The organism is Pectobacterium sp. 1950-15 (assembly GCF_037136835.1).
Classification (GTDB): Bacteria; Pseudomonadota; Gammaproteobacteria; order Enterobacterales; family Enterobacteriaceae; genus Pectobacterium.
In genome coordinates, this window is sequence record NZ_JBBBQR010000005.1 from 57,672 (window position 1) to 115,342 (window position 57,671).

The following is a 57,671-nucleotide window of genomic DNA, read 5'->3' on the forward strand; positions in this document are numbered from 1 at the left end:
TTTGCGCATCGCCAGCATGAAATCCACAGGCAATATTGGCAGAGGTCACCAGCTTCAGCAGCGCTTCGTCGTTCTCTCCCCCCTCGCCCAGATCGGCATTCAGATCAATAATCATGCAGCCTCCACGCCAGTTGTTCGAGGTAACGTCGCTGTTCTTCGCCCGCTTTTTGCGCTTGTGCCTGCGTACAGTGAATAAAATGTATCGGTTCGCCGAGCCGGATTTGCGCCAGATGGAACAAATCCGCTTCGATCACCGTCGCAATACGCGGATAACCGCCGGTTGTCTGCGCATCCGCCAGCAGTACGATAGGGTGGCCATTGTGTGGAACCTGCACGACGCCCGGCAGCAGCCCATGTGATGGCAGTTCGCGCGGTTTGTTGCCTGGCAAGGCAGAACGCTGTAGCTCAGCGCCGAGCAAACGGTAGCCCATGCGGTTACTTTGCGGGCTCAACTGCCAGGAGGTGCGCCAGAACAGCTCCCGCATCTCTTCGCTGAATTCCTGATACTCCGGCCCCGGCAATGCCCGCACGCGGTTGCTGAACAACAGCTGCTTAATACCGACTTCCTGCGTCAGTTCACGAGTCGGCGTACCCAGCGGAAGCTCATCGCCGTCCATCAGCAAACGCCCGTCAAATCCCCCAAAGCCGGCTTTCAAATCGGTACTGCGTGAACCGAGCGCCTCCGGCACATCGATGCCACCGGACAGGGCCAGATAGCTGCGCATTCCGTTACGCGGCATACGCATTTTTAACGTTTGTCCCGGCTTCACGGCGAAACGCCAGCCTGTCCAGAGCGGTTTACCATCCAGATCGGCATGGCAGTCTGCACCGGTCAGCGCTACCCAGCAGGCGGTAGTGAATGTTGCGGTAAACTTGCCCAGCGTAATTTCCAGCGCGGCCGCATTCTCTGCGTTGCCCACTAGCAGGTTAGCCATCGTCAGAGCAGGCAGATCGAGCGCGCCTGACTGGCTGATTCCTAAACGACGAAAACCAACACGGCCGCCGTCCTGTACCGACGTATGCAATCCGGCATGGATAACTTTCAGCATATGCCCTCCTTCTGTGGCAGAAACCGAACGTTATCGCCAGGACGCAACAGCGTAGGCGGCATCGTTTGTGGATTAAACAATTTCAATGAGGTGTGGCCAATCAGTTGCCAGCCGCCCGGCGTCGCCAGCGGATAAATCCCCGTCTGTGCCCCACCAATCCCAACCGACCCTGCGGGCACGCGCAGACGCGGTTCGGCACGACGCGGCATATGCAGTTTCTCGTTTAGGCCGCCGAGGTAGGCAAAACCCGGCTGAAAGCCCAAAAAGTAGACCACATACTGTGCAGACGCATGCGCTTCCACAACCTGACGCTCGCTCAGGCCACTGTGAGCGGCAACTTCCGCCAGATCCGGCCCCGCGTCTCCGCCATAAACAACAGGAATGTCGATATCACGTGGCTCAAACACCAGCGATTCACTCTCTTCCCACCAACGCTGCAAGCGTTCAATCGCATCCAACGCCACCTGCTGCGGATTCGCCAGCAGCACCGTCAGGTTGTTCATGCCCGGAATCGCTTCCAGCACCTCTTCATGGTGGTTCAGGCGCTCGGCAAGCCCCCATATCCGCTGCTGGCTCTCCAGCGACATAGGCGGTTCCAGTTCCAGAACGACCGCTCTCTCGCCCAGAAGATAACATCGTGCTCGTTGCAATCTTTCCTCCTGAATCGCGTTTTATCCGTCATGGTGAACATGGCTAAATGATTAGCGTTGCTTACCGATACGTTTTCTTCTCAACAGCTAAGCAACAACGATGCCAACATAAAAAATGCGACATCATTCATGTGCGATGCAGAGACTTTCAGCCATCACGCAGGGTTAGGAATATCAATAAATGTCACATCAAAACCGTGCTGTTCCGCCAGCCACTCACCCAGCGCCCGAATGCCGCCGCGCTCGGTCGCATGGTGCCCGGCAGCGAAGAAGTGCAGCCCCATTTCGCGCGCGATGTGGATGGTTTGCTCAGACACTTCACCGGTAATAAACGCATCGACGCCAAATCGGGCCGCTTGTTCAATAAAGCCCTGACCACCGCCGGTACACCAGGCCACGCGCTGTATCTGTTGCGGTGCATTATCCCCACAATGCAGCACGGTACGCCCCAGCCGCTTTTCTACACGACGACAAAAAGCATCCGCCGTCATGGGCTGCGCCAGCGCGCCATAGGGTACTAGCGGCTCAATCGCCCCCTGAACCTGAATCTCCAGCAGTGCCGCCAGTTGGGCGTTATTCCCCAGTTCAGGGTGTGCATCCAGCGGCAGGTGATAGCCATACAGATTGATATCATTGACCAGCAGCGTTTTCAGCCGATTGCGCTTCATACCACAGACAATCTGCGGTTCGTTTTTCCAAAAATAGCCGTGGTGCACCAGAATGGCATCGGCCTGCTTTTCTACTGCCGCATCCAGCAGCGCCTGTGAAGCCGTTACGCCTGTCACAATACGTTTTACTTCTGCACGCCCTTCAACCTGTAAACCATTCGGCGCATAGTCCTGAAACGTCGCCGTGTTCAGTTTCTCATTAATGATTCTTTCCAGTTCCACATTACGCATACTTACTTTTCTCTTCTCGATCGTTACCCGCCATACCGATATTTTTTGCCGCTTCAAACGCCGCCAGCGTGCTCTGACGCGCGGTTTTGTGGTCGACGATGGGCAGCGGATAGTTCAGTTGATGGTGTTGTTTGTCAGCCCAGCGGTGGGGCTGATGGATATCTTTATCCGGCACGGCAGCTAGCTCTGGCAGCCAGTGACGGATAAACCGACCTTCAGGATCGAAGCGCTCGCCCTGCGTTGTCGGGTTAAAAATGCGAAAATAGGGTGCCGCGTCGGTGCCAGTCGATGCCGCCCACTGCCAGCCGCCGTTATTCGCCGCCAGATCGCCATCCAGCAATTGCGACATAAAGTAGCGTTCGCCTTCGCGCCAATCGATCAGCAAATCCTTGACGAGAAAACTGGCGCAGATCATACGCAGGCGATTGTGCATCCACCCTGTTTCATTCAGTTGACGCATCGCCGCATCCACGATTGGGTAGCCGGTTTTACCCTGTTGCCAAGCGGCTAAATCCTCCGGAGCTTCTCGCCATTTCACCCACTGCGTCCACGCGGTAAACGGACGGTGTTTACACAGCTGCGGCCAGAACACGATCAGGTGACGGTAAAATTCACGCCAGACCAGCTCGTTAAACCAGGTAAACGCCCCGCCTTCACGCCGTTCCAGCATATCCGGGCACTCGGCGCGCAGACGATTAACACATTGGCGCGGCGAGACTATCCCCAGTGCCAGATACGGAGAAAGTTTGCTGGTACCGGGCAGCGCAGGGAAATCCCGCTGTCGGTCGTAATCCTGTACCTGTTCGCGGCAAAAACGGCGCAGTTGCTGCAACGCCGCACGTTCACCGCAGGGGAAATCGTCGCTATCCACGTCGCGCTGCGGATAGCTGAATGGCGTCAGTGCCGTCATGTTATTGAGCGGCTCACCGCGCGCGTCCGGTGCCGGTACGCACGTCGTCTCCGCCTCCAACAGCCGTTTGATAAAGGCCTGACGAAATGGTGTAAACACTTTATACATCTCGCCGTTGCCCGTCAGCACGCTGCCCGGTGGCAGCAACAGGCTGTCATGATAGCCGTGACAAACCACGCTATCTGCCAGCCGATCCTTTACCTGCTTATCACGCAGCCGTTCGTTAATTTCATACTGATGATTGTAGAAAAGGTTGGTGGCCTGCTGTTGCGCACAAAATTGCACCAGCCAGTCAACCGATGCCGCAAAGTCAGCACATTCATGGTAATACAGCGGGATCCCTTTCTCGGCCAGCGCATGCTGCACCGACGTCAGGTTTTCCAGCAGAAAGGCCGCCTGACGCGGCGCCATATCGTGCTTTTCCCACTGCGCAGGCGTCGCGATAAAAACCGCTAACACACTGGCGTTCGGATCCTGACAGGCCGCATACAGCGCCAGATTATCAGTAATGCGCAGGTCGTGGCGCAACCAGACGACATGTGTAACGGCGTGATGTGTAACGGCATGCGTGGTCATGAAACTCCTCGGGCGGTCAAACTAGTGTCCGTAACGCAAGCGTAATGCCTCCGGGTACGGCTCAAAGTAACGCTGTTGAGCCAGATACGCATCGGGGTATTCCGCCATGTAATGTTTCAGCAGCGTGATAGGCGCCAATAGCGGCTGTAAACCTTGCCGATAGCGATCGATAAGCTGCGCCAGTTCCTGCCGCTGTTGCGAATTAAGCTGACGCCGGAAATAGCCCTGCACGTGCATCAGCACATTGGTGTGATTGCGCCGCGTCGCAGGCGTCGACAGCAGCTTCATGAGCCGTTTCCGGTATTCAACAATGTAATCTTCCAGCGATTCCCATTTATCGATTCCCGCAACAAACGGCCCCAGCTCGCGATATTCCGGCTGGGAATGCGCCAGCAGCAGGAGTTTATAGCGGCTATGAAAGGCAATGAGTGCGCCACGGCTCAGCCCGTCTTGCCATAGCTGATTCAATTCGTGTAGCGCATAAACGCGTTCAATAAAATTCTCCCGCAAGCCGGGATCGTGCAGGCGTCCATCTTCCTCAACCGGTAGCCAAGGCATTTGTCGCATCAGCTCCTGCGTAAACAGGCCGACTCCGCTTTTACGCGCATTCTTTTGCCCTTCATCGTAAACCTTCACGCGTTCCATACCGCAGCTTGGCGATTTCGCGCAGACGATATAACCGCATAAGTGCTGAAGCTGGCTGACTTTGTCAGTGGAAAACCCCGCCATCTGCTGGGTGACATCCAGCGGCGAACCATTGCTGGCACGCAGCGTAATGTGGCTTTCCCCTTCTCGCACCAGCCTGAGTGCCGGACGCGGCACTGGCAAACCAATCGCCATTTCCGGGCAGACCGGTTCAAAGCGAAAATAAGGTGCCAGTTGTTCCACGGCAAACGTCAGACGCTTGTGCCCGCCATCAAACCGCACGGGATTACCGAGCAGACAGGCGCTAATACCAACAGGGATGAGTTCGAGCGTCATGATTTATCCTTATACCCGTCATATTTCAAGCTGCATGCACGTTGGCATTCTATAAACCCTCTGACCAGCATAGCGGATTTCACCACGATCCTGTGCAGTCGCAGCGAAGAATAAAGTAATAAATCATGAGATTGGGGAGAAATAACGGCAGAACAGGCAGGAAGGGAAATGGGTAAATCTCGTCAAAACATATTTAAACCGATCCTTCGCCGGTTCATTTTTCGTGTTTATCTGCCATTCCCGTTTTAAGGATACAGCAGATAAACGCGAGAGACCTTATACGCAGGCCTTAATAAAAATCGCAAGCAGCCGCTTCGGACTGCGCCATCCATACCGGCTTATCGCTGGTTTTCAGCCAAACGCGGTGTAAATAGCTGTAAAAACGTGCCCGATCGCGGCGGAACAGCATCACCGGTAACGCCAGCACGCCGATGGCAACCACGGCGGCGCGACGCAGGAGAATACGGTGCAAGGGATAAGTAGTATAAAGCGACATAACGATCCTCCTCTGGGATAAGCGTCCTGATTCAGCGACGCTCTTCATAACGATAAAATAAGAACTGTGACATTGGTTAAAATTTTACCGCCTTTTCTGAAAGTTTACTACTCATCTGACCAGTAAAAGATGAAATAATCGCCAATTTTTCACCATTACGTCATTAAGTTACAATAACGTTAAAAATAAACTTATCATTAGTTAATTTATGGTTTTTAGATTGGATCAATTTATTCCTTCCTCTTGATACCTCCTTCCCACCGCAGACGATGTTGTTGGCACCGCAGCGCCATTACTCTCTCCTACAGTCTACTTTTCAGCCCATTTTTATACTTTTTTTACGCCCGCAGACGGGAAATTTGCACCTTCTTTTCCTATGTTTTCCTACTCTGACGCTGTCTATTTTGTTCTGGAGGTGTGTTGTGACGCTTAGCATCGTCTTAGGCGGCCTGCTCGTGCTGCTGTTACTGGTCTATCTGATTTATGCCTTGTTGAAGGCGGAGGAATTCTGATGGCCGCTGACGCTTTTCTACTGATCTTTGGCCTGCTGCTTACCGTGCTGATCGTCGCTCAGCCGTTGGGCAGCGGGCTGGCCCGTCTGATTGAGGGCGAAACGGGTACGCTTCTGCAAAAGTTTGAAGCAGGAACGGCACGCGTTTTCGCTTTAGATACGACGGAGATGCGCTGGCAGCAGTATGCCGTGGCGATTCTGACGCTTAACCTGATCGGCATTGTCGTCCTGTTTGTCCTGTTAATGGCGCAAGGGCTTCTGCCGCTTAACCCAGAAAATATGCCGGGGCTGTCGTGGCATTTGGCGTTGAACACGGCAATCAGCTTTGTCACCAACACCAACTGGCAGGCTTACAGCGGCGAAAACACGCTGAGCTACCTGAGCCAGATGGTTGGCCTAACGGTACAAAACTTCCTGTCCGCCGCCAGCGGCATCGCCGTCGCTTTCGCGTTAATCCGCGCGTTTTCCCGTCGCTGCGTCGACACACTGGGCAATGCGTGGCTCGATCTGTTTCGCATCACGCTGTACGTGCTGCTGCCGCTATCCCTGCTGCTGGCGCTGTTTTTTGTTAGCCAGGGCGTGCTGCAAAACCTGTTGCCTTATCAGCATTTGACCACGCTGGACGGTGCAGCCCAAACGCTGCCGATGGGGCCCGTTGCCTCACAGGAAGCGATTAAACTGCTCGGCACCAACGGCGGCGGTTTCTTTGGTGCCAACTCGGCTCATCCGTTTGAAAACCCGACCGCGCTGAGCAACATCGTACAAATGCTGGCGATCCTGTTGATTCCTACCGCGCTGTGCTTCGCCTTTGGTAAAGCCGTCAGCGACAACCGTCAGGGCCATGCACTGCTGTGGGCTATGGGACTCATCTTTATCGTCGCGGCAGCCGTGGTGATGAAAATGGAGGTCATCGGTAACCCACATCTGCTGGCATTAGGCGCGGACAGCGCGGCGAATCTGGAAGGTAAAGAGACGCGTTTTGGCGTTCTGACTTCCAGCCTGTATGCCGTTGTCACCACAGCTACCTCGACAGGTGCGGTGAACGCGATGCACGACTCTTTCACGGCGCTTGGCGGCATGGTTCCCATGTGGCTGATGCAGATTGGTGAAGTGGTGTTCGGCGGCGTCGGTTCTGGCCTGTACGGCATGCTGCTGTTCGTTCTTCTGACCGTCTTTATTGCTGGCCTGATGATTGGTCGCTCGCCGGAATATCTGGGCAAAAAGATCGAAGTCTATGAGATGAAGATGACGGCGCTGGCGATTCTTATTCCCCCTGCGTTAGTGCTGCTCGGTACCGCGCTGGCGCTGAGTACGGAAGCCGGACGCAGCGGCATTCTGAACCCCGGCGCGCACGGTTTTAGCGAAGTGCTCTATGCCGTTTCCTCTGCCGCGAATAACAACGGTAGCGCGTTTGCCGGCCTGAGCGTCAACACGCCGTTCTATAACGTGCTGCTCGCTGTCGCCATGCTGCTGGGTCGCTTTGCCGTCATGGTGCCTGTGTTGGCGATCGCCGGTTCGCTGGTCGTGAAAAAACGCCAGCCGGAAAGCAAAGGCTCATTGTCCACCCGCAGTCCGCTGTTTATCGGCATGCTCATCGCCATCGTTCTACTGATTGGCGCACTGACGTTTATCCCTGCACTGGCATTAGGGCCAGTCGCTGAACATTTACAGTTCGGCCTGACTCACTAAGGCTGGAGACTTTTTATGACTCGTCACACGATGAATCATCAGGCAACACAGGAACCGTCCTCTGCCCAGCAGGGCGAGGCTTCCCGCCACGCTGGCAAACGCAAACAGCAAACGCTGTTTGATAGAACATTAATCCGCTCGGCGCTGAAAGATGCGCTGAAGAAACTCGATCCGCGCGTGCAGTGGCGCAATCCGGTCATGTTCGTAGTGTACCTCGGCAGTATGCTGACCACCCTCGTCTGGCTAGCTATTCTGGCCGGTAAAACGGAAGGGAACGCCATGTTTACCGGGCTGGTATCACTCTGGCTGTGGTTTACCGTGCTGTTCGCCAACATGGCCGAGGCGCTGGCGGAAGGCCGCAGCAAAGCACAGGCAAACGCGCTGAAAGGCGTCAAAAAAACCAGTTGGGCGAATAAACTCTCCGCACCGCATCACGATGCCAGTTCGGAATCCGTGCCAGCCGATAGCCTGCGCAAAGGCGATATCGTGCTGGTGAGCGCGGGCGAAACGATCCCATGCGACGGTGAAGTACTGGAGGGTGGTGCGTCCGTCGACGAAAGCGCCATCACCGGGGAATCCGCCCCGGTGATTCGTGAGTCCGGCGGCGATTTCGCCTCCGTCACCGGCGGCACGCGCGTGCTGTCCGATTGGCTGGTGATTCAGTGCAGTGTCAATCCCGGCGAAACGTTCCTTGACCGGATGATTGCCATGGTTGAAGGGGCGCAGCGTCGGAAAACCCCGAATGAAATCGCGCTGACCATTCTGCTGATCGAGCTTACGCTCATCTTCCTGCTGGTCACTGCCACGCTCTACCCATTCTCCTGGTTCGGCGTACAGGCGAATCACAGCGGCGATGTTGTCGGCGTAACTGTGCTTGTCGCCCTGCTCGTCTGCCTGATCCCCACCACCATCGGCGGCCTGCTATCGGCTATCGGCGTGGCTGGGATGAGCCGGATGCTGGGGGCTAACGTGATTGCCACCAGCGGACGTGCCGTCGAAGCAGCGGGCGATATTGACGTTCTGCTGCTGGATAAAACCGGCACCATTACGCTGGGCAACCGTCAGGCTTCGGCTTTCCTGCCTGCGCCGGGTGTGACCGAACAGGCGCTGGCTGACGCCGCGCGTCTTGCCTCCTTAGCCGATGAAACGCCCGAAGGCCGCAGCATTGTAGTGCTGGCGAAACAGCGCTTTAACTTGGCAGATCAGGATCTCAGCTCGCTGGACGCGACTTTTGTCCCCTTTACGGCGCAGACACGCATGAGCGGTGTCAATTTTGGTCAGCGTACCATTCGTAAAGGGGCCGTCGATGCCCTGCGCCGCTACATTGAAGCGAACAACGGCGATTTCCCGCATCAGGTAGAAGAAGCAGTATCTAACGTTGCCCGCAGCGGAGGGACACCGCTGGTCGTTGCGGAAGGCAAGCGCGTGCTTGGTGTGGTGGAACTGAAAGACATCGTAAAAAGCGGCATCAAGGCGCGCTTTGCCGAGCTGCGCAGTATGGGGATCAAAACCGTGATGATCACCGGCGACAACCCGCTCACGGCGGCGGCGATTGCCGCAGAAGCTGGCGTCGATGATTTTCTGGCGGAAGCCACACCGGAAACCAAGCTGGCGCTGATTCGCCAGTATCAGGCCGAAGGTCGACTGGTGGCGATGACCGGCGACGGCACGAACGACGCTCCTGCGCTGGCGCAGGCCGATGTCGCGGTAGCCATGAACTCCGGCACGCAAGCAGCAAAAGAAGCAGGCAACATGGTTGACTTGGACTCCAATCCAACCAAGCTGATTGAGGTCGTACACATCGGTAAGCAGATGCTGATGACGCGTGGCTCGCTGACGACGTTCAGTATCGCCAACGACGTGGCGAAATATTTCGCCATTATCCCAGCGGCTTTTGCTGCCACCTATCCGCAGCTCAATGCGCTCAACGTGATGCAGTTGCACTCCTCCACCTCGGCCATGTTGTCGGCGGTGATCTTCAATGCGCTGATTATTGTGTTTCTGATCCCGCTGGCGCTCAAAGGGATTAGCTATCGACCCATGAGCGCCGCGGCGCAATTAAGCCGCAATCTGTGGATTTATGGTCTTGGCGGGCTGCTGGTGCCGTTCCTCGGTATCAAGCTGATTGATATGTTGCTGACTGGGCTGAATCTGGCTTAAGGACTGACGGGTATACGCTATGCGCTATTTACGTTCCTCTTTGTTTTTATTCTTATTATTGTTGCTGGTTACCGGCCTGTCCTACCCGCTGTTGACAACGGTGCTGGCACAGTGGCTGTTTCCGACTCAGGCAAACGGATCGCTGATTTACCGTGACAATACTGCCGTGGGTTCATCCCTGATCGGGCAGTCATTCAGTCGGGAGGGCTATTTTCAGGGGCGTCCTTCCGCCACGTCAGATGCGCCTTATAACGCGCTGGCGTCCGGCGGTAGCAATCTGGCCGCCAGCAATCCGGCGCTGGACAAACAGTTCGGTGAACGCGCCACGCATTGGCATCAGTTGGTTGGCAATCAGCAGCCGGTGCCCGCTGAATTGTTAACAGCATCCGGCAGCGGATTGGACCCGCAGATTTCCCCAGAGGCCGCACGCTATCAGGCGCTCTACATTGCGCAGGCCAGAGGAATGTCGCTCCAGCAGGTGCAGCAATTGATCGATCGCTTTACCGAAACGAGTAAGCCCGCGTTCATTGGGCAGCCGGCAGTCAATGTCCTGCTGCTGAATCTGGCGTTGGATAAGGAAAAACCCCTGCCTTAATCGGCTGTGCGTTACTATTAATCATTATACGGAACCCCGCTGAGGCTGTAGAGCGGTGGTAATGGGTAGATCGTAAAGACGCTGTGAATACGTCCCTGTACGCTCGGCTTGCGCAGATATGAATCTCATCCCTGAGATTCACCCTTTCAGGGCCGTCGCAAGCGACGTTCAAAAACGTTCCTGACGTTTTTGTCCCTGGCGCAAACGCTTTACTCTTCTATCCCATTACCACCGTTTTCGTTCCACAAATCGCTATCTGCGGCCTGACGACTGTTCAGGCCGCGCTAATAAGGGATAGAACATGATTGACGGTGAAGATCGTCGCCCGGATCCCGATAGCCTGCTGGCTCAGGTCGGTGCGCCACCGCGCGGCAAGCTGAAGATCTTTTTTGGCGCCTGCGCGGGCGTCGGGAAAACGTATGCCATGTTGCAGGAAGCCCAGCGGCTGCGTGCACAGGGGCTGGATATTCTTGTCGGCGTGGTCGAAACCCACGGCCGCAGCGAAACCGCTGCGCTGTTGGAGGGTTTACCGCTGCTGCCACTCAAGCATTTTCGCCACCATGGTCGCCATACGGTCGAGTTCGATCTGGATGCGGCGCTGGCACGCTGTCCGGCGCTGATTCTGATCGACGAGTTAGCACACAGCAACGTGAACGGCTCGCGTCACCCCAAGCGCTGGCAGGACGTGCAGGAACTGCTCGATGCCGGTATCGACGTCTTTACGACGGTGAACGTTCAGCATCTGGAAAGCCTGAATGATGTAGTCGGTGGCGTCACGGGGATTCGCGTGCGGGAAACCGTGCCAGACCCGATATTCGATCAGGCCAGCGAAGTCATTTTGGTGGATCTTCCACCGGATGATCTGCGGCAACGCCTGAATGAGGGCAAAGTGTATCTGCCGCTACAGGCCGAACGCGCTGTCGAGAACTTTTTCCGCAAAGGCAATTTGATTGCCCTGCGTGAGCTGGCGCTGCGACGTATGGCAGATCGGGTTGACGATCAAATGCGTGCCATGCGTGCCGGACAAGGGCGCGAGCAGGTCTGGCATACGCGCGATGCCATTCTGTTATGCATCGGCCACGGCACCGGTAATGAAAAGCTGGTGCGAACGGCGGCACGTCTGGCAGCGCGGCTAGGCAGCGCCTGGCACGCCGTTTACGTCGAAACCCCGCGTCTTCACCGCTTGCCTGAACCGCAACGGCGCGCCATCCTGCGGGCGCTCAAGCTGGCGCAGGATTTAGGGGCAGAAACGGTGACGCTGTCCGAACCCGACGAAGAGCTTGCCGTCTTGCGCTATGCACGTGAGCACAACCTCGGCAAGATCGTCATTGGTCGCCACGTGGAGCAGCGCTTCGGTTGGTGGTGGCGCACGCGCTTTGCCGAACGGCTCGGCCGACTGGGGCCAGATCTCGATCTGGTTGTCGTGGCCGTGCAGGATGACGTGCCAGCCGCACCGATTAAAACGCCTGATACGCGTGGACTGGTAGAGAAATGGCGTATGCAGCTCGTGGGCTGCGGGCTCGCCATGCTGCTGTGCGCCCTGATCACCCTGCTCGCCTCATGGTCGCCGTTTGCCATGCTGGAACCAGTTAATCTGGTGATGATTTATCTGCTGGCTGTGGTCGTTGTCGCACTCTTCTTTGGCCGCTGGCCGTCGGTGTTCGCCGCCGTCATCAACGTCGCCAGTTTCGATCTTTTCTTCATTCTGCCGCGCGGCACCTTTGCCGTGTCGGATGCGCAATATCTGGTCACCTTTGCCGTGATGCTCAGCGTCGGCCTGCTGGTCGGTAATCTGACCGCAGGCGTGCGCTATCAGGCCAGAGTTGCCCGTTATCGCGAACAGCGCGTTCGCCATCTGTACGAGATGTCCAAGGCGCTGAACCGCAGTCTGTCCAGTGCCGATATTGTCGAAGCCAGCCAGCATTTCCTCAGTACGACATTTCAGGCCAGGATCGCGGTTCTGCTCGCCGATAGCCTGCATCATACCTCGCCTAAACTCGCGCAGCCTGCACGAGACGGTCAGCAGTTGATTGTCGATCACGCTATCGCCCGCTGGAGCTTCGATCATCGCGCGCCTGCCGGAGCGGGAACAACCACCCTGCCCGGCGTGTCGTATCAGATCCTGCCGCTCGCCACCACGCAGCAAATCTTCGGCGTGTTGGCAATCGAGCCCAATAACGCCCGCCAGTTGATGATCCCCGAACAGCAGCGGCTGCTGGAAACCTTTACCGTGCTGATCGCCAATGCGCTGGAGCGTCTGCACCTGATGCAAAGTACGGAAAATGCCCGGCTGGATGCCGAGCGCGAACAGTTGCGTAACTCGCTGCTCGCCGCACTCTCACACGATCTGCGCACGCCGCTAACCGTACTTTTTGGTCAGGCCGAGATTCTGACATTGAATCTAGCAAGTGAAGGATCGCCCTATGCCCAGCAGGCCAACCAGATCCGCCAGCATATTTTAAACACCACGCGGCTGGTGAATAATCTGCTCGACATGGCGCGTATTCAGTCGGATGGCTTTAACCTGCGCAAAGAGTGGCAAACGCCGGAGGAGCTTATCGGCAGCGCCCTACAGCAGTTGGAAAGCGCACTGGCAAAAAACACCATTCAGGTTAATCTACCTGATGAGATGGTTCTGGTTTATTGTGATGCAGGGCTGGTGGAACGCGTGTTCATTAACCTGTTGGAGAATGCGCTGAAGTACGCCGGAGAACAGGCCACCATCGCGATTTCAGCGAGCATTATTCCAGTAAGCCTTATTGCAGAGAGCACTGCCCCGCAGCACGATGCGCAGGAAAGTGTGTTGGAAATCATCGTGCAAGATAATGGCCCAGGGATTGAACTCGGTCAGGAAAGCATGATTTTTGATAAATTCTCCCGTGGGCACAAAGAGTCATCAATTCCCGGCGTGGGGCTGGGGCTGGCAATCTGCCGGGCAATTGTGGAAATTCACGGTGGCCGTATCTGGGCAACGAATGCGAAAAGTGGCGGCGCGGCTTTCCATTTCACGCTTCCGCTGTCGACACCGCCAGACCTCGAACCGGAAGATATTGAGGAGCACTGAATCCATTGCAGGCCACTATTCTGATCGTTGAAGATGAAAAAGAGATCCGTCGTTTCGTACGCCAGGCGCTGGAAGGCGAAGGTTGTCGCGTGTTTGACGCAGAAACGATGCAGCGCGGCTTGCTGGAAGCGGCCACGCGCAAACCCGATCTGATTATTCTCGATTTGGGCCTGCCGGACGGCGACGGTATCGACTACATCCGCGATTTACGTCAGTGGAGCAGCCTGCCCGTGATTGTGCTTTCTGCTCGTGCCGACGAGCAGGATAAAATAGACGCGCTGGATGCGGGTGCCGATGACTATCTGACCAAACCTTTCGGCATCGGCGAACTGCTGGCACGATTGCGCGTCGCACTGCGTCGCCACAGCAACACACAGCAGGAAACGCCGCTGGTGAGCTTCGGAACGATTACCGTGGATTTACTCAATCGACAGGTGAACCGCGACGGGCAGGAACTGCATCTGACGCCCATCGAATTTCGTCTGTTAGCCACACTCCTCGCTAACCCAGGCAAAGTGCTAACGCAACGTCAGCTACTGGCGCAGGTTTGGGGGCCGAACGCCGTCGAGCACAGCCACTATCTGCGTATTTATATGGGGCACCTGCGCCAGAAGCTGGAAAGCGATCCGGCAAGACCGCGCCATCTCTTGACGGAAACCGCTATCGGTTATCGATTTATGCCGTAAAATCATCCTTCTGTATCAGGCGACGTCCGTAGAGAATGTTTCCCGCGGTATGCACCTGCCTTTTCTTCAGGAATACACCGTCATGAGTAGTTGGTTAATTTACGCCTTGCTGTCTGCCGTATGCGCCGCGCTGGTCGCGATATTTGGCAAGATTGGTCTGCAAAATCTGGACGCCAATACGGCGACCGCGATTCGTGCCGTCATCATGGCACTTTTTCTGGTAGGGGTGGTGGTCGCACAAGGCAAACTGGTGCTGGTCGGCGAGATTATTGCCAATAAGAAAGCGCTGTTGTTCATTGTACTCAGTGGCGTCGCGGGTGCGCTGTCGTGGCTGTTTTACTTTGTCGCATTGAAGAACGGTAACGTCGCCCAGGTTGCCCCGATCGATAAGCTCAGCGTAGTCTTCGCTGTCGTGCTGGCGGTCATCCTGCTGGGAGAGAAAATTTCGCTGATGGCAGGCGTCGGTGTTGCGCTGATTTCAGCAGGTGCGCTGCTTGTCGCGTTGGGATAAAGACATTCTGCGTTTTCTGACTGTACGAGATAAAAAAAGGCGCTGCAAACAGCGCCTTTTCACTTATTTCGCCGTTGCGAGTACCGCACTGACAATCTCTACCGCTTCTTTCTCGATGCGCTCGCGGTGTTCCACCCCGAGGAAACTTTCACAGTAGATTTTGTAGGCTTCTTCAGTACCGGAAGGACGCGCGGCAAACCAGCCATTTTCCGTCATCACTTTCAGGCCGCCAATCGATGCACCGTTACCCGGCGCCGCAGTCAGACGTGCAGTAATCGGATCGCCCGCCAGCGTGCTGGCTGATACCTGCTCAGGTGACAGCTTGGACAGCACGGCTTTTTGCGCATGCGTCGCGGAAGCCTGAATACGGTTATAGCTCGGCGCGCCAAAGCGTTGTGCCAGCTCATCATAATGCTGCTGCGGGTTTTTACCCGTCACGGCCGTAATTTCCGCCGCCAGCAGACACAGGATGATCCCGTCCTTGTCCGTCGACCACGGCGTGCCGTCGAAACGCAGGAAAGACGCCCCCGCACTCTCTTCGCCACCGAAGCCAAAGCTACCGTCATACAGGCCGTCAACAAACCATTTGAAGCCAACCGGCACTTCCACCAGCTTACGGCCCAGATCTGCCACTACGCGATCGATCATCGCGCTGGATACCAGCGTTTTGCCGACAGCAACAGACTGTCCCCACTGTGGACGATGCTGGAACAGATAGTTGATCGCCACCGCCAGATAGTGGTTCGGGTTCATCAGCCCGGAAGGGGTGACGATACCGTGTCGGTCATAGTCAGGATCGTTGGCAAACGCCAGATCGAATTTATCACGCAGCGCCAGCAGCCCAGCCATCGCGAATTCTGACGAACAGTCCATACGAATCACGCCGTCGTGATCCAGCGACATAAAGCGGAATGTCTGATCGACTGCATCGTTCACCAGCGTCAGATCAAGCTTGTAATGCTCTGCGATACGCTGCCAGTAGGCAATACCGGAACCGCCCAACGGGTCGACACCGAGTTTCAGACCGGCACGTTGAATCGCCGCCATGTCCACCACGCTAGCCAGCCCTTCGACATACGGCTGAACCAGATCCTGCTCATGGACATGTCCGCTTTTCCACGCCTGATCCAGCGTAATGCGTTTCACGTCACGCAGTTCATCCGCCAGCAGGGCATTCGCACGCTTCTCAATCACGCTGGTGAGATTGGTATCTGCCGGGCCACCGTTCGGCGGATTATATTTAATACCGCCATCTTCCGGCGGGTTGTGGGATGGCGTGATTACAATGCCGTCCGCCAGTGCACCGCCCTGACGATTGTGAACCAGAATCGCGTTAGACACCGCAGGCGTTGGGGTAAAACCATTATCCAACTGCACGATCACATCCACGCCGTTGGCAGCCAGCACCTCAAGCACGGAGATAAACGCCGGCTCGGAGAGCGCATGAGTATCTTTACCGACATAGCACGGGCCGCTGATGCCTTGCTTTTTACGCTCTTCAGCAATCGCCTGTGCGATCGCCAAAATGTGCGGTTCATTAAAGCTATGGCGCCCCGCGCTGCCGCGATGGCCAGATGTACCAAATTTCACCGCGTGCGCTGTGTTGCCGACTTCCGGGCGCAGCACATAATATTGTGACGTTAATTGTGCCACATTAATCAAATCGCTCTGCCGGGCAGGCTGTCCGGCCCTTGGGTGATTAGCCATTGGCGCTTCTCCCTAACGCTGTAGTTAGATAAGTGGTTGATATAGTTTATAGATAAATAATTAGATGGTTCCGCACACTTTCTCTGTCAGTTCCGTTGGGAACTGCATCGTCAGCATGATGTGCTCAACCATGCTGCGTTTACGACCGGTATTCGTGTTGGTAATCACCCAGTATGGCGTACCCGGAATATGTTTGGGCTTTGTGTGTGTGCCATGCTGAAGCAACGTTTGCTGGTCACCCGCGAAATAGACCCGCGTGCGGCCATGAAGAGATTCTGTCGCGGCAGCAAACTCCTGCGGCGATAAGGTATACAGCGTGGACAGAACCAGCATAAAGCGATTGATGGCCTTATTCTGTTCAGCGTATTCATCCGACAGCAGCAGCTCACGCAGGGTTCGTACCCGATCGCGTGGGCTCGGTGCAGCGGCAGGCTGAGACGCCGCCGTTGTTGCAACAGCCTCTACCGCAGGCGTGGTAACAGGCTGCCCAGCAGTAAATTTCAGCATGCGCCGTAAAATATCCGATGCGCTCTCACCGATATGCTGTGTATGGCTGGCAATATAACGATAAAGCTCTTCGTCGACTTCAATAGTTTTCATCTTTATCCAGTGCTGTTTTTACCCAAAATTGTGCAAATTACAGAGACGTTTCCCTTCTGTAACCCGACATCTATGGGTAGATGACTCAAATCAAAAGGATTATACAGGCGTTCAAACATTATCGAACAGCGGCATAATGGGACAATATCAAAAGTCAGACGATGCCCCAATGCCTTTCATTCCTTGCTGCCCCTTCAACGACAACATTCATTCTAAAGTCATGATACCCTAAGCCCATGTCTCTCTGAATGAACTTCACCATGAAATTGAATCATCGCTGGCAAAATGCGCACCAGCCCACAGATAAACTCCCTGTCGTCCTGATTCATGGCCTGTTTGGCACGCTGGATAACCTTGGCGTATTAGGTCGGGATTTGCAAAACACGCACGACATCCTGCAAATCGATTTACGCAATCATGGTTTGTCGCCGCGTTCGCCGCAGATGAATTACCCCGCGATGGCGCAGGACGTACTGGCGCTGCTGGATGAACTGAACATCGAACGCGCTATCGTGATTGGGCATTCAATGGGCGGGAAAGTCGCGATGGCGCTCAGCGCGCTCATTCCCGAACGGCTGGACAAACTGGTCGCGATTGATATCGCACCAGTGGATTATCAGGTGCGCCGCCACGACACCATTTTTGCCGCGCTACGCGCCGTGACGGAAGCGGGCCTGACCTCGCGTACGGAAGCCACCGCATTAATGCGTCAGCATATAAAGGAAGAAGGCGTGATTCAGTTTTTGCTGAAATCCTTCCAACAAGGAGAGTGGCGTTTTAACGTACCGGTGTTGTGGGATGAGTACGAAAACATCGTTGGCTGGCAGGAGGTTCCCGCCTGGCAAGGCCCTATCCTGTTCATTCGCGGCGGCGATTCCCCTTATCTGGACGATCGCTATCGCGATTCGTTATTGCGCCAATTCCCGGCGGCGCGTGCGCATGTGGTCAGCGGAGCAGGCCACTGGGTTCACTCAGAAAAGCCTGATGCGGTTTTGCGCGCTATCCACCGTTTTCTGGACACGAATTAACCAGACAGCACTGACACTGGCGGATTCATGATAACGGCGACAGTTAACCGTTGTCGCCGCCAGTGCGGCTAGGGTATGATGGCGCTCGCAGTAGAGGGACGGCTGATTCAGCCACAAGCATTGTAACCACTTCATCAAAATGCACGCATCACTTCCCGACATGTTTCACAGATAGCAAACCGCATCCTGGCGACCTCTGTTGCAGGGTGAGAATCGGCATCGCTTTTATTTGTAGAACAAGATGGACAGCACCGTGTATTTTGGTCCGAATACCTTGCAGTATCATTACTTATGGCAAAAGAACAAACGGATCGCACCACACTGGATCTGTTCGCAGACGAGCGTCGTCCGGGCCGCCCCAAGACCAACCCGCTCTCGCGTGACGAACAACTAAGAATTAACAAGCGTAATCAGCTACGTCGCGATAAAGTTCGTGGCTTGCGCCGTGTTGAATTAAAGATTAACAGCGACGCCGTTGATATCCTGAACAGCCTTGCTGAAGAGCGGAACATCAGCCGCAGTGAGTTGATTGAAGAGATGCTGCTGGCGCAGTTGGCAGAACAACAGTCCTGATTGACGTAATACGATATTCACACCTTGTGCGGCGCCATTTCTGACGCCGCCTGAACATTCACCCAAGATTAAACACTCGACCCCAGGTTAAACAACACGTCTGTTCTGACTAACATACGGTTTTTCTGATGAAAACCCGCATCAGAATTTTTCCCAGTTGTCGTTGCTGGGCGGCAACGCTTTAGCTGCGGCGGCACGTGGCGCAACCGCCTGCGCTTTCTGCATCGGTTTTGCTGCGACTTGCAGCGCTGACTGCGAGTCAGACAACTGGAACAGCGACACCGTCTGGTTCAGCAACGCCGCCTGCTCTTCCAGCGACAAGGCGGCCGACGAGGCCTGTTCAACCAACGCGGCGTTTTGCTGCGTTACGCTGTCCATTTCCGCTACGGCCTGACCAACCTGTGCAATCCCTTTGCTTTGTTCTTCCGATGCCGACGCAATCTCACCCATAATATCCGTCACGTTGGTCACCGCACGGACGATATCCTGCATGGTGTCACCAGCATCGCTAACCAGGTTGGAACCCGTATCGACACAGCGAACAGACTCAGAAATCAGCCCTTCGATCTCTTTCGCTGCCTGCGCACTGCGCTGTGCCAGACTGCGTACTTCTCCCGCCACCACGGCGAACCCACGCCCTTGCTCACCCGCACGCGCGGCTTCTACCGCCGCATTCAACGCCAGAATGTTGGTCTGGAAAGCGATGCCGTTAATCACAGTGGTGATTTCTGCAATTTTTCTCGAACTGCCAGAGATTTCCGCCATGGTTTTCACCACGTTCTCAACGATCTCGCCGCCCTTCTTCGCCGTTGTCGAAGCTTGCAACGCCAGTTGGCTAGCGTGGTTGGCGTTTTCGGCGTTCTGTTTCACCGTCGCCGTCAGTTGCTCCATGCTTGCCGCAGTTTCTTCCAGCGCGGAAGCCTGCTCTTCAGTACGTGAAGACAGATCGTTGTTGCCCGCAGCAATTTCAGAAGCCCCCTGATAGATGGAATCCGTGCTGTTTCTGATCGTGCTAACCGTGCTGGCCAGACTCCCCTGCATTTCACGCAGCAGTGGGAACAGACGACCGACACAGTTATTGCCGAAGTCCAGAATTGGCTTGCCCAGATGGCCGGAAGCAATCACGCTAAAGTGATAGCGCAGGTCATTTAATGGACGAACCAGACACACAACCAGATAACGGTCAGTCAGGAACAGCATGATCAGACCGATAACCAATCCGCTCAGCAAAATGTTCTGTCCAATCGTGGTGATTTTTTCAAAACGAACGCCTGCCGCATCGAATTTCTCTGCGCTGGCGTTACTGAATGCGGATAAAGATGCACCAAATTGGCGACTCAATGGCGGCACAACGTTCTTGGCCTGATTTTGGTAATCATCCAGTGCGTTGGCAACGGCCTTCTGGTAAAGCGGCTCAACCCCCTGAGTAACCAGATTGTTCCAGTCACGACTGACAGCCTGTACCAGCGCCGCATCCAGACCCGCATGATCGATAGCATTAAACGCCACCAAATCAGACTTCAGTTTATCCAGCGCGACAAGTGCAGAAGCCTGCTCTTTATCTGCGGCGGCATTATCACCGCTGCGGCGAGCGTCAACGGCACGCGCCAGACGGGTTACCATACGGAAGTATTGATCGTTGCCCTGGTTGATAAAATTCATATTCTGAACCAGCAAGGTGCTGGTTTTCGAGGTCGTCGTCATCTCTTTAAAAGAGAACATGGTATATATCGATACGCCACCCCAAAGGACACAAAAAATGCCCAGCACCCATAGCATAGCGGTTCTGATGGCAATATTTTTTATAAGTCTCATAGCTCACTCCAAATCAGGAAAATGGTTAAAAAGATTTTTATCGCTAATCAACCGATATGAATCAGAAAATTCACACCATGAAACAGGTCACTTCTCCCTAGCGTTCACATTTCACCGAGTTGAAAACTCAAAAACCACGCTAACTCATCGGCTAAACACAGAGAATATTTAGCGTTCTCGCTATATTTATTAATATAATTTTTTATATTGAGAATGGATGCACTTATTTTTATAGATATAAGTTTTTTAATCAGAGAGTTACCATAAAGTTCGCTACCGCCGCGCCTCACGTGCGTTGGCATCGGCATGCTGTCAATGGGCAAGGCAATTTACGCTGAACTTTCACTTTATTCTTTAACATCAAAAGGCTAAAACCTTTTCCTTCTGTATTTTCATCGTCTCATCTGTAAATGGTTATAATTCTTATTTCCATTTATTAGGAATATTCCCGAGAAATGTTACAGACTTTCAATTCGATTAAAACATTATCTTTTGTATGCATTTTAATTCTCACGAAGAGTAACGTACCGTGAGGTGACTTTTATTTCTTACAAAAAGAAGTCTGCTTTTAATTACAATCGGAATCAGTTGTAAAAATAAAAAGCATATTCATAAAAAATGAAACATTGTTATAAATAAATACCCACCAAGATATTAAGGAAATGAGCGTTTAATCCCTGACGATACCATAATCCCTATTCATTATGGGGAATTTAGCGTCGGCAGAACTGCGTTTCGTTTCTTTTACTCCCCTCCACATTTCATACGCCTTTGATTTACGCATCCTTACCGATACGAGTTTCTCCTGATGTGAGTGTCTGTTATTATTAACAGATAAGTGGGTGAAACATTACACCATACCATTAGGAATCAAGAGGTTATTCAATTCATGGCACTCATCGGAATATTCTTTGGCAGTGATACTGGCAACACTGAAAACATCGCCAAAACGATCCAACAGCAGTTAGGCACCAACGTTGCTGATGTTCATGACATCGCCAAAAGCAGCAAAGAAGACCTCGAAGGTTTCGACATTCTGCTGCTGGGTATTCCAACCTGGTATTACGGTGAAGCTCAGTGCGATTGGGATGACTTCTTCCCTTCGCTGGAAGAAGTTGATTTCACAGGAAAACTGGTTGCCCTGTTTGGCTGCGGCGATCAGGAAGACTATGCGGAATACTTCTGTGATGCCATGGGTACTATCCGTGACATTATCGAACCTCGCGGCGCGACGATTGTCGGCCACTGGCCAACAGAGGGCTATTACTTTGAAGCCTCTAAAGGGCTCGCCGACGACAACCACTTCATCGGCCTGGCTATCGATGAAGACCGCCAGCCTGAACTGACCAGCGAACGCGTAACAACGTGGGTCAAACAGATCAGCGATGAACTGAACCTGAAAGAGCTGGTTGGCTAAATCCTATTGGCTCTGATAATCCCTATCAGAGCCAAAACAGCATTGATAGGTAAAACCTTTCATAATAATTGATACATTTTTTTAACTTCTATCAGTAAACCTGTACAATAATCCCATCGGTTTTATACGTGCTTCACCATTTCCTCATTCATCAACAACGTATTGCGTTCTATACCAGTAGTGTGAATGGGGACAATATTGTTAACATTCCCTTGTTTTCATTTTGTATGTGCGGTTCTATAATTGGGACGCTATTACATTTTTTGAGCCGACCGATGTCATAGGCTAGGCAGCCTCCATTGATAAGTAAGCAACAGGACTAAACCCGCATGACTGACAACAATACCGCATTAAAGAAGGCCGGCCTGAAAGTCACTCTTCCAAGACTGAAAATACTGGAAGTGTTACAGGATCCTGTCTGCCATCACGTCAGTGCGGAAGATTTATATAAGAGACTGATTGATATGGGCGAAGAGATTGGTCTTGCTACCGTCTATCGCGTACTCAACCAGTTTGATGATGCGGGCATCGTAACCCGTCATAACTTCGAAGGTGGAAAGTCCGTCTTTGAACTGACGCAGCAGCATCATCACGATCACTTAATTTGCCTCGACTGTGGCAAAGTCATTGAATTCCGCGATGAGTCTATCGAAGCACGCCAACGCGAGATCGCAGAAAGACACGGCATTAAACTGACCAACCACAGTTTGTATCTCTACGGGCATTGCAGTGAAGGGGATTGCCGAGAGGACGAAACCCTGCACGATTCCACACGATAAATCGACCGCATAAAAAAATAAAACCGCCGAGGCGGTTTTATTTTTGTCTTCTTTCCAGTCAGCCTTAGCCAACCCAGGTATCGCGCAGCCCAACCGTACGGTTAAACACCAGATGCTCTGCACTGGAGTAAACACGATCGGCACAGAAGTAACCTTCACGCTCAAACTGATACGCTTTCTCTGCTTCTGCTTGCGCCAGGCTCGCTTCGACAAAACCTTGCGTAATCTTCAGTGAGTCTGGGTTAATCGTCGACAGGAAGTCCTCTGCCGCGCCAGGGTTTGCCACACTGAACAGACGATCGTACAAACGGAATTCTGCGGGTACCGCGTGTGCCGCAGAAACCCAGTGAATCACGCCCTTCACTTTACGGCCATCAGCCGGATCTTTGCTCAGCGTCTCTGCATCATAGCTACAGTAGATCGTAGTGATGGTGCCCTGCTCGTCTTTTTCAATGCGGTCGGCTTTGATCACGTAGGCATTACGCAGACGCACTTCTTTACCCAACACCAAGCGTTTGTACTGTTTGTTAGCTTCTTCACGGAAGTCAGCACGGTCGATATAGACTTCACGGCTGAATGCCACCTGACGTGACCCCATTTCCGGCTTGTTCGGATGGTTTGGCATCGCGACAAATTCTTCATGCCCGGCTGGCAGATTCTCGATCACGACTTTGACCGGATCCAGCACCGCCATCGCACGCGGGGCGTTCTCATTCAGATCGTCGCGGATACAGGATTCAAGCGCGGCCATTTCCACGTTGTTATCCTGTTTCGTGACGCCGATGCGCACACAAAATTCACGGATAGAGGCTGCGCTATAACCACGACGGCGCAGACCAGAGATGGTCGGCATGCGCGGATCGTCCCATCCTTCAACGACATTTTCCACCACCAACTGATTCAGCTTACGCTTGGACATAATCGCGTATTCGAGATTGAGGCGAGAGAATTCGTACTGACGCGGATGGCAAGGAATCGTAATGTTGTCCAACACCCAGTCGTACAGGCGGCGGTTATCCTGGAATTCCAGCGTACACAGTGAATGCGTGATCCCTTCCAGCGCATCGGAGATGCAGTGGGTGAAGTCATACATCGGGTAGATGCACCACTTGTTACCCGTCTGGTGGTGATCGGCAAATTTAATACGGTACAGCACCGGATCGCGCATCACGATAAAGGACGATGCCATATCGATTTTTGCTCGCAGGCAGGCCGTACCTTCCGCAAACCCGCCGTTACGCATTTTTTCAAACAGCGCCAGGTTTTCCTGCACGGTACGGTCGCGGTAAGGGCTGTTTTTGCCCGGCGCCGTCAACGTACCGCGGTATTCGCGGATTTGCTCGGGCGTCAGTTCATCGACATAAGCCAGCCCTTTACCGATCAGCTCAACCGCATACGCATGCAGTTGATCGAAATAATCAGAAGAATAGCGGACGTCGCCGCTCCATGAAAAGCCCAGCCACTCGACGTCACGTTTGATCGACTCAACGTATTCGATATCTTCTTTTACTGGGTTGGTGTCGTCAAAACGCAGGTTGCATTGCCCCTGATAGTCACGCGCGATACCAAAATTCAGGCAAATAGACTTGGCATGCCCAATATGCAGATAGCCGTTCGGCTCTGGCGGGAAACGCGTCTGAATATGGTCATGCTTACCGGACGCCAGATCTTCATCGATAATCTGACGGATAAAGTTGGTTGGGCGGGCTTCAGCCTCACTCATTCTTCATTCCTCAATGCTAAAACGACGTATAACCGACAATGATCCAACAAGCTACGCTGGGAAACAACCGTTAGTTTCATTTAATTATTCATAACGAAAAAAAAGGGCGAGATTGCCATCTCGCCCTATCAATTTCATGGACATAACACCACGTTAAACAAGTAGCACCGTCATATTAGGCCTTGTCGCGTTCCGCTTTCAGTGCGGTCGCTATCGATTCAGCCTGTGTGCCCACGACAATCTGTACGCTTTGCTTATTCAGACGAATAACGCCCGCCGCACCAAGACGCTTCGCCTGTGCATCATCCACCAGAGAGGAATCCGCCACGTTCAAACGCAGACGCGTAATACAGGCATCAATACCGAGCAGATTGTCTTTCCCACCCAGTGCCTGCAGGTAACCCCGCGCCAGTGACGCTGTATCACCTGATTTCTCGCTCGCGGATGCGGTACTCACGTCATATCCATCAGCTTCGCTACCGCTCACGGCCAGCTCACGTCCCGGCGTTAACAGATTGAAGCGCGTGATGGTAAAGCGGAACACCACATAGTAAATAACGAAAAATGCCAGTCCCTGAACAAGCAGCATGTACCACTGGGTAGCCAGCGGGTTGCGCGAAGACAGCACCATGTCCACCAGACCGGCACTGAAGCCAAAGCCGGCAATCCAATGCATGCTGGCTGCGATAAAGACGGAAAAACCAGTCAGCAGCGCATGCAGGAAATACAGCACCGGTGCCACAAACATGAAGGAGAATTCCAGCGGCTCAGTGATACCAGTAAAGAAGGAGGCAAACGCCGCCGCCAGCATAATTCCGGCTACTTTGCTTTTGTTCTCAGGGCGAGCACAGTGATAAATCGCCAGCGCTGCACCCGGCAGGCCGAACATCATAATCGGGAAGAAGCCCGCCTGATAACGTCCGGTGATCCCCACAACGGCTTTGCCTGAATCAATAGACTGTTGGCCGGCCAGGAAGTTAGGGATATCGTTGATACCCGCAACATCAAACCAGAACACGGAGTTCAGCGCGTGGTGCAGCCCAACAGGAATCAGCAAGCGGTTAAAGAAGGCATAAACCCCAGCACCTACCGAGCCCATTTGTTGGATGTGTTCGCCAAACGACACCAGAGCATTGTAAATCACCGGCCAGACGTACATTAAAATGAACGCCACCAGAATCATCAGGAAAGAAACCAGAATCGGGACCAAACGGCGTCCGCTGAAGAACGACAGCGCCTTAGGCAGTTCAACCTGACTAAAGCGGTTATACAATTCGGCGGACATCACACCGACCAGAATCCCGATGAACTGGTTTTCAATCTTGCCGAACGCAGCGGGCACCTGTTCAACAGGGATCCGTTGGATCATGGCGACAACAGCCGGTGAACACAGCGTGGTCAGCACCAGATAGCCGACAAAACCGGTCAATGCTGCCGCACCATCTTTATCTTTCGACATGCCGTAAGCGACACCGACCGCAAACAGCACCGCCATATGCCCGATAATCGCCTCGCCCGATTTGATGAGGAGTGCCGCCAATGCGTTCTCGCTTCCCCAGCCAACCGGATCAATCCAGTAACCTATCCCCATCAGGATGGCGGCAGCAGGCAGCGTCGCGACAGGCACCATCAATGCCCGGCCGACTTTTTGTAAATAGCTAAGAGTACTCACTTTTCCCTCTCTTACCTTTGCGAGGTAAATGAAATGTTGTGGGGCAAACAAACCTGCCAATAAATTTCACTGCCGAAGAACGTCGCTGTCGAAAAACTTCATTGTCGAGAAAACATGGCAGCGGTAGTTCTCAGGGGGAGTGTAAGAAAAATAATTCGCTACACAAATTAAACCCCGTAATTATGTGATAAAAATCACCAAAAAACTGCATACTAAAAGTTTATACCTGAATAAAACCCCAACTTATTTCAAGATTAAAAAAAACGGAGTAGACTAATTTTAATGCATAGACAAAACGCGTAGCTGGCGCGATTGACGCAATAACGCAATTTATTCCACTTAAAAATCAGGAGAGCGCTGATGAGACTCATTCCCTTAACTACCGCCGCCGACGTCGGAAAATGGGCCGCCCGCCACATCGTTGAGAAGATTAACGCTTTCAAACCCAGTGCAGAGCGCCCTTTTATTCTTGGGCTACCGACAGGCAGCTCACCGCTGGAGGCCTACAAATCGCTGGTCGCCATGCATAAGGCTGGTCTGGTGAGCTTCAAACACGTTGTCACCTTCAATATGGATGAATATGTCGGCCTGCCAACCGATCACCCGGAAAGCTATCATACCTTCATGCATCAGAATTTCTTCAATCACGTTGATATTCCGCGTGAAAACATTAACCTGTTGAACGGCAACGCAGAAGACACCACAGCAGAATGTCGCCGCTATGAAGAGAAAATAAAGTCCTACGGAAAAATTCATCTTTTCATGGGCGGCGTGGGCAACGATGGACATATCGCCTTCAATGAGCCCGCCTCCTCTCTGGCTTCCCGCACCCGCATCAAAACGTTGACGGAAGAAACCCGTATCGCCAATTCCCGTTTCTTCGGCGGGGACGTCAGTCTGGTGCCTAAATTTGCCCTGACCGTGGGCGTCGGTACGTTGCTGGATGCCGAAGAAGTGATGATTCTGGTGACCGGGCGCAACAAAGCGCTGGCGCTTCAGGCTGCGGTAGAAGGCAACGTCAACCATATGTGGACTATCAGCTGTCTGCAGCTTCATGCCAAGGCTATCATGGTATGCGACGAACCTTCAACGATGGAGCTGAAGGTAAAAACTGTTAAATATTTCCGTGAGTTAGAAACGGAAAGTATGAAGAACCTCTAACCGATCGCGGGAGTTGATGATGTACGCGTTAACCCACAGCCGGATTTTCACCGGCCATCAGATTCTGGATAATCACGCCGTGGTGATTGCCGATGGGCTGATCGAGCGAGTCTGCCCACTTGCCGAGCTCCCTGTCGGCATTGAACAACACGACCTGAGCGGTGCGTTCCTCGCTCCGGGGTTTATCGATCTCCAGTTGAACGGCTGCGGCGGCGTGCAGTTCAACGACTCGCTGGACACGATCTCCGTCAAGACGCTGGAGATCATGCAGCAGGCGAACGAGCGTTCAGGCTGTACCAGTTTTTTACCTACGCTGATTACCTCCAGCGATGCATTTATGAAGCACAGCATCGATGTGATGAGAGACTGGCTGGCGCAGAATAAGCATCAGGCGCTTGGGCTGCATCTCGAAGGCCCGTGGTTGAACGTGTTAAAGAAAGGCACGCATGACCCTGCCTTTATTCGCCAGCCAACACAAGAATTGGTCGACTTTCTGTGTGCCAACGCGGACGCCATTACAAAAGTCACGCTGGCACCGGAAGAAGTCGAACCGTCGGTTATCCGTCAGTTAACAGCTGCGGGCATTATCGTCTCCGCCGGGCACTCCAACGCGACCTGGGAACAGGCTAAGCGGGGTTTTGCCGCTGGTATTCGTTTCGCTACCCACCTGTTCAACGCCATGCCTTATCTGACCGGCCGCGAACCCGGATTGGTTGGCGCGATTTACGATGCCCCAGAAGTCTATTGCGGTATTATCGCGGATGGACGGCACGTCGACTGGGCCAATATTCGCAACAGTAAACGCATCAAGGGCGATAAACTGGTGCTGGTTACTGACGCGACGGCACCGGCAGGCGCAGATATTGACCAATTCATTTTTGCTGGTAAAACCATATACTACCGCGATGGCATTTGTGTCGATGAGCACGGTACCCTGAGCGGTTCTGCACTGACCATGATTGAAGCCGTGCGTAATAGCGTCGAGCATGCGGGTATCGCACTGGATGAAGCCATTCGAATGGCGACGCTCTACCCCGCTCGCGCCATTGGTGTCGATAAGCAGTTAGGCAGTATTGAAAGCGGTAAAGTGGCAAACCTGACCGCCTTTGACCGTGATTATCAGATTCTCAAGACGTTTGTTAACGGCAACCCTGTTTGGGGATAAAGTGAAAAACCTCTTGAGGTAAAGCGGAAATGCGTGGGGTAAACCAAGATCAGGCTTACTCCATGTTGACGAAGACTACGCATTGATATCTGCGTTTATACCTAAAGAAGCGAGTAACTTTTTCATGACCACAGGCGGACAGGCGCAGATAGGGAATGTCGATCTGGTTAAGCAATTAAACAGTGCGGTGGTTTACCGCCTGATTGACCAGCAAGGCCCAATCTCACGAATTCAGATAGCAGAACAGAGCCAGCTTGCGCCTGCCAGCGTCACAAAAATCACCCGCCAGCTTCTGGAGCGCGGGCTCATCAAAGAAGTCGATCAGCAGGCCTCCACCGGCGGCAGACGCGCCATTTCGATTATCACCGAAAACCGCCCTTTCCATTCTATCGCCGTCCGACTCGGTCGTTACGACGCCACCATTGCGCTGTACGACTTGCAGGGAAAAGCGCTGGAAGAAATGCACTATGACCTGCAAGAGAAAACACAGGAGGCGCTAGAAGCCGCGCTTTTTCAGGCGATCGGCGGCTTTATCTCCAGCCACCAGCGCCGCATTCGCGAACTCATTGCGATCTCCGTTGTGCTGCCGGGTCTGGTTGATCCCGTTGCGGGCATCGTCCGCTATATGCCGCACATCAGCGTGGATAACTGGCAACTGGTCGAAAATCTGCAACGCCAGTTCAACGTTACCAGCTTTGTCGGTCACGACATCCGCAGCCTGGCGCTGGCAGAACACTATTTCGGTGCCACCCACGACTCGCTGGACTCTATTCTGGTGCGCGTCCATCGGGGTACTGGCGCGGGTATTCTCGTCAACGGGCAAATTTTTCTCGGCAGCAACGGCAACGTCGGCGAGATCGGCCATATTCAGATCGACCCACTTGGCGATCGCTGCCACTGCGGCAATTTCGGCTGTCTGGAAACCGTCGTTGCCAACGCCGCCATTGAACAGCGGGTACAGCATCTGCTGCGTCAGGGTTATCCCAGCAAACTTTCTACGGATAACGTAACGATTTCTGCCATTTGCAAAGCGGCAAATCGAGGCGACGCCCTCGCCCGCGAGGTGATCGAACAGGCAGGGCTCAATCTGGGCAAAGCGCTTTCCATCGCCATCAACCTGTTCAACCCTCAGAAAGTCGTGATTGCCGGTGAAATCACCGAAGCAGAAAAAACGTTGCTCCCTGCGATTCAACGCTGTATCAACACGCAGGTACTGAAAGAATTTCGTCATAACCTGCCGATTGAGATCTCCAGCCTCAACCATCTTTCCGCTATCAGCGCATTTGCGTTGGTCAAACGTGCAATGCTAAACGGCGTGCTGCTACAGCAATTACTCGAAAATGCCTGACCCTCGTTCTGGCCGGATTATGTAATCCCTAAAAATCCGGCCTTTCCTGTGCAGGAATTTGACGAATCAACACCAAAAAATCGAATAAATTAACGAAATACCACATCAATGGCTTTTTTCATTAAATAATATTGAATTCCCATGGCACTTTGATGCTAAATCAATAGCACTGAGGTCGAATCTGTCATTATTGGGAGTCATGTATGTGTTCTATTTTTGGTGTGCTTGATCTGAAAAGCGATCCTGTTGAACTGCGTAAGAAAGCACTGGAGCTATCTCGTTTAATGCGTCACCGCGGGCCAGACTGGTCCGGCGTTTATGCCAGCGACAAAGCAATTCTGGCTCATGAACGTCTGTCTATTGTTGACGTCAACACGGGCGCACAGCCGCTTTACAACGCCGAGCGCACCCACATTCTGGCCGTTAACGGTGAAATTTATAACCATCAGGCATTGCGTCAGCAATACGGTGACCGTTACGCGTTCCAGACTGGCTCCGACTGCGAGGTCATCCTGGCGTTGTATCAGGAAAAAGGCCCAGAATTCCTGGATGAACTGCGTGGTATGTTCGCTTTTGCCCTGTATGACAGCGAAAAAGACGCCTACCTGATTGGCCGTGACCACCTTGGCATCATCCCGCTATATATGGGCTACGATGAACACGGCAACCTCTATGTCGCTTCTGAAATGAAAGCGCTGGTACCGGTTTGCCGCACCATCAAAGAATTCCCGGCAGGCAGCTACCTGTGGAGCAAAGACGGTCAAATTCGTGAGTATTACCAGCGCGACTGGTTTGATTACGATGCCGTAAAAGACAACGAAACGGATAAAGAAGCACTGCGCGATGCGCTGGAAGAAGCGGTGAAAAGCCACCTGATGTCTGACGTGCCTTACGGCGTGTTGCTCTCTGGCGGTCTGGATTCTTCCGTTATCTCTGCAATCACCAAAAAATATGCCGCACGTCGCGTAGAAGATGACGAGCGTAGTGAAGCCTGGTGGCCTCAGTTGCACTCTTTCGCCGTCGGTTTGGAAGGTGCGCCAGACTTGAAAGCCGCGCAAGAAGTGGCTGACCACTTGGGGACTGTGCACCACGAAATTCACTTCACCGTGCAGGAAGGGCTGGATGCCATTCGTGATGTGATTTACCACATCGAAACCTATGACGTCACCACGATTCGCGCCTCAACGCCGATGTACCTGATGTCGCGTAAAATCAAAGCAATGGGCATCAAGATGGTGCTGTCAGGTGAAGGTTCTGACGAAGTGTTCGGCGGCTACCTCTATTTCCACAAAGCGCCAAACGCCAAAGAGCTGCATGAAGAAACCGTGCGTAAACTGCTGGCACTGCACCAGTATGACTGCGCCCGCGCGAACAAAGCGATGTCTGCCTGGGGTGTGGAAGCGCGCGTGCCGTTCCTGGACAAGAACTTCCTGGATGTCGCCATGCGCATCAACCCACGCGACAAAATGTGTGGCAACGGCAAGATGGAAAAACACATCCTGCGCGAGTGCTTTGAATCCTATCTGCCGCACAGCGTTGCATGGCGTCAGAAAGAACAGTTCTCTGACGGCGTAGGCTACAGCTGGATTGATACGCTGAAAGAAGTAGCGGCTCAGCAGGTTACCGATCAGCAGTTGGAGACAGCACGCTTCCGCTTCCCGTACAACACGCCGGGCTCTAAAGAAGCGTATCTGTACCGTGAAATCTTCGAAGAGCTGTTCCCAGTACCAAGCGCCGCAGAATGCGTGCCTGGCGGCCCGTCAGTCGCCTGTTCATCTGCTAAAGCGATTGAGTGGGATGAATCTTTCAAGAAACTGGACGACCCATCAGGCCGCGCGGTTGGCGTACACCAGTCAGCCTACAAATAATTCGATTTAATTTTTTCAGTCAACGGGCCTTTCGTGGCCCGTTTTTGTACGCTTAATTGACTGGGAATACGTGCTTTTTGGCGTTTTTCTCACCATACTGTTCACAACCCAAACAAACGATACATTGAGGGCACTTTTCGGGAAAAAACTAGTTGACGCAATTAGGCCAACTACGCATAATGCGCCCCGCAACGCCGATGAAGGTGACGCGGAAAGGATGGCTACGTAGCTCAGCTGGTTAGAGCACAGCACTCATAATGCTGGGGTCACAGGTTCGATTCCCGTCGTAGCCACCATCTTTTTTGCGGGAGTGGCGAAATTGGTAGACGCACCAGATTTAGGTTCTGGCGCCGCAAGGTGTGCGAGTTCAAGTCTCGCCTCCCGCACCATTATCTTCTCGGTCTGACATCGCTTTTCGAAGCTTGTTAGTGTTTTGTAGTGATTGGGGTATCGCCAAGCGGTAAGGCACCGGTTTTTGATACCGGCATTCCCTGGTTCGAATCCAGGTACCCCAGCCATTTCAAAACATATGCTGAAAAATTCGTTGTCCTGTTGGGGTATCGCCAAGCGGTAAGGCACTGGTTTTTGATACCAGCATTCCCTGGTTCGAATCCAGGTACCCCAGCCATCTACTTGATGTAGAAGATGTTGTTGAAGTAAAGTAACATTAGCAGTACATTTGGCTACGTAGCTCAGCTGGTTAGAGCACAGCACTCATAATGCTGGGGTCACAGGTTCGATTCCCGTCGTAGCCACCATATTATTGGGGTATCGCCAAGCGGTAAGGCACCGGATTCTGATTCCGGCATTCCGAGGTTCGAATCCTCGTACCCCAGCCAAATAAAGCTGGTAAAACAGCAAAGAAACAGGGCGACAGTCGAAAGACGTCGCCCTGTTTTGTTATGCGTGGTATTAACCTAGTCTGGTGCTAACATATCCCAATCCACTATTCGATTTTCCCAAAAGGGCGGGCATGAAGGTTTTATCGACATCCTCTATTATTCATGATTTCAGCCACGTTGTGCTGCCACAGAAGAATGACATCGGCCAATCTCGATGGTCTGTCATACGTGCACAGTTAACCAACCTGCTATTTAGCGTTGCACTGCTGTTTTGCTTCGTCACACCGACTTATGCTGCCAACGTTCCTTCTTTCAAGATGTCGTCGCAAACGTTCGCAGACCGGATGAATGCCAATCTGGCGAAACTCAATATCCCTCTCGAATTGACCGTTAAGTTGGAAAAGGGAACATCCGTCGATGATTTTCAGCACATTTTTAATGAGCACGTCGGATTAATTGGGTCGGTAGAGAGTAAAAGCCAGCAGCTTAATGGACTTGTGATACTCAACGCCGCGTCAGAATCTCCCGATGCAACAAGACAGAATCTGCAAATCGTCACTGCCGCGTTTTCTGCACTATTGGGTGAGAATAATATCGAAAGCCCCGAAGTGACGGAGATGATGTTCGGCCTGCTTCAGGATAGCCAGACCTCAGGTAAGGGTGTTCGGCAGGTAGGACATGCTCGCTTTACAGCAACAACTAATAAGGACACCGATATTATCTTCACCGCTGAGCCAGCGCTGTAGTCGTCGGCGCCCTCATTATCTGTCAGACACCAATGGCATACTTCAACGCGCGCTGTTTTAACACGCCAGCGCGCTGTGCAACCATCAGCGCCATATTGCGCGCAAAACTCAGCGGCGGTAACGCGTTACTGAACGCGTTATAGAAGAGATCCATCCCGCTTTGCATCATCAGGTTATCCGGCATACGGCGACACTGATAGCGGCGTAACACACGCTCAGAGGCCCACGCCTCTCCTGCATTACGCGCGTTGATTAGCACATCCAGCAGCGCCTCAACGTCACGATATCCCAGATTAACCCCCTGCCCCGCCAGCGGATTGATAGTATGTGCCGCATCACCCAGTAGCACCAAGCCCGGTTTGATATAGGTTTGCGCATGGCGTCTGACCAGCGGGAATGATCCGGCGGAGAGCGCTTTAACCGAGCCCAATCGCTCAGGAAAGGCGGCCGCAATTTCTTTATCCAACTGAGCAAGCGGCATCGCCTGAAGCTGGCGAATACGCTGTGGGCTGTCGTACCACACTAGCGACCCCCACTGGTCAAAGAGCGGCAAAAACGCACGCGGGCCGCTCGGCGTGAACTGCTGCCAGGTGACGTCCTGCTGGGGTTGCGAAGTTTCAACACCAATCAGCATACAAGACTGACGATACTGCCAGCCACTGATGCCAATCCCCGCCCACTGGCGAACCTGAGAGTTCGCACCATCAGCACCAATCACCAGCGAAGCCGTCATCTGTTGCCCATCGGCAAGCTGTAAGCACCAGCCACCATCGGTGCGTTGCAGGTTCTGCGGCGTAGCCGGGCAATAACGGTGACAGCGTTCCTCTTCCTGCAAGCTTTCCCAGAGCGCCAATTGCAGCACGCGGTTTTCTACCATAAAACCCAGCTCAGGTAGATGAATGTCAGCAGCATCGAAAACGACTCTGGCATTCGCCCATTCCCAGGTTTCCAGCCGGCGGTAAGGGGCACTGCGCATTTGCTGTACTCGTGGCCATGCGCCCAACTCTTTCAGCAGAGCAACCGACGCGTAGCCAATCGCCGAGATCCGTAAATCTGGCGGGCTGACGGCATCAAACGGCGTAGGCATTTCCTGCTCAACCACTGCAACCTGAAACCCTTGCTGTGCCAGACCAAGCGCCGCAGCCGCGCCGACCATGCCACCGCCAACCACAATCGCATCGTAATGCATATTGGCTTTATCCTCTCTGGTTCTGGTGTATTCACACCAGTAAAAGTGCATGAAAGTAGTGTACTGGATCTGCGGGTGATTTTTCAGAAAAGCCGCATTTTTATAGAAAGTAAGGGGTTATCAAATCAGCGCGGTTTCCGGTGCTGGTCACAACGTCAGCGAACGATTACAATACCCGCCCCAAATGAGGGGAATCTTTCTTATCCGCACTGAGTAATGGCAAGTCGATGACAAAAAAACTGCTTATTAAAACCTGGGGCTGTCAGATGAATGAGTACGATTCATCAAAGATGGCTGATTTACTGGGAAGTACGCACGGCTATGAGCTGACTGAAATTGCTGAAGAAGCCGATGTCCTGCTGCTCAATACCTGTTCGATCCGTGAAAAGGCGCAGGAAAAGGTCTTCCATCAACTTGGCCGCTGGAAAGCGCTGAAAGATCTCAATCCGAATTTGATTATTGGTGTGGGTGGCTGCGTCGCCTCACAGGAAGGCGCGCATATTCGTGAACGTGCGCACTATGTTGACGTTATTTTTGGCCCACAAACCCTGCACCGTCTGCCGGAAATGATTAACCACGTTCAGGGCACCCGCAGCCCTATCGTTGATATCAGTTTCCCTGAAATCGAAAAATTTGACCGTCTGCCAGAACCACGTGCCGAAGGGCCAACGGCCTTCGTCTCAATAATGGAAGGCTGCAATAAATATTGCACATTCTGCGTGGTGCCTTATACCCGCGGCGAAGAAGTCAGCCGCCCGTGCGATGATGTCTTGTTTGAAATCGCTCAACTGGCCGCGCAAGGCGTGCGTGAAGTCAACCTGCTGGGACAGAACGTTAACGCCTATCGCGGCGAAACCTATGACGGTGAAATCTGCTCCTTTGCTGAGCTGCTGCGTCTGGTCGCCGCCATCGATGGGATCGACCGCATCCGCTTTACCACCAGCCATCCTATTGAATTCACAGACGATATCATCAGCGTCTATGAAGATACGCCCGAGCTGGTCAGCTTCCTGCATTTGCCAGTGCAAAGCGGTTCTGACCGTGTGCTGACGATGATGAAACGCCGTCATACCGCGCTGGAATACAAAGCGATTATCCGCAAGCTGCACAACGCGCGTCCAGGCATCCTGATCAGTTCTGACTTTATCGTCGGTTTCCCAGGCGAAACGCAGGCTGACTTTGAACAAACGATGAAGCTGATTGCCGATGTGAATTTCGATATGAGCTACAGCTTTGTCTATTCTGCCCGTCCGGGAACACCGGCTGCGGACATGGTCGATGACGTGCCGGAAGAAGAGAAAAAGCAGCGTCTGTACCTTCTGCAAGAGCGCATCACCCAGCAGGCAATGCGCTTCAGCCGTCTCATGTTGGGCACCGTCCAGCGTATTCTGGTAGAAGGCACCTCACGTAAGAGCGTGATGGATCTGTCTGGCCGTACGGAAAATAACCGCGTCGTCAACTTCGAAGGCACGCCGGATATGATCGGTAAATTCGTCGATGTGGAAATCGTTGATGTTTATACCAACTCGCTGCGCGGCATCGTGGTGCGCACCGAAGATCAAATGGATCTGCGCGTCCATGAATCACCGTCTTCCGTGATTGCGCGTACCCGCAAAGAGAATGAAATCGGTGTTGGGTTCTACCAGCCGTAATCGACGTTCATATCTCTCAGCATGATGATGGGTGGCAAAGCCACCCATTTTTTATGCTTTCTCGGCGGCGCGGTGTTGCGGCAACCCCGCTTCACCCTCTGTTTCAATTTCATCGCGCTTACATTGCTTTTGCGAGACGGCGTCCCAATATCATTATTGTGACTTGCACCATCGGGTATTCACGATGAATAATTCATTCATATGGCGGACACATCAGGCCGTCTGACAACTGTTCATTTTGTGCGGGCAGAATAGCGTCAGCACAGTAACGCTCAAGAGGAATAATTTGAACGTAACGACAAAAGAGATTGCCCTTGAACCCGCAGATAACCAACGCCTGCTCAGCCTTTGCGGTCCATTTGATGACAATATTAAGCAGCTAGAGCGTCGTTTAGGCATCGAGATCAATCGCCGGGATAACCAGTTTAAACTGGTCGGCAAAAACCTACTGACGCAAGCTGCCGCTGATATCCTGCAACGTCTGTATGTCGATACGGCCCCGGTACGTGGCGTCATCGGTGATATCGATCCTGAGCAAATTCACCTTGCGATTAAAGAATCCCGCGTGCTGGAGCAGTCTGCGGAACACGTTCCTGACTATGGCAAAGTGGTCAATATCCGCACCAAACGCGGCGTAATCAAACCGCGCACGCCAAATCAGGCACAGTATGTCGCCAATATCCTCGATCACGACATCACGTTTGGCGTTGGCCCGGCAGGAACGGGGAAAACCTACTTAGCCGTCGCTGCCGCCGTGGATGCATTGGAACGTCAAGATATACGCCGTATCCTGCTCACGCGCCCAGCGGTCGAAGCCGGTGAGAAACTGGGCTTCCTGCCTGGCGATCTGAGCCAGAAAGTCGATCCTTACCTGCGACCACTTTATGATGCCCTGTTTGAAATGCTGGGCTTTGAGCGTGTAGAGAAGCTCATCGAACGCAACGTCATTGAAGTTGCGCCGCTGGCTTACATGCGTGGTCGAACGCTGAACGATGCTTTTATCATTCTGGATGAAAGCCAGAACACGACCATCGAACAGATGAAAATGTTCCTGACGCGTATCGGGTTCAACTCAAAAGCCGTCATCACTGGTGACGTCACGCAGATCGATCTGCCGAAGAATCTGAAATCCGGCTTACGCCACGCCATTGAAGTGCTGGCTGATGTGGAAGAAATTAGCTTTAACTTTTTCCATAGCGAAGACGTGGTGCGCCACCCAGTGGTCGCACGGATTGTGAATGCCTATGAAGCGTGGGAAAATGCCGAGCAGAAACGTAAAGACGCCTTGGCAGAACAGCGTAAGCGTGAAGCACAGGCTGCGGCATCAGATCAGGAGCAAAAATGAGTCAGGTGATTCTCGATTTACAAATCGCCAGCGAGCAAGCACAGGGGCTACCGGAAGAAAAAGACTTTCAGCGCTGGCTGGAAGGCGTTCTGCCGCAGTTTCAGGAAGTCGCTGAAGTCACCATCCGTATCGTGGATGAGGCCGAAAGCCGCGACCTGAATAACACCTACCGCGGGAAAGACAAGCCGACCAACGTGCTGTCGTTTCCTTTTGAGGCTCCACCTGAGGTCGAACTTCCTCTGCTGGGCGATTTAATCATCTGCCGTCAGGTTGTCGAACAAGAAGCCGCAGAGCAGGAAAAAACTGTAGAAGAGCACTGGGCGCACATGGTTGTCCATGGTAGCCTGCATCTGCTAGGGTATGACCATATCGAAGACAGCGAAGCCGAAGAAATGGAAGCGCTGGAAACCGAGATTATGCAAAGTATGGGCTATGCCGATCCTTACCTTGCAGAAAAAGATGGCCTCACCGAATAAATAGAAATACATTTTATCTAGCCCGAGATCGGGAAGATGTCGGGTACTTATCTGCTACACATCAGCAACTGTGCCGTTTCCAGTTGCTGGCAATAATCCCTTAACAAGAGTGATGTTAATTAAAACGCATGAGCGACGACCATTCTCAAAACAGCGATGCACCCAGTCCCAAGAAGGGCTTCTTTTCTCTTATTCTTAATCAGCTTTTTCACGGCGAGCCAAAAGATCGTAACGGTTTACTCACTCTGATTCGCGATTCCGAACAGAATGACCTGATCGATCCTGAAACACGAGATATGCTCGAAGGCGTCATGGATATCGCCGACCAGCGTGTACGCGACATCATGATCCCTCGCTCGCAGATGATTACGCTCAAGCGCGATCAAACGCTGGAAGAGTGTCTGGATGTGATTATCGAATCCGCCCACTCCCGTTTCCCCGTCATTAGCGAAGATAAAGACCACATTGAAGGCATCCTGATGGCCAAGGATTTGCTGCCGTTTATGCGCAGCGATTCCGAACCCTTCAGTATGGATAAAGTCCTGCGTTCCGCTGTTGTTGTGCCGGAAAGTAAACGCGTTGATCGGATGCTGAATGAGTTCCGCTCGCTGCGTTATCACATGGCGATTGTCATCGATGAATTTGGCGGCGTATCCGGCCTGGTCACGATTGAAGATATCCTTGAGCTGATTGTCGGCGAAATTGAAGATGAATACGACGATGAAGAAGACAGAGATATTCGTCAGCTTAATCGCCAGACCTACACCGTTCGTGCGTTAACCGATATTGAAGATTTCAATGAGGCCTTCGGAACACGGTTCAGCGATGACGAAGTCGACACCATTGGCGGCTTGGTGATGCAGTCTTTTGGGCACCTCCCTGCCCGAGGCGAAACCATCGACATAGAAGGTTACCTGTTTAAGGTTGCGATGGCGGACAGCCGCCGTATTATTCAGGTTCATGTCAGAATCCCTGATGATGCCCCTCAACCAAAATTGGAAGAATAATTTGGCAATGGTTGTCGCTTCTTTTCTACAACGCCAGCAGGTCAGAGCCCTGCTGGCGCTCTTATTTGGTGCCTGTGGCACACTGGCATTTTCTCCCTTTGACTTCTGGCCGGCGGCGATTATCTCGCTCATGGGCCTACAGGCGCTGACGCTAAACCGTACGAGTCGCCAGTCAGCCTGGATAGGCTTTTGCTGGGGGTTCGGCCTATTTGGCAGCGGCATTAACTGGGTTTACGTCAGTATCGCGCAATTTGGTGGGATGCCGGGCCCTGTAAATATTGCACTGGTCATTCTGCTCGCAGCCTATTTATCGCTCTATCCCCTGCTGTTTGCCGCCCTGCTCTCACGCCTCAGCCCGAAGACAACACTGTGGCGTCTGGCACTGGCCGCTCCCGTGCTGTGGCAATTAACCGAATTTTTACGCGGCTGGGTGCTGACGGGGTTTCCGTGGCTGCAATTTGGCTACAGTCAGATCGACGGCCCGCTAAAAGGTATTGCGCCCATTCTGGGCATTGACACCATTACGTTCCTGTTGATGAGTCTCAGCGGGCTACTCGTTTATGCCATCACTCAACGCAACGTCGTTCCGGCGGCCATTGCTATCGCTGTTTTCGTTTTATCATGGCCGCTGCGCAACGTGCAGTGGTATACCCTGCAACCTGAACGCGCCGTCAATGTCGCACTGGTACAGGGCAATATCCCGCAGGCCATGAAATGGGAACAAGATGAGCTATTGAACACGCTGAAGATCTATCTGGATAACAGCCTGCCTTATATGGACAAGGCACCTATCGTGATCTGGCCGGAAACGGCGATTCCTGATATTGAAAGTCGTCAGGGCGCTTATCTGAAACAGGTTGACGATATCTTGCGTAGCCGCAATAGCAGCCTGATTACAGGTATCGTCGATATCCGGCGTGAGGGTAACAAAACCGATTTTTATAACTCGGTTATCGTGTTGGGCGACGAAGATCCGTACCACTACCCCACAACGAACCGTTACAACAAAAACCATCTGGTGCCTTTTGGCGAGTTTGTCCCGTTGGAAACGCTGTTACGCCCGCTGGCACCGTTCTTCGATCTTCCGATGTCATCGTTCAGCCGGGGAGACTACGTCCAGCCTCAGCTCTCAGTTCATGGCTTCAAGCTTAATGCCGCTATTTGTTATGAGATTATCTTAGGCCAACAGTTGCGGGATAACTTCCGGCCAGACACCGATATGTTGCTGACTATCTCGAATGATGCCTGGTTCGGTCATTCAATTGGACCATGGCAGCACTTCCAGATGGCACGCATGCGCGCGCTGGAATTAGGACGTCCTCTAGTTCGGAGTACCAATAACGGCGTCACTGCGGTGATTACACCAGATGGCAATGTCAGCGCCAGCCTGCCGCAGTTTACGCGTGCGGTGCTGAGCACACAGGTTGTGCCCGCGACCGGGATCACACCTTATGCACGTTTCGGCTCCTGGCCGCTCTGGCTAATCACGTTATTCGGCGGCATTGTTACCGTTCTCTTCGGTTTGCGTCGCCGATAATCTCCCTCTTTCCACTTCCCTAAGGGCATGCTTTTGCATGCCTTTTTTTATTTATGGCACGGTATTTGCCTGTTATTACCCTGTAAAGGATTGTTTCTGTATTTTTTTGGATATTGCGTCGGCTTAGAGCGCTCTGTTAGGGCAAGAAACGCACCAAATTGGTGCCACACCATGATATTGCTGCTATTTGGTGCGGCGGATATCGCAAAAAACAAACATTTCCATTTCAATCTATTTACAATCAGCTACTTTTTAACTGTATAGACAGTAACTTCGCGCTTTAACGGTGCAGCGGTATCACTGATAAGTCGCAAAGCGTTATGTATGAGTGATGCAGCGGTACACGTTAACTTGAAAATGACGGGCATATTAACCATACGGTTATTCATGACAGCGCTATAACTATTGCAGCAACGACAGCAAAGGAGTTAGAACATGCAAATGCGTAAACTGGCATTATCACTGCTTCTGCTTGGCACCGCCGCCAGCGTAGCTCAGGCTGAAGATCTGGCCGGTACATTGAAAAAGGTCAAAGATAATGGCGTGATCGTCATTGGACACCGCGAATCGTCCGTGCCTTTTTCTTACTATGACAACACGCAAAAAGTGGTCGGTTACTCTCAGGCCTACTCTGACAAAATTGTCGAAGCGGTTAAGAAAAAACTGGATGCGCCTAACCTGCAGGTCAAGCTACTCCCTATCACCTCTCAGAACCGTATCCCTCTGTTACAGAACGGTACATTCGATTTTGAGTGTGGTTCAACGACCAACAACCTGGAACGTCAGAAACAAGCTGCGTTCTCTAACACCATTTTCGTGGTCGGTACGCGCCTGTTAACCAAAAAAGACTCTGGCGTAAAAGACTTCCCGGATCTGGCAGGTAAAACGGTTGTCGTCACCTCCGGTACCACCTCTGAAGTTCTGCTGAATAAGCTGAATGAAGAAAAACAGATGAAAATGCGCATCATCAGTGCGAAAGACCACGGCGACTCCTTCCGTACGCTGGAAAGCGGCCGTGCTGTGGCCTTCATGATGGATGATGCTTTGCTGGCGGGCGAACGTGCGAAAGCGAAAAGCGCCGATCAGTGGGACATCGTCGGCAAAGCGCAGTCTGAAGAAGCCTACGGCTGTATGCTGCGTAAAGACGACCCGCAATTCAAGAAACTGGTTGATGACACCATTGCTGAAGTTCAGACCTCCGGTGAAGCTGAGAAATGGTTCGATCGCTGGTTTAAACAACCTATTCCACCAAAAGATCTTAACCTGAACTTTGCACTGTCAGATGAAATGAAGGCCTTGTTCAAAGCGCCAAATGACAAAGCGCTCAACTAATTAATAATGAGAATAAGGGCAGAGTCATCTGCCCTCTGATTGCTGATTCGTGGCAGGACAGACAGGCATGTGATGGTCGTTCCCCATCACATGTTGCCCCAAGACATTTCGATAAACAGGAAAACAAACAATACGCCTGTAGTTTGAAACAGAACGGGGATATGGCCGCTCATCAATCTTCAGGGTAGCTTCGCTACCCTTTTTTTACCGGAGTTCGTTATGTCTATAGATTGGAACTGGGGCATATTTCTACAAGCCGCCCCTTTCGGCAACACAACCTACCTCGGGTGGATTTTGTCCGGTCTGCAAGTCACCGTCACATTGTCTATCTGCGCCTGGATTATCGCCTTTCTCGTTGGTTCTCTATTTGGAATCTTGCGTACCGTCCCGAACCGCTTTGTTGCGGGCATTGGTACCTGTTACGTCGAGCTATTTCGCAACGTCCCGTTGATTGTTCAGTTCTTTACCTGGTATTTGGTCGTTCCCGAACTGCTTCCTGCCGGCATCGGCATGTGGTTTAAAGCCGAGCTAGATCCGAATATTCAGTTCTTCCTGTCATCGATGATTTGTCTGGGGCTCTTCACCGCAGCGCGCGTTTGTGAACAAGTGCGTGCGGGGATTCAATCGCTCCCGCGCGGACAGAAAGCCGCCGGGCTGGCAATGGGCCTGACGCTGCCACAAACTTACCGCTATGTGTTACTGCCCAATGCGTACCGCGTCATTGTTCCGCCGTTGACGTCAGAGATGCTGAACCTGGTCAAAAACTCGGCTATCGCGTCCACGATTGGTCTGGTTGATATGGCGGCACAGGCAGGGAAACTGCTGGACTATTCCGCCCACGCGTATGAATCCTTTACCGCCATCACGCTGGCGTACGTTGGCATCAATGCCATCATTATGTTGATTATGCAGGTCGTTGAGCGAAAAACCCGTTTGCCGGGCAATATGGGGAGCAAATAAATCATGTATGAATTTGACTGGAGCTCAATTGGGCCAAGCATGCCGTACCTGATTCAGGGGATGGTCGTTACACTCAAAATTACGCTGACGGCGGTGGTATTCGGGATTGTGTGGGGCACGATTCTGGCAGTCATGCGCCTGTCGCCGATCAAACCTATCAGTTGGTTCGCTAAACTGTATGTGAACCTGTTCCGCTCCGTTCCACTCGTTATGGTGCTGCTGTGGTTCTATCTGGTGGTTCCTAGCTTATTACAAAATGTGCTTGGGCTATCGCCGAAAACCGATATTCGACTGATTTCAGCTATGGTAGCCTTCTCGCTGTTCGAGGCAGCCTATTATTCTGAAATTATTCGTGCGGGTATCCTCAGCATATCGCGCGGCCAATCCTCCGCAGCGCTCGCCTTAGGCATGACGCATTGGCAATCCATGAAGCTGGTTATTCTGCCACAGGCATTCCGCGCCATGGTGCCATTGCTGCTGACGCAGGGGATTGTCCTGTTCCAGGACACGTCACTGGTTTATGTACTCAGCCTCGCTGATTTCTTCCGTACCGCCTCAACCATCGGCGAGCGTGACGGAACACAAGTTGAAATGATCCTGTTTGCCGGGTTCATTTATTTTATCTTCAGCATTTCAGCCTCAATGCTGGTCAGTTACCTGAAAAAAAGGACGGTTTGATGATTTCCCTGAAAAATGTTTCTAAATGGTACGGCCAATTTCAGGTGCTAGCCGACTGCTCCACAGAAGTAAAAAAAGGTGAAGTCGTAGTCGTCTGTGGGCCTTCTGGCTCCGGCAAATCAACCCTGATTAAAACCGTAAATGGCCTGGAACCGATCCAACAAGGTGAAATTACCGTCAACGGGACTGCCGTTAACGATAAAAAAACCAATCTGGCCCAGCTACGTTCCAAAGTCGGGATGGTGTTCCAACACTTTGAACTGTTCCCGCATCTGTCGATTATTGAGAACCTGACGCTCGCGCAGGTAAAAGTGCTAAAACGCAAGCGTGAAGACGCCAAAGCGAAGGCGCAGAAACTGTTGGAGCGCGTTGGTCTGGCTGCACACGCCAACAAATATCCGGGGCAGCTTTCCGGCGGTCAGCAGCAGCGTGTCGCTATCGCCCGTGCGCTGTGCATGGATCCGATCGCAATGCTATTTGATGAACCGACATCCGCACTCGATCCAGAGATGATCAACGAAGTGTTGGACGTCATGGTTGAATTGGCGCAGGAAGGCATGACCATGATGGTCGTCACCCATGAAATGGGCTTTGCCCGTAAAGTGGCACACCGCGTGATCTTTATGGATGAGGGGAAAATCGTTGAAGACACCCGCAAGGATGATTTCTTCAATAACCCACAGTCCGAGCGCGCGAAAGACTTCCTGGCGAAAATCCTGCATTAATAATCAGATACAGCGTGCCGCAAGGCACGCTTTATCAGACTGTTGACAAACCTATTTTCTGAACGAGAACGGTAGTAACGGAATAGAAGAGTAAAGCGTTTGCGCCAGGGATGGCGCAATCCGAGCGTACAGGGATGTATTTACAGCGTCTTTACGATCTATCCGTTACTACCGCTCAACAGACTTTATCTCTTTAGGCAGCCCTATGGCTGAAATGGCTGGCGATGGAACAGGTCATGCGAGCATTTCGGGCAGAGCGGCAAGACTTCCGGAGTATAGAACGCAATATGGTGGTGGCAGTTCTCACACACCAGATTACCTAGTCCCACCACTTCACCGCTGTGATATACCCCGTGATGATTCACATCTTTAAAAATCTCACGCCACTCCAACTGCGTTTTATCCGTAATATCCGCAAGTTCCTGCCACAGGCTTTCCTTGATGACTCGCATAAAAACGCTATCGGTAAACTCATTCTGACTTTCGCTATAGCTACGGCCAAACTCTTCCAGATCGCGCTGAACAGCCTGAATCACCTGTTCTATTTCTTTCTGCGTCAGCTCCGAGCGTTCCTGCAAAGTTTTGCGGGCGCTCTGTACCAGACTATCGAGATCGCGCTCACCGTTGTTCAGCCGGGCCGTCACTGAAGCCATTAACTCGCGGTAATAGCGGGCTAGTTTATTCATGGTTCCTCCTGAATAAGCGGGTTGAAGGGCGATAAAGCACGACTATTCGCCGTCTGGCACACCTGGCCAAAAGCCGATACGTTGCCTATCTCTCTCTATTTTAGATTATTTTTTCGGTACGCCTGATAAATTGTCGCCAATTTGCGCAACGCCTCGCAGTATGTCGCTCGCAGATCAGAAATATTCCTCAGTCGGGCGCAGGGTGTTGTTGCACGCGCCGCTTACGGCTATGCTATGCGGATCTTTTGTTATGAATCAGAACAGGCTACTCACACGTAGCGATTCTTCACTAAACAGGACCCCTGGCAGCCATGCAAGAGCAATACCGCCCAGAAGAGATAGAAGCGGACGTCCAGCTTCACTGGCAAGAGAAGCAGACATTTAAAGTCACCGAACAGCCCGGCAAAGAAAAATACTATTGCCTTTCCATGCTGCCTTACCCTTCTGGCCGACTACATATGGGCCACGTCCGTAACTACACCATCGGCGACGTGATCTCCCGTTATCAGCGCATGCTGGGTAAAAACGTTCTGCAACCGATCGGTTGGGATGCCTTTGGTCTGCCGGCAGAAGGCGCTGCGGTCAAAAACAACACCGCGCCAGCACCCTGGACCTACGCCAACATCGACTACATGAAAAACCAGCTCAAACTGCTGGGCTTTGGCTATGACTGGGATCGCGAAGTCGCGACCTGTAAACCAGACTACTACCGCTGGGAACAGTGGTTCTTCACCAAGCTTTACGAGAAAGGTCTGGTTTATAAAAAAACCTCCGCCGTTAACTGGTGCCCGAACGACCAGACTGTATTGGCGAACGAACAGGTTATCGATGGCTGCTGCTGGCGCTGCGACACCAAAGTTGAACGCAAAGAGATTCCGCAGTGGTTTATCAAAATCACCGCTTATGCAGACCAACTGCTGAACGATCTGGATACGCTGGAAAGCTGGCCTGAGCAGGTCAAAACCATGCAGCGTAACTGGATTGGCCGCTCCGAAGGTGTGGAAATCACGTTTGACGTGGCGGACAGCGCCGAGAAACTGACCGTTTACACCACGCGCCCGGATACGTTCATGGGCGTGACCTACGTGGCCGTTGCCGCAGGTCACCCTCTCGCCGCACAAGCTGCCGCAGCGAACCCGGCGCTGGCCGATTTCATTGCAGAATGCCGTAATACCAAAGTTGCCGAAGCCGATATGGCGACAATGGAGAAAAAAGGCATGGCCACCGGCCTGTATGCAATTCACCCGTTGAACGGCGAGAAAGTCGCTATCTGGGTCGCCAACTTCGTCCTGATGGAATACGGCACAGGTGCTGTGATGGCCGTTCCGGGTCACGACCAGCGCGACTGGGAATTCGCCACCAAATATGACTTGTCCATTAAGCCAGTCATCCTGAACGCCGATGGCAGCGAGCCCGACCTGTCTGCTGAAGCAATGACGGAAAAAGGCAACCTGTTCAACTCCGGTGAGTTTGACGGTCTGGATTTCGACGCAGCCTTTAACGCCATTGCCGATAAGCTGGTAGAGAAAGGCATTGGCGAACGTAAAGTCAACTATCGCCTACGCGACTGGGGGGTGTCTCGTCAGCGCTACTGGGGCGCGCCAATTCCAATGGTGACACTGGAAGACGGCACCGTTATCCCGACGCCAGAAGATCAGCTGCCAGTAATCCTGCCGGAAGATGTCGTGATGGACGGCATCACCAGCCCGCTGAAATCTAACCCGGAATGGGCGAAGACCACCGTTAACGGTCAGCCTGCGCTGCGTGAAACCGACACGTTCGACACCTTTATGGAATCTTCCTGGTACTACGCGCGCTACACCTGCCCGCAGTACGATCAGGGAATGCTGGATCCGGCCGCCGCCAACTACTGGCTGCCCGTTGACCAATACGTTGGCGGTATCGAACACGCCATCATGCACCTGATGTATTTCCGCTTCTTCCACAAACTGATGCGCGACGCGGGTCTGGTGACGTCTGACGAGCCTGCCAAACGCCTGCTGTGTCAGGGCATGGTGCTGGCTGATGCCTTCTATTATCTGGGCAATAACGGCGAACGTATCTGGGTTTCACCTATCGACGTCACCGTTGAGCGTGATGAGAAAGGACGCATCGTCAAAGCCGTCGATAACGAAGGCCGCGATGTGATCTACGCGGGTATGAGCAAAATGTCGAAGTCTAAAAACAACGGCATCGACCCGCAGGTTATGGTAGAGAAATACGGTGCAGATACCGTTCGTCTGTTCATGATGTTTGCTTCTCCGGCGGAAATGACGCTGGAATGGCAGGAATCCGGCGTAGAAGGCGCGAACCGCTTCCTGAAACGCGTCTGGAGACAGGCATTCGAGCACACTGAGAAAGGTGCAGTAACTGCGCTGGATGTCACGACGCTGACCGAAGATCAGAAATCACTGCGCCGCGATCTGCACAAAACGATCGCGAAAGTGACCGATGATATCGGCCGTCGCCAGACCTTCAACACCGCGATCGCCGCCATCATGGAACTGATGAACAAACTGGCGAAAGCGCCGCAGGACAGCGATCAGGATCGTGCACTGACGCAGGAAACGCTGCTGGCCGTTGTTCGTATGCTCTATCCGTTCACGCCGCACGTTTGCTTCACACTGTGGCAGGCGCTGCAAGGCGAAGGCGACATCGATACCGCGCCATGGCCGGTTGCAGATGAGAGCGCAATGGTTGAAGATTCCAAGCTGGTCGTCGTGCAGGTTAACGGTAAAGTACGTGGTAAAATTACCGTTGCCGCTGACGCGAGTGAAGAACAGGTTCGCGAACGCGCTGCTCAGGAACCGCTGGTCGCGAAATATCTGGACGGCGTCACGGTTCGTAAAGTGATTTATGTCCCTGGCAAACTGCTTAACCTGGTTGTGGGTTAAGGCAAGGAGGAACTGTGCGACATCGTCTATTCACGCTGTTGCTGGGGCTGGCGGTGTTAATCACCGCTGGCTGCGGTTTTCATCTGCGCGGCACGACACAAGTGCCTGCGCAGTTACAAACGCTGGTGCTTGACAGCAGTGACCCTTATGGCCCGCTCACGCGTGCAGTACGCGAGCAGCTCCGTCTCAGCGATGTGAAAATCGTTGACGATGCGATGCGTCAGGATATCCCGTCTCTGCGGGTACTGGGCTCAAGCGAAACGCGCGATACCGTCTCGATTTTTCAGGATGGTAAAACAGCGGAGTACCAGATGGTGCTGACATTGCAGGCACAGGTGCTGATGCCGGGTGAAGACATTTATCCGCTCAGCGTGACGGTGTTCCGCACGTTCTTTGATAACCCGCTGGCTGCGCTGGCGAAAGATGCCGAACAGGACATCGTTCGCCAGGAAATGCGTGAGCAGGCAGCCCAGCAGCTGGTGCGTAAACTGCTGACCATCAACGGTAGCCAGGAAGTCAAAAATCGGTTGCAGTCCACCGATTCCACTGCTGCCGCCAAGCGTTCATGATTCGGCTTTACCCCGAACAACTCACCGCGCAGCTCCATGAGGGGCTGCGCGGTTGTTATTTGGTCTTTGGCACAGACCCACTCCTACTACAGGAAAGTCTCGACAGCATTAAACGGGTCGCTCAACAGCACGAATTCAGTGAGCATTTCAGCTTTATTCTGGATCCTCATACCGATTGGGATGCCATTTTCAGCACCTGTCAGGCGCTCAGCCTGTTTGCCTCGCGCCAATCACTCTTACTGGTTCTACCGGAAAACGGCCCAAATGCCGCGATAAGCGAAAACCTGGTCAAGCTTTCTGGGCTATTGCACCCCGATATTTTGCTGATTCTGCGCGGTCATAAGCTGACCAAAGCGCAGGAAAACAGCGCCTGGTTCAAAGCGCTCGCGCAAGACAGCGTCTATATCAACTGTCTCACGCCGGAACAGGCACAGCTTCCCCGCTGGGTCGCCCAGCGTGCCAAAACCATGAAGTTGACGCTGGATGAACAGGCTACCCAGCTTATTTGCTATTGCTACGAGGGCAATCTTCTCGCGCTGTCTCAGGCATTAGAACGGCTATCGCTGCTTTACCCCGATGGCAAGCTGACCTTGCCGCGCGTGGAAAGCGCCGTGAATGATGCCGCCCACTTCACGCCGTTTCATTGGCTCGATGCGCTGCTGGCAGGCAAAGGCAAACGCGCCTGGCACATTTTGCAGCAGCTAAGACAGGAAGATTGCGAGCCGGTCATTTTGCTGCGCACGCTACAGCGTGAGTTGCTACAGCTGTTAACGCTGAAGCGGCGTATGTCAGACACACCGCTGCGTACATTATTCGATCAGCAAAAGGTGTGGCAAAATCGGCGTGACCTGCTCACTCAGGCATTACAACGACTTTCTCTTCAACAGCTACAGCAGGCTGTGCGATTACTGGCGCAGGTGGAAATAACGCTAAAGCAAGACTACGGTCAGCCTGTTTGGGCTGAACTTGAATCCCTTGCCATGCTGCTGTGCGGCAAAGCATTACCGGAGGCATTCATCTGAATAGTTCCCCCGCTACGCCATCGCTGACCGCATTTTTTGGCGGCACGTTCGATCCCATTCATTACGGTCATCTTCAGCCGGTGACAGCACTGGCAAATCTCGTGGGGCTGACTCAGGTTGTCCTGATGCCCAATAATGTTCCGCCGCATCGACAGCAGCCTGAAGCCAGTTCCCGACAGCGTTTTCATATGGCTGAGCTGGCCGTTGAAGGCAATCCGCTCTTTACCGTGGACGATCGTGAACTGCAACGGCAAACCCCCTCTTACACCATTGAAACACTGGAAGCGTTGAGGGCTGAAAAAGGCCGTCATGCGCCGCTGGGTTTTATCATCGGGCAGGATTCACTGCTGACGCTACACCATTGGCACCGCTGGCAGGATCTACTCGGCGTCTGTCATTTGCTGGTGTGCGCGCGCCCCGGCTATCGCTCAACGCTGGAAACACCCGAATTACAACAGTGGCTGGACGAGCATCTGACCCACGCGCCAGACGATCTTCATCGCCAACCGCAAGGGCGGATCTTTTTGGCAGACACGCCGCTGGTCACCATTTCCGCCACGGAAATTCGCCAACGTCGGCTACAAGGTCTGGACTGCCACGATTTATTGCCTCCCGCCGTGCTCAGTTACATCAACGAAAACGGTCTGTACCAATAACATCGCTTTTCCTGTCCATCAGCCACGGGCTTTATACCACTCGGTAAAAGTGCGTGATATACTCCGCGGCTGGTTTCAATCACCGGGAAAAGCGGAAATTCTCAGCAATTACTCGGTGATTCACGTTTTTCCTAAACAATTCAGCGCCACACGCGTCTGTCAGTTACAGACAGAACGCCATTGAGGGGGAACCTTTGCAAGGCCAAGCACTCCAAGATTTCGTTATTGATAAGGTCGATGACTTAAAAGCTCAGGATATCGTTGCACTCAATGTGCAGGGTAAATCCAGCATTACCGATTACATGGTTATCTGTACGGGAACCTCTACGCGCCACGTCGCTTCTATTGCCGATCACGTCGTGCAATCTTCACGCGCCGCGGGTCTGATCCCACTCGGCGTCGAAGGCGAAAGCGCCGCTGATTGGGTTGTTGTCGATTTGGGTGACGTGATGGTTCATGTCATGCAAGAAGAAAGTCGCCAGCTGTACGAATTGGAAAAACTGTGGGGCTAGTATGAAACTGCAACTGGTCGCCGTTGGCACCAAAATGCCCGACTGGGTGCAGACTGGTTTCACCGATTATCTGCGCCGTTTTCCCAAAGACATGCCTTTCGAACTACTCGAAATTCCGGCGGGGAAACGGGGTAAAAATGCGGACATCAAACGCATTCTGGAACGTGAAGGCGAACAGATGCTGGCGGCGGTGGGCAAAGGCAACCGCATTGTTACGCTGGATATTCCTGGGACTCGCTGGGAGACACCGCAGCTGGCACAACAGCTGGAGCGCTGGAAACAGGACGGGCGCGACGTCAGCCTGCTAATTGGCGGGCCGGAAGGTCTTGCGCCAGAATGCAAAGCCGCAGCCGAACAAAGCTGGTCGCTCTCGCCCTTAACGCTGCCGCACCCGCTCGTTCGTGTACTGGTGGCGGAGAGCCTGTATCGTGCATGGAGCATTACGACTAATCACCCTTACCATCGGGAGTAAGGCGATACGATGAAACCTGTGAAATAACGCTGGATGAAAGTAGAACGTAAACCCTTTCGAGATTATACGGCTGAGTCCGCCCTGTTTGTGCGCCGTGCTTTGGTCGCCTTTCTGGGCATTTTGCTGCTTTCCGGTGTATTAGTCGCTAACCTTTATCATCTGCAGATTGTGCGGGTTGATGATTACCGCACTCGTTCTAATGAAAACCGTATTAAGCTGGTTCCTATCGCGCCCAGCCGCGGCATCATCTATGACCGCAACGGCACCCCACTGGCGCTAAATCGTACCATTTATCAGTTAGAGCTGGTGCCCGACAAAGTCGACAATCTTAAAGACACGCTCGAAGCGCTGCGTCCCGTCGTCGACCTGACCGATGACGATCTGGAAAGTTTTGAAAAAGAACGTAAACGCTCACGCCGTTTTACCTCGATTCCGGTGAAAACCGGGCTCAGTGAGATTCAGGTTGCCCGTTTTGCCGTCAACCAATATCGCTTCCCCGGCGTTGAAATTAAAGGCTACCAGCGTCGCTATTACCCTTACGGTTCTGCGCTGACGCACGTTACGGGCTATGTCTCCAAAATCAACGATAAAGACGTAGAACGGCTGACCAAAGAAGAGAAAATCGCCGATTACGCCGCCACGCATGACATCGGTAAGTTGGGTATCGAGCGTCATTACGAGGATTTGCTGCACGGCAAACCCGGCTATGAGGAAGTTGAAGTCAACAACCGCGGCCGCGTAATCCGTCAGCTCCATGAACAACCCCCCCAGGCCGGACGCGATATCTACCTGACGTTGGATCTAAGCCTGCAAATCTACATCGAAAAATTACTCGAAGGTAGCCGTGCTGCGGTCATTGTCACCGACCCGCGCGATGGCGGTATTCTGGCGATGGTTTCCACGCCCAGCTACGACCCCAACCTCTTTGTCGACGGGATTTCCACCAAAAACTATACCAAGCTACAAACCGATCCTAATCGTCCGTTGATCAATCGTGCGACGCAGGGGATATACCCACCCGCCTCCACCGTGAAGCCCTATATCGCGGTTTCCGCCCTGACTGCGGGCGTGATTACGACCAACACCAGCCTGTTCGATCCCGGCTGGTGGCAGTTACCCGGTTCAGAAAAGCGTTTTCGCGACTGGAAAAAATGGGGACATGGCCGCCTGAATCTCACCAAATCGCTGGAAGAGTCTGCGGATACTTTCTTCTATCAGGTTGCTTACGACATGGGAATCGATCGGCTGTCCGAATGGATGAACAAATTCGGGTACGGTCAACGAACCGGTATTGATATCTCGGAAGAAAGCCGAGGTAACATGCCAACCCGTGAGTGGAAGCTCAGACAATTCAAAAAACCCTGGTATCAGGGCGACACCATTCCCGTCGGGATCGGCCAAGGCTACTGGACGGCGACGCCGATCCAGATGAATAAAGCGCTGGTGACACTGATCAACGACGGCCAGGTCAAAACACCGCATTTACTTTATAGTTCGCGCGAAAATGGCGTTATTGTGCCTTACCGACAGGCAGAGAATCAGCAAATTGGCGACATTCATTCTGGCTACTGGGAAGTGGCAAAAGATGGCATGTATGGCGTGGCTAACCGTGCTAACGGTACCGCGCACAAAAGTTTCGAGGATGCCCCTTATAAAATTGCGGCAAAATCCGGTACGGCGCAGGTCTTCGGCCTGAAAGAAAACGAAACCTATAATGCGCACAAGATCGCAGAACATCTGCGTGACCATAAGTTAATGGTTGCCTTTGCCCCGTATAAGAATCCTAAAGTCGCGATATCGATCATTCTGGAAAACGGCGGCGCAGGCCCGACCGTTGGCACCATCACTCGCCAGATCCTTGATCATATTCTGCTGGGTGATAACAATACTGATTTACCCAGTGCGCCCCCTGCGCCACCGGGTAGCGAGAGTGAGTAACAGACAGTCATGACCGATAGCCAACAAAAGGGATCGTTCTGGGCGAAAATCCACATCGACCTCCCGTTTCTTCTCTGCATCCTGGCACTGCTGGGCTATAGCCTATTTGTCTTATGGAGCGCCAGCGGGCAAGACGTCGGTATGATGGAACGAAAAGTCGTTCAAATCGTGCTGGGGTTTACGGTGATGATCGTGATGGCACAAATCCCCCCTCGCGTGTATGAGGGATGGGCTCCCTATCTCTATGTATTTTGCGTCATTTTGCTGCTCATCGTGGATATTTTCGGGCAGATCAGTAAAGGCGCGCAGCGCTGGCTGGATCTGGGCTTTATCCGTTTCCAGCCGTCGGAAATTGCCAAGATCGCCGTACCGCTCATGGTGGCGCGTTTTATCAACCGTGATATGTGTCCGCCGTCGTTAAAAAACACGGCAATCGCGCTGGTACTGATCTTTGTCCCTACGCTACTGGTTGCCGCCCAGCCGGATTTAGGCACCTCAATTCTGGTCGCGCTATCGGGGCTGTTTGTGCTTTTCCTCGCCGGCATGAGCTGGCGCTTAATTGGTATCGCCGTCCTGCTGCTCGCCGCGTTTATTCCTATACTCTGGTTTTTCCTGATGCATGATTATCAGCGCGCCAGGGTGATGATGCTGCTCGATCCAGAAAGCGATCCGCTTGGCGCTGGATACCATATTATTCAATCGAAAATTGCGATAGGCTCTGGTGGCCTGTCTGGCAAAGGTTGGCTGCACGGCACACAGTCTCAGTTAGAGTTCCTGCCTGAGCGCCACACCGACTTTATCTTTGCCGTGCTGTCAGAAGAGCTCGGCTTAATCGGCGTTTTGATTCTGCTCGCGATGTATCTGTTCATGATCATGCGCGGTCTGGTCATTGCCGCTAATGCACAAACCTCATTCGGCCGGGTGATGGTCGGCGGGTTGATGCTGATTCTGTTTTTCTATGTTTTCGTCAATATCGGGATGGTCAGCGGTATACTTCCCGTCGTTGGTGTGCCGCTACCGCTAATCAGCTACGGCGGATCGGCGCTGGTCGTCTTAATGGCGGGGTTCGGTATCGTCATGTCGATACATACTCACCGCAAACTGCTATCCAAAAATTTATAACACGAGGTGAGCAATGCGTAAGGATTGGCTTTGGATCGGCGTAGCAACTCTGGCGCTTGCTGCCTGTACCACCACGGAACAGCGGAAGCCTGCTCCGCCCGTGACTCAGGTCTATAGCGGCCCCGTTGAGGAAATCGGCGGTGCGGAACCACGTTACGAACCCTACAATCAGGGGACGCTGCAAGACTACAGCATCAAAGGCAAGAGCTATAAAATTGTCAAAGATCCGCAAAACTTTAGCGAGACCGGCTTAGCCGCCTGGTACGGCGAAGAAGCCAGCGGTAACCGCACGTCAATCGGCGAGACGTTTGATCCGAATGCGATCACCGCCGCGCACCCGACGTTGCCGCTGCCGAGCTATGTCCGCGTCACCAACCTGAGCAACGGTCGCCGTCTGGTTGTGCGTGTAAACGACCGCGGGCCGTATACGCCGGGTAGAATTATCGATCTGTCGAAGGCCGCAGGCGATCGACTGAATATCTCGAACAATACCAAAGTAAAAGTGGACTTCATCAACGTCGCGCCAGATGGCACGCTCTCCGGTCCCGGAACTGTGGGTACCACCGTCGCCAAGCAAAGCTTCGCCCTACCAGAGCGCCCGAGCTTCGGCGCCAGCGGATTGGGTACGCCAATGATGGAAACCACGTCGCCAACCCCCAACAGCGCCGTTCGCCCAATCAGCAATAGCAACCTGAGCGTGCCAGCAGAAAGCACGCAGCCGCAAAGCAGTGCGCCGTCGCACAGCGGTGGCTTTTTGGGAGCCCCTTCCGCACTGCGCGCTGGCGTAGTTGAGTCCAGCGTGACACCGACGACGACACCGTCCTCATCCGCAGCGCCACTGAACGTCGCGCCAGCGGCTGCCGTTGCCGCGCCCTCAACGACAGCCCCCTCAGCCACGGGTCGCTATGTGGTTCAGGTCGGTGCGCTGAGCGATCAGCAGCGTGCACAAACCTGGCAGCGCAGCCTGAGCGAACGCTTCCGCGTAGCCGGTAAAGTCACAGCGAGCGGCGGGCTATACCGCATCCAGCTAGGGCCATTCCAGAATCGTCAGCAAGCCGCTGAACTTCAACAACGTTTGTCAGTCGAAGCTCAGCAGCAGTCGTTTATTACCGCCGCACCCGGCACCCTCTAGTCACGGATAATCGGCAGGCTCACCATGCGAAAGCAGCGGCTATGACATTGAACATACCGCCCTTTTGCAAAATCACGTAACGTAATGTCTGATGCCTGCCTATTCCCCATCTGCTATAGTGTGGCTCGTTTTTTAACTCATACCCACGGATGTTGTTGTTCCAATCATGAATACTGTAAACACGTCTCGTTTTACTAAGCGTACTGCGCTTGGCGCACTGCTCGTCATTAGCGCCTCTTCCTTTGCCTATGCCGAAGATATCAATCTTAAAACGATGATCCCCGGCGTTCCGCAAATCGATGCTGAATCCTACATCCTGATTGATTACAACTCTGGAAAAGTGTTGGCGGAAATGAACGCTGACACGCGCCGCGATCCGGCCAGCTTAACGAAAATGATGACCAGCTACGTGATTGGTCAGGCAATTAAATCAGGAAAAATCAGCCCGAACGACATCGTTACCGTCGGTAAAGATGCCTGGGCAACCGGCAACCCGACCTTCCAGGGCTCTTCCCTGATGTTCCTGAAGCCGGGCGACCGTGTTCCCGTCTCCCAATTAAACCGCGGTATTATCCTGCAATCCGGTAACGATGCCTGCGTCGCGATGGCCGACTACGTTGCCGGCAGTCAGGATGCCTTCGTTAACCTGATGAACGGTTACGTGAAGGCTCTGGGGCTGCAAAATACCAATTTTGAAACCGTGCACGGTCTTGATGCACCGGGCCAGTTCAGCTCGGCGCGTGATATGGCCCTGATCGGTCAGGCGCTGATCCGCGATGTGCCAGAAGAGTACGCGACCTACAAAGAGAAAGAGTTCACGTTCAACAATATCCGTCAGCCTAACCGTAACGGTTTGCTGTGGGATTCCAGCCTGAATGTTGACGGCATCAAAACGGGCCATACGTCATCAGCTGGCTTTAACCTGGTTGCCTCGGCAACAGAAGGTCAGATGCGCCTGATTTCAGCGGTACTGGGCGGACGTAATGCCAAAGGGCGCGAATCAGAAAGTAAAAAACTGCTGACCTGGGGCTTCCGCTTCTTTGAAACCGTTGCGCCGTTGAAAGCAGGCAAAGAATTTGCATCCGAGCCGGTCTGGTTTGGCGACAGTGACCGCGTTGCGCTGGGCGTTGAGAAAGATGCCTACCTGACCATTCCACGTGGCCGTATGAAAGATCTGAAAGCCAGCTACGTTCTGGACAACACTGAGCTGCACGCGCCGTTAGCGAAAAATCAGGTTGTGGGTTCCATCAACTTCCAACTGGATGGCAAAACCATCGACCAGCGTCCACTGGTGGTCATGAACGAAGTGAAAGAAGGCGGGATCTTTGGCCGTATGATCGACTACATCAAACTGATGTTCCATCACTGGTTCGGCTAAGCCCCCCTTGTGTGGGGCCAAAACGCCCCCATATAGATAGCATCCATAACTCCCGCAGAACGCGGGAGTTATGCTTTTTTAGTATAATGTACTTATGTCAGTGCTAATACCGTCGGGATGATGCCGACGTATTACCCTCTCTGGAGCGCAAATGAAAACCAAATTAAACGAACTGCTTGAATTCCCCTGTGTTTTTACCTACAAGGTCATGGGTGAGGCAAAACCAGAGCTGGTCGATCTGGTCGTTGAAGTGGTACAACGTCATGCGCCAGGCGACTACACGCCGCAGATCAAACCCAGCAGCAAAGGGAATTATCACTCCGTTTCCATCACCATCACTGCGACACACATTGAGCAGGTGGAAACGCTGTACGAAGAACTGGGCAACATCAACATCGTGCGCATGGTTCTGTAAGGCATAGGGTTCTGTAAGAATCACGCAGTAAAAAGAACGAGCGGGAAAATTAGCGAGCACGGCATAGTTTTGTGATGCCATAATTATCGTGCGTAGTTTTGTGCCACCCACGTTTTGCACTACATAATTTGCATAGTGCTGTTCGCTGAGGCCTCCCGCCGTTATAATCCTCCCACCTTTCCTTAACCTGAAGATGACACACTTGCTACAGGATAAGATCATCGTACGCCAATTTGACGTACAGCAGTATGAGCCCGTCTCTCTGGCGATGCATAATTTCACCGACCGACGCGATGAGAATACCCCAGACGAACTCTGGCTGGTTCAGCATCCCCGCGTATTCACACAAGGTCAGGCGGGAAAAGCCGAACATGTCCTCATGCCCGGTGACATCCCCGTCATTCAGAGCGACAGAGGCGGTCAGGTGACCTACCACGGCCCCGGCCAGCAGGTCATGTACGTGTTGATTGATCTGAAGCGCCGTAAGCTTGGCGTTCGTCAGCTCGTCACTGCCATTGAAAATACCGTGATTGGCACACTGGCGCACTTCCATATTGACGCCCATGCGCGCCCTGATGCGCCCGGCGTTTATGTGGGCGAACGTAAAATCTGCTCGCTGGGACTGCGTATTCGCAAAGGCTGCTCTTTCCACGGGTTAGCGCTCAATATCGCCATGGATCTCTCCCCTTTCCTGCGCATCAACCCGTGTGGTTACGCCGGTATGGAGATGACGCAAATCAGCGATCTGGTGCC

Annotated in this window: 51 protein-coding genes and 6 tRNA genes (2 of these 57 cut by a window edge); 43 read left to right on the forward strand and 14 right to left on the reverse strand. The window is 53.1% G+C overall.

Going from position 1 to position 57,671, the window contains the following annotated elements; all coding sequences use genetic code 11:
• The 7 genes from pxpA to WCT94_RS07650 form a co-directional block, all read right to left on the reverse strand.
• A protein-coding gene (pxpA, locus tag WCT94_RS07620) for a 5-oxoprolinase subunit PxpA (protein WP_336868914.1) crosses the window boundary here: on the reverse strand, positions 1-115 show its 5' portion. 623 nt of this gene lie to the left of the window's left edge; only the first 115 of its 738 coding nucleotides appear in the window; its start codon is at positions 113-115; the stop codon falls past the left edge of the window.
• Positions 105-1,049 carry a 5-oxoprolinase subunit PxpC gene (gene pxpC, locus WCT94_RS07625; protein ID WP_336868915.1) on the reverse strand — a complete coding sequence of 315 codons (945 nt, stop codon included), beginning with the start codon at positions 1,047-1,049 and terminating at the stop codon, positions 105-107. The genes pxpA and pxpC overlap by 11 nt, the downstream gene beginning before the upstream one ends.
• Positions 1,043-1,699 carry a 5-oxoprolinase subunit PxpB gene (pxpB, locus tag WCT94_RS07630; RefSeq protein ID WP_336868918.1) on the reverse strand — a complete coding sequence of 219 codons (657 nt, stop codon included), beginning with the start codon at positions 1,697-1,699 and terminating at the stop codon, positions 1,043-1,045. Before pxpB ends, pxpC begins: the two co-directional genes overlap by 7 nt.
• Before the next feature lie 155 nt (positions 1,700-1,854).
• Complete coding sequence (locus WCT94_RS07635) at positions 1,855-2,598, reverse strand: type 2 GTP cyclohydrolase I (protein ID WP_336868919.1); 744 nt, start codon at positions 2,596-2,598, stop codon at positions 1,855-1,857.
• Positions 2,591-4,084, reverse strand: coding sequence for a deoxyribodipyrimidine photo-lyase (gene phrB / locus WCT94_RS07640; RefSeq protein ID WP_336868920.1), 1,494 nt, complete (start codon positions 4,082-4,084; stop codon positions 2,591-2,593). Before phrB ends, WCT94_RS07635 begins: the two co-directional genes overlap by 8 nt.
• A gap of 21 nt (positions 4,085-4,105) precedes the next feature.
• Entirely contained in the window at positions 4,106-5,065 is a 960-nt protein-coding gene (locus WCT94_RS07645) for a YbgA family protein (RefSeq protein WP_336868922.1), read from the reverse strand.
• Between the two features lie 289 nt (positions 5,066-5,354).
• Positions 5,355-5,561, reverse strand: a complete 207-nt coding sequence (locus WCT94_RS07650) for a YbfA family protein (RefSeq protein WP_010299142.1) — start codon at positions 5,559-5,561, stop codon at positions 5,355-5,357.
• 422 nt (positions 5,562-5,983) lie between these two features.
• Between WCT94_RS07650 and kdpF the strand changes: the two genes are divergently transcribed.
• The 7 genes from kdpF (at position 5,984) to WCT94_RS07685 (ending at position 14,777) form a co-directional block, all read left to right on the forward strand.
• Complete coding sequence (kdpF, locus tag WCT94_RS07655; protein ID WP_180742370.1) at positions 5,984-6,073, forward strand: K(+)-transporting ATPase subunit F; 90 nt, start codon at positions 5,984-5,986, stop codon at positions 6,071-6,073.
• Positions 6,073-7,761: a potassium-transporting ATPase subunit KdpA gene (kdpA, locus tag WCT94_RS07660; protein ID WP_336868924.1), complete on the forward strand. Its 1,689-nt coding sequence runs from the start codon at positions 6,073-6,075 to the stop codon at positions 7,759-7,761. Before kdpF ends, kdpA begins: the two co-directional genes overlap by 1 nt.
• Positions 7,762-7,776: 15 nt before the next feature.
• A complete protein-coding gene (kdpB, locus tag WCT94_RS07665; RefSeq protein ID WP_336868925.1) occupies positions 7,777-9,921 on the forward strand; it encodes a potassium-transporting ATPase subunit KdpB in 2,145 nt (714 codons plus the stop codon).
• A 19-nt stretch (positions 9,922-9,940) separates the two neighbouring features.
• On the forward strand, positions 9,941-10,516 hold the full coding sequence (gene kdpC / locus WCT94_RS07670; RefSeq protein ID WP_336868927.1) for a potassium-transporting ATPase subunit KdpC: 576 nt from the start codon (positions 9,941-9,943) through the stop codon (positions 10,514-10,516).
• 301 nt (positions 10,517-10,817) lie between these two features.
• On the forward strand, positions 10,818-13,580 hold the full coding sequence (kdpD, locus tag WCT94_RS07675) for a two-component system sensor histidine kinase KdpD (protein WP_336868929.1): 2,763 nt from the start codon (positions 10,818-10,820) through the stop codon (positions 13,578-13,580).
• Positions 13,581-13,585: 5 nt separating this feature from the next.
• Positions 13,586-14,266, forward strand: coding sequence for a two-component system response regulator KdpE (kdpE, locus tag WCT94_RS07680; protein WP_336868931.1), 681 nt, complete (start codon positions 13,586-13,588; stop codon positions 14,264-14,266).
• Positions 14,267-14,348: 82 nt separating this feature from the next.
• Entirely contained in the window at positions 14,349-14,777 is a 429-nt protein-coding gene (locus WCT94_RS07685; RefSeq protein ID WP_015839493.1) for an EamA family transporter, read from the forward strand.
• 63 nt (positions 14,778-14,840) lie between these two features.
• Here the strand turns inward: WCT94_RS07685 and pgm are convergent, their stop codons facing one another.
• Positions 14,841-16,484: a phosphoglucomutase (alpha-D-glucose-1,6-bisphosphate-dependent) gene (gene pgm, locus WCT94_RS07690; RefSeq protein WP_181844524.1), complete on the reverse strand. Its 1,644-nt coding sequence runs from the start codon at positions 16,482-16,484 to the stop codon at positions 14,841-14,843.
• Positions 16,485-16,544: 60 nt separating this feature from the next.
• On the reverse strand, positions 16,545-17,084 hold the full coding sequence (gene seqA / locus WCT94_RS07695; RefSeq protein WP_336868934.1) for a replication initiation negative regulator SeqA: 540 nt from the start codon (positions 17,082-17,084) through the stop codon (positions 16,545-16,547).
• Positions 17,085-17,344: 260 nt separating this feature from the next.
• On the opposite strand from seqA, the gene ybfF reads away from it, so the two are divergent.
• Positions 17,345-18,112, forward strand: coding sequence for an esterase (gene ybfF, locus WCT94_RS07700; protein WP_336868936.1), 768 nt, complete (start codon positions 17,345-17,347; stop codon positions 18,110-18,112).
• 291 nt (positions 18,113-18,403) lie between these two features.
• On the forward strand, positions 18,404-18,685 hold the full coding sequence (ybfE, locus tag WCT94_RS07705) for a LexA regulated protein (protein ID WP_225087339.1): 282 nt from the start codon (positions 18,404-18,406) through the stop codon (positions 18,683-18,685).
• A gap of 141 nt (positions 18,686-18,826) precedes the next feature.
• Here ybfE and WCT94_RS07710 read toward each other — a convergent pair whose 3' ends face one another.
• Positions 18,827-20,500, reverse strand: coding sequence for a methyl-accepting chemotaxis protein (locus tag WCT94_RS07710; protein ID WP_336868938.1), 1,674 nt, complete (start codon positions 20,498-20,500; stop codon positions 18,827-18,829).
• An 889-nt stretch (positions 20,501-21,389) separates the two neighbouring features.
• Between WCT94_RS07710 and fldA the strand changes: the two genes are divergently transcribed.
• Entirely contained in the window at positions 21,390-21,917 is a 528-nt protein-coding gene (gene fldA, locus WCT94_RS07715) for a flavodoxin FldA (protein WP_010285453.1), read from the forward strand.
• A 329-nt stretch (positions 21,918-22,246) separates the two neighbouring features.
• Positions 22,247-22,696 carry a ferric iron uptake transcriptional regulator gene (gene fur / locus WCT94_RS07720; RefSeq protein ID WP_015839486.1) on the forward strand — a complete coding sequence of 150 codons (450 nt, stop codon included), beginning with the start codon at positions 22,247-22,249 and terminating at the stop codon, positions 22,694-22,696.
• 64 nt (positions 22,697-22,760) lie between these two features.
• Here fur and glnS read toward each other — a convergent pair whose 3' ends face one another.
• Both glnS and nagE read right to left on the reverse strand, forming a co-directional pair.
• Complete coding sequence (glnS, locus tag WCT94_RS07725) at positions 22,761-24,419, reverse strand: glutamine--tRNA ligase (protein ID WP_336868940.1); 1,659 nt, start codon at positions 24,417-24,419, stop codon at positions 22,761-22,763.
• A gap of 175 nt (positions 24,420-24,594) precedes the next feature.
• On the reverse strand, positions 24,595-26,091 hold the full coding sequence (gene nagE, locus WCT94_RS07730) for an N-acetylglucosamine-specific PTS transporter subunit IIBC (RefSeq protein WP_336868941.1): 1,497 nt from the start codon (positions 26,089-26,091) through the stop codon (positions 24,595-24,597).
• 360 nt (positions 26,092-26,451) lie between these two features.
• On the opposite strand from nagE, the gene nagB reads away from it, so the two are divergent.
• The 11 genes from nagB (at position 26,452) to WCT94_RS07785 (ending at position 33,221) form a co-directional block, all read left to right on the forward strand.
• Positions 26,452-27,252 carry a glucosamine-6-phosphate deaminase gene (gene nagB / locus WCT94_RS07735; protein ID WP_180742356.1) on the forward strand — a complete coding sequence of 267 codons (801 nt, stop codon included), beginning with the start codon at positions 26,452-26,454 and terminating at the stop codon, positions 27,250-27,252.
• A 19-nt stretch (positions 27,253-27,271) separates the two neighbouring features.
• Positions 27,272-28,417, forward strand: a complete 1,146-nt coding sequence (gene nagA, locus WCT94_RS07740; protein ID WP_336868943.1) for an N-acetylglucosamine-6-phosphate deacetylase — start codon at positions 27,272-27,274, stop codon at positions 28,415-28,417.
• A gap of 124 nt (positions 28,418-28,541) precedes the next feature.
• Positions 28,542-29,765, forward strand: coding sequence for a DNA-binding transcriptional regulator NagC (gene nagC, locus WCT94_RS07745; protein ID WP_336868945.1), 1,224 nt, complete (start codon positions 28,542-28,544; stop codon positions 29,763-29,765).
• A 203-nt stretch (positions 29,766-29,968) separates the two neighbouring features.
• Positions 29,969-31,633: an asparagine synthase B gene (gene asnB, locus WCT94_RS07750; RefSeq protein WP_336868947.1), complete on the forward strand. Its 1,665-nt coding sequence runs from the start codon at positions 29,969-29,971 to the stop codon at positions 31,631-31,633.
• Between the two features lie 219 nt (positions 31,634-31,852).
• Positions 31,853-31,929, forward strand: a tRNA-Met gene (locus WCT94_RS07755).
• An 8-nt stretch (positions 31,930-31,937) separates the two neighbouring features.
• Positions 31,938-32,022: transfer RNA gene (locus WCT94_RS07760), tRNA-Leu, on the forward strand.
• 54 nt (positions 32,023-32,076) lie between these two features.
• A tRNA-Gln gene (locus WCT94_RS07765) sits at positions 32,077-32,151 on the forward strand.
• Between the two features lie 35 nt (positions 32,152-32,186).
• Positions 32,187-32,261, forward strand: a tRNA-Gln gene (locus WCT94_RS07770).
• Between the two features lie 53 nt (positions 32,262-32,314).
• Positions 32,315-32,391 (forward strand) — tRNA-Met (locus tag WCT94_RS07775).
• A gap of 6 nt (positions 32,392-32,397) precedes the next feature.
• Positions 32,398-32,472: transfer RNA gene (locus WCT94_RS07780), tRNA-Gln, on the forward strand.
• Positions 32,473-32,606: 134 nt separating this feature from the next.
• Positions 32,607-33,221, forward strand: coding sequence for a hypothetical protein (locus tag WCT94_RS07785; protein ID WP_336868949.1), 615 nt, complete (start codon positions 32,607-32,609; stop codon positions 33,219-33,221).
• A 22-nt stretch (positions 33,222-33,243) separates the two neighbouring features.
• Here the strand turns inward: WCT94_RS07785 and ubiF are convergent, their stop codons facing one another.
• Positions 33,244-34,410 carry a 3-demethoxyubiquinol 3-hydroxylase gene (gene ubiF, locus WCT94_RS07790; RefSeq protein ID WP_336868951.1) on the reverse strand — a complete coding sequence of 389 codons (1,167 nt, stop codon included), beginning with the start codon at positions 34,408-34,410 and terminating at the stop codon, positions 33,244-33,246.
• Positions 34,411-34,637: 227 nt separating this feature from the next.
• Between ubiF and miaB the strand changes: the two genes are divergently transcribed.
• The 9 genes from miaB to WCT94_RS07835 all read left to right on the forward strand — a co-directional run bounded on the left by miaB (position 34,638) and on the right by WCT94_RS07835 (position 44,122).
• Positions 34,638-36,062 carry a tRNA (N6-isopentenyl adenosine(37)-C2)-methylthiotransferase MiaB gene (miaB, locus tag WCT94_RS07795; RefSeq protein WP_336868953.1) on the forward strand — a complete coding sequence of 475 codons (1,425 nt, stop codon included), beginning with the start codon at positions 34,638-34,640 and terminating at the stop codon, positions 36,060-36,062.
• A 286-nt stretch (positions 36,063-36,348) separates the two neighbouring features.
• Complete coding sequence (locus WCT94_RS07800; protein WP_014914633.1) at positions 36,349-37,407, forward strand: PhoH family protein; 1,059 nt, start codon at positions 36,349-36,351, stop codon at positions 37,405-37,407.
• Positions 37,404-37,883, forward strand: a complete 480-nt coding sequence (ybeY, locus tag WCT94_RS07805; RefSeq protein ID WP_256553660.1) for an rRNA maturation RNase YbeY — start codon at positions 37,404-37,406, stop codon at positions 37,881-37,883. Before WCT94_RS07800 ends, ybeY begins: the two co-directional genes overlap by 4 nt.
• 128 nt (positions 37,884-38,011) lie before the next feature.
• A complete protein-coding gene (gene corC / locus WCT94_RS07810) occupies positions 38,012-38,890 on the forward strand; it encodes a CNNM family magnesium/cobalt transport protein CorC (RefSeq protein WP_015839475.1) in 879 nt (292 codons plus the stop codon).
• Between the two features lie 7 nt (positions 38,891-38,897).
• Positions 38,898-40,427, forward strand: coding sequence for an apolipoprotein N-acyltransferase (lnt, locus tag WCT94_RS07815; protein ID WP_336869077.1), 1,530 nt, complete (start codon positions 38,898-38,900; stop codon positions 40,425-40,427).
• Between the two features lie 435 nt (positions 40,428-40,862).
• Positions 40,863-41,759, forward strand: a complete 897-nt coding sequence (locus tag WCT94_RS07820; protein ID WP_015839473.1) for an amino acid ABC transporter substrate-binding protein — start codon at positions 40,863-40,865, stop codon at positions 41,757-41,759.
• Between the two features lie 219 nt (positions 41,760-41,978).
• Positions 41,979-42,719 (forward strand): amino acid ABC transporter permease, encoded by a 741-nt coding sequence (locus WCT94_RS07825; protein WP_336868955.1) that lies wholly within the window; start codon positions 41,979-41,981, stop codon positions 42,717-42,719.
• 3 nt (positions 42,720-42,722) lie between these two features.
• Complete coding sequence (gltK, locus tag WCT94_RS07830; RefSeq protein WP_015839471.1) at positions 42,723-43,397, forward strand: glutamate/aspartate ABC transporter permease GltK; 675 nt, start codon at positions 42,723-42,725, stop codon at positions 43,395-43,397.
• Complete coding sequence (locus WCT94_RS07835; protein ID WP_225087321.1) at positions 43,397-44,122, forward strand: amino acid ABC transporter ATP-binding protein; 726 nt, start codon at positions 43,397-43,399, stop codon at positions 44,120-44,122. The genes gltK and WCT94_RS07835 overlap by 1 nt, the downstream gene beginning before the upstream one ends.
• Before the next feature lie 203 nt (positions 44,123-44,325).
• On the opposite strand, the gene WCT94_RS07840 is transcribed toward WCT94_RS07835, so the two are convergent.
• Positions 44,326-44,808, reverse strand: coding sequence for a zinc ribbon-containing protein (locus WCT94_RS07840; protein WP_336868958.1), 483 nt, complete (start codon positions 44,806-44,808; stop codon positions 44,326-44,328).
• A gap of 311 nt (positions 44,809-45,119) precedes the next feature.
• Here WCT94_RS07840 and leuS point away from each other — a divergent pair, with 311 nt between their 5' ends.
• The 12 genes from leuS to lipB form a co-directional block, all read left to right on the forward strand.
• Positions 45,120-47,702, forward strand: coding sequence for a leucine--tRNA ligase (gene leuS, locus WCT94_RS07845; RefSeq protein ID WP_336868960.1), 2,583 nt, complete (start codon positions 45,120-45,122; stop codon positions 47,700-47,702).
• A gap of 14 nt (positions 47,703-47,716) precedes the next feature.
• On the forward strand, positions 47,717-48,271 hold the full coding sequence (lptE, locus tag WCT94_RS07850; RefSeq protein ID WP_319847039.1) for an LPS assembly lipoprotein LptE: 555 nt from the start codon (positions 47,717-47,719) through the stop codon (positions 48,269-48,271).
• Positions 48,268-49,293 carry a DNA polymerase III subunit delta gene (gene holA / locus WCT94_RS07855; RefSeq protein ID WP_336868961.1) on the forward strand — a complete coding sequence of 342 codons (1,026 nt, stop codon included), beginning with the start codon at positions 48,268-48,270 and terminating at the stop codon, positions 49,291-49,293. The genes lptE and holA overlap by 4 nt, the downstream gene beginning before the upstream one ends.
• Positions 49,260-49,949 carry a nicotinate-nucleotide adenylyltransferase gene (gene nadD, locus WCT94_RS07860; RefSeq protein ID WP_336868962.1) on the forward strand — a complete coding sequence of 230 codons (690 nt, stop codon included), beginning with the start codon at positions 49,260-49,262 and terminating at the stop codon, positions 49,947-49,949. The genes holA and nadD overlap by 34 nt, the downstream gene beginning before the upstream one ends.
• Before the next feature lie 194 nt (positions 49,950-50,143).
• Positions 50,144-50,461, forward strand: coding sequence for a ribosome silencing factor (gene rsfS / locus WCT94_RS07865; RefSeq protein ID WP_010284049.1), 318 nt, complete (start codon positions 50,144-50,146; stop codon positions 50,459-50,461).
• Position 50,462: 1 nt separating this feature from the next.
• Positions 50,463-50,933 carry a 23S rRNA (pseudouridine(1915)-N(3))-methyltransferase RlmH gene (rlmH, locus tag WCT94_RS07870; protein WP_015730925.1) on the forward strand — a complete coding sequence of 157 codons (471 nt, stop codon included), beginning with the start codon at positions 50,463-50,465 and terminating at the stop codon, positions 50,931-50,933.
• A gap of 33 nt (positions 50,934-50,966) precedes the next feature.
• Positions 50,967-52,871: a peptidoglycan DD-transpeptidase MrdA gene (gene mrdA, locus WCT94_RS07875; protein WP_336868964.1), complete on the forward strand. Its 1,905-nt coding sequence runs from the start codon at positions 50,967-50,969 to the stop codon at positions 52,869-52,871.
• Positions 52,872-52,880: 9 nt separating this feature from the next.
• The gene (gene mrdB, locus WCT94_RS07880; protein ID WP_015839464.1) at positions 52,881-53,993 is read left to right on the forward strand and encodes a peptidoglycan glycosyltransferase MrdB; all 1,113 of its coding nucleotides are present in this window, start codon (positions 52,881-52,883) and stop codon (positions 53,991-53,993) included.
• A 13-nt stretch (positions 53,994-54,006) separates the two neighbouring features.
• Complete coding sequence (gene rlpA / locus WCT94_RS07885) at positions 54,007-55,125, forward strand: endolytic peptidoglycan transglycosylase RlpA (protein WP_194429801.1); 1,119 nt, start codon at positions 54,007-54,009, stop codon at positions 55,123-55,125.
• Between the two features lie 166 nt (positions 55,126-55,291).
• Positions 55,292-56,503, forward strand: coding sequence for a D-alanyl-D-alanine carboxypeptidase DacA (gene dacA / locus WCT94_RS07890; protein ID WP_014700744.1), 1,212 nt, complete (start codon positions 55,292-55,294; stop codon positions 56,501-56,503).
• Positions 56,504-56,654: 151 nt separating this feature from the next.
• Positions 56,655-56,918: a DUF493 family protein YbeD gene (gene ybeD / locus WCT94_RS07895; protein ID WP_194429800.1), complete on the forward strand. Its 264-nt coding sequence runs from the start codon at positions 56,655-56,657 to the stop codon at positions 56,916-56,918.
• 193 nt (positions 56,919-57,111) lie between these two features.
• Positions 57,112-57,671, forward strand: partial view of a lipoyl(octanoyl) transferase LipB gene (gene lipB, locus WCT94_RS07900; RefSeq protein WP_336868965.1) — the 5' portion only. 124 nt of this gene lie beyond the right edge of the window; 560 of the gene's 684 nt are visible here — the first part of the coding sequence; its start codon is at positions 57,112-57,114; its stop codon lies beyond the right edge, outside the window.

Excerpts from the sequence above, each read along its gene's own strand:
- pxpC (WP_336868915.1), bottom strand. The coding sequence starts at position 1,049 with ATGCTGAAAGTTATCCATGCCGGATTGCATACGTCGGTACAGGACGGC.
- WCT94_RS07710 (WP_336868938.1), bottom strand. The coding sequence starts at position 20,500 with ATGAGACTTATAAAAAATATTGCCATCAGAACCGCTATGCTATGGGTG.
- phrB (WP_336868920.1), bottom strand. The coding sequence starts at position 4,084 with ATGACCACGCATGCCGTTACACATCACGCCGTTACACATGTCGTCTGG.
- fur (WP_015839486.1), top strand. The coding sequence starts at position 22,247 with ATGACTGACAACAATACCGCATTAAAGAAGGCCGGCCTGAAAGTCACT.
- gltK (WP_015839471.1), top strand. The coding sequence starts at position 42,723 with ATGTATGAATTTGACTGGAGCTCAATTGGGCCAAGCATGCCGTACCTG.
- kdpD (WP_336868929.1), top strand. The coding sequence starts at position 10,818 with ATGATTGACGGTGAAGATCGTCGCCCGGATCCCGATAGCCTGCTGGCT.
- glnS (WP_336868940.1), bottom strand. The coding sequence starts at position 24,419 with ATGAGTGAGGCTGAAGCCCGCCCAACCAACTTTATCCGTCAGATTATC.
- asnB (WP_336868947.1), top strand. The coding sequence starts at position 29,969 with ATGTGTTCTATTTTTGGTGTGCTTGATCTGAAAAGCGATCCTGTTGAA.
- nagA (WP_336868943.1), top strand. The coding sequence starts at position 27,272 with ATGTACGCGTTAACCCACAGCCGGATTTTCACCGGCCATCAGATTCTG.
- mrdA (WP_336868964.1), top strand. The coding sequence starts at position 50,967 with ATGAAAGTAGAACGTAAACCCTTTCGAGATTATACGGCTGAGTCCGCC.
- WCT94_RS07840 (WP_336868958.1), bottom strand. The coding sequence starts at position 44,808 with ATGAATAAACTAGCCCGCTATTACCGCGAGTTAATGGCTTCAGTGACG.
- WCT94_RS07785 (WP_336868949.1), top strand. The coding sequence starts at position 32,607 with ATGAAGGTTTTATCGACATCCTCTATTATTCATGATTTCAGCCACGTT.
- lnt (WP_336869077.1), top strand. The coding sequence starts at position 38,898 with ATGGTTGTCGCTTCTTTTCTACAACGCCAGCAGGTCAGAGCCCTGCTG.
- WCT94_RS07685 (WP_015839493.1), top strand. The coding sequence starts at position 14,349 with ATGAGTAGTTGGTTAATTTACGCCTTGCTGTCTGCCGTATGCGCCGCG.
- ybeD (WP_194429800.1), top strand. The coding sequence starts at position 56,655 with ATGAAAACCAAATTAAACGAACTGCTTGAATTCCCCTGTGTTTTTACC.
- rlmH (WP_015730925.1), top strand. The coding sequence starts at position 50,463 with ATGAAACTGCAACTGGTCGCCGTTGGCACCAAAATGCCCGACTGGGTG.
- miaB (WP_336868953.1), top strand. The coding sequence starts at position 34,638 with ATGACAAAAAAACTGCTTATTAAAACCTGGGGCTGTCAGATGAATGAG.
- kdpB (WP_336868925.1), top strand. The coding sequence starts at position 7,777 with ATGACTCGTCACACGATGAATCATCAGGCAACACAGGAACCGTCCTCT.
- kdpC (WP_336868927.1), top strand. The coding sequence starts at position 9,941 with ATGCGCTATTTACGTTCCTCTTTGTTTTTATTCTTATTATTGTTGCTG.
- WCT94_RS07835 (WP_225087321.1), top strand. The coding sequence starts at position 43,397 with ATGATTTCCCTGAAAAATGTTTCTAAATGGTACGGCCAATTTCAGGTG.
- nagC (WP_336868945.1), top strand. The coding sequence starts at position 28,542 with ATGACCACAGGCGGACAGGCGCAGATAGGGAATGTCGATCTGGTTAAG.
- rlpA (WP_194429801.1), top strand. The coding sequence starts at position 54,007 with ATGCGTAAGGATTGGCTTTGGATCGGCGTAGCAACTCTGGCGCTTGCT.
- WCT94_RS07825 (WP_336868955.1), top strand. The coding sequence starts at position 41,979 with ATGTCTATAGATTGGAACTGGGGCATATTTCTACAAGCCGCCCCTTTC.
- WCT94_RS07635 (WP_336868919.1), bottom strand. The coding sequence starts at position 2,598 with ATGCGTAATGTGGAACTGGAAAGAATCATTAATGAGAAACTGAACACG.
- ybfE (WP_225087339.1), top strand. The coding sequence starts at position 18,404 with ATGGCAAAAGAACAAACGGATCGCACCACACTGGATCTGTTCGCAGAC.
- seqA (WP_336868934.1), bottom strand. The coding sequence starts at position 17,084 with ATGAAAACTATTGAAGTCGACGAAGAGCTTTATCGTTATATTGCCAGC.
- leuS (WP_336868960.1), top strand. The coding sequence starts at position 45,120 with ATGCAAGAGCAATACCGCCCAGAAGAGATAGAAGCGGACGTCCAGCTT.
- kdpA (WP_336868924.1), top strand. The coding sequence starts at position 6,073 with ATGGCCGCTGACGCTTTTCTACTGATCTTTGGCCTGCTGCTTACCGTG.
- WCT94_RS07820 (WP_015839473.1), top strand. The coding sequence starts at position 40,863 with ATGCAAATGCGTAAACTGGCATTATCACTGCTTCTGCTTGGCACCGCC.
- WCT94_RS07645 (WP_336868922.1), bottom strand. The coding sequence starts at position 5,065 with ATGACGCTCGAACTCATCCCTGTTGGTATTAGCGCCTGTCTGCTCGGT.
- ubiF (WP_336868951.1), bottom strand. The coding sequence starts at position 34,410 with ATGCATTACGATGCGATTGTGGTTGGCGGTGGCATGGTCGGCGCGGCT.
- pgm (WP_181844524.1), bottom strand. The coding sequence starts at position 16,484 with ATGGCTAATCACCCAAGGGCCGGACAGCCTGCCCGGCAGAGCGATTTG.
- fldA (WP_010285453.1), top strand. The coding sequence starts at position 21,390 with ATGGCACTCATCGGAATATTCTTTGGCAGTGATACTGGCAACACTGAA.
- WCT94_RS07650 (WP_010299142.1), bottom strand. The coding sequence starts at position 5,561 with ATGTCGCTTTATACTACTTATCCCTTGCACCGTATTCTCCTGCGTCGC.
- corC (WP_015839475.1), top strand. The coding sequence starts at position 38,012 with ATGAGCGACGACCATTCTCAAAACAGCGATGCACCCAGTCCCAAGAAG.
- nagB (WP_180742356.1), top strand. The coding sequence starts at position 26,452 with ATGAGACTCATTCCCTTAACTACCGCCGCCGACGTCGGAAAATGGGCC.
- ybeY (WP_256553660.1), top strand. The coding sequence starts at position 37,404 with ATGAGTCAGGTGATTCTCGATTTACAAATCGCCAGCGAGCAAGCACAG.
- mrdB (WP_015839464.1), top strand. The coding sequence starts at position 52,881 with ATGACCGATAGCCAACAAAAGGGATCGTTCTGGGCGAAAATCCACATC.
- dacA (WP_014700744.1), top strand. The coding sequence starts at position 55,292 with ATGAATACTGTAAACACGTCTCGTTTTACTAAGCGTACTGCGCTTGGC.
- ybfF (WP_336868936.1), top strand. The coding sequence starts at position 17,345 with ATGAAATTGAATCATCGCTGGCAAAATGCGCACCAGCCCACAGATAAA.
- holA (WP_336868961.1), top strand. The coding sequence starts at position 48,268 with ATGATTCGGCTTTACCCCGAACAACTCACCGCGCAGCTCCATGAGGGG.